The following is a 57,671-nucleotide window of genomic DNA, read 5'->3' on the forward strand; positions in this document are numbered from 1 at the left end:
ACTTCTACAAGTTAGAAGCGACAACGACCGATGAAAAAGGAAACCGGAATACGTTCAACAATATCAAGAAGATGATGTTGATGAAGTAACGCCACGTGCTTATCAAAAGCGCAGGTTGGGAACAACCTGCGCTTTTTTTTGTTTGCACACCGAGAAGGCTTTTCTTACATTCATGCCACTATTTTTATCAAATGAAAAAAAATAATCTTATAGGATTCACACTCAACGAACTGGAGGCGTTTGCGCTTTCTCTCGGCGAGAAGAAATATCGCGGTAAACAATTGTTTGATTGGTTATACGTGAAAGAAGCAAATTCATTTGATGAAATGACATCGCTTTCGAAGCAAGTACGAGAAAGTTTATTTTCACATGCCGAACTGAAGAGAATTCGACTGGCTGATATTCAGGTATCATCTGCGGATAAGACAACGAAATATTTGTTTGAATTATTTGATGGCAAACGAATCGAGAGCGTGCTGATACCTCCGAAAATTGCATTTCAAAATTCTGAGGCAAAAGAGGAAGAAGAACAACAGCGACTTACGCTGTGTATTTCCACGCAAGCGGGTTGTCCGTTAGATTGTAAATTTTGTGCAACGGCTTCAATGGGTTTTCTTCGAAATGTTACAGCGGGAGAAATTGTCGACCAAATATTTCAGGTGAAGACACATTCAGGAAAACAGATTACCAATGTTGTGTACATGGGAATGGGTGAACCTATGCTCAATTATGACAATGTAATGAAGTCGACGGAGATAATTACAACAGGGATGGGAATAGCGGCTCGGAGAGTTACAATTTCGACGGCAGGATGGGTTCCGGGAATAAAGCAAATGGCTGATGAAAAAAGAAAGGTGAAACTTGCTGTCTCGCTTCATTCACTCGATGATGCAGTTCGAACTGCCATCATGCCGATTAATAAGAAATATTCTCTTGGTGAAACACTACGGGCAGTAGAATATTATTACCAGAAAACAAAAATTCGGGTAACGTTCGAATATATTTTATTCAAGGGAATTAATGACCGAGATGAGGATGCTGTCAAACTTATAAAACTTTCTAAACGAATCCCATCGAAGATGAATATCATACCGTTTCATTCAATTCCATCGGTCGCACAGCATGAACTACACTCGACGCTTCGCCCGTCATCAAAAAAAAGAATTGACGATTTTGTCGAATTATTAAGAAAGCAAAATGTTACCGTGTTTGTTCGAAGTAGCGCAGGGGAAGATATTGATGCAGCGTGCGGACAATTAGCTGTATGGCACGAACAAAAAATAAACCATGCATCATTAGTTCAGGCACACCAACTGAAGGTGGCTTGAAAATTATTCTGGATTTTACTATTCTTTTTTGAAATAAGGAACATAGATGAGAATTATATTATTTGGACCTCCCGGAGTCGGGAAAGGAACACAAGCAAAAATTTTAGCAGCCAGATTGCATATTCCGCATATCTCTACCGGTGATATGCTTCGTGAAGCAGTTACTTCAGGAACTGAGATTGGAAGAAAAGCCAGAGAAATCATGGATGCCGGTCAGCTTGTTTCAGACGACATTATGATAGGAATTATCAGGGTGGTTCTGCAATCTCCAAAATGTTCAAAAGGATTTATTTTGGATGGTTTTCCGCGAACCGTTCCGCAGGCTGAAGCACTTTCTAACTTAATGAAAGAATTGGGATTATCATTTGATGCCGTGATAATCATGGACATTGACCATGAAGAAGTTGTCAAGCGGTTGAGTTCAAGACTGTCGTGTAAAGGTTGCGGAACGATTTATAATCTATTACTTGATTCTATCAAGGATGATTCTCCTTGTCCGAAATGCGGCGAAGAACTAATATTGCGTGAAGATGATAAACCCGAAACGATACGTAAACGGTTGGATGTCTATGTTCGTTCAACTTCTCCCGTCAAAGAATATTACCAACGAGCAGGCGTGTTGAAAAGTGTCAAAGCAACCGGTTCGATTGATGAAGTAACAGATGCGATTGTGACCTTGTTAAAGCCCTGATATGTTCAACTGGCTCGAGTGCCGGAATCGCCCGGTGATTATCGCACATCGGGGCGCATCTGCCATTGCACCGGAAAATACACTTGCGGCGTTCTCCCTCGCGATAGATGCAGGTACTGATGCGATAGAATTAGATGTTCAACTCAGTAAAGATAATAGTGTCGTTGTTATTCATGATTTCAGACTCAACCGAACAACGAACCGTAGCGGAGTTGTCAAACACTACGGCTTGCACGAACTCAAACAGTTGTCAGCAGGAAGTTGGTTCAGTGCAAGGTTTGCCGGAGAAACTATTCCGACACTGGAAGAAGTACTTTGGCTCGTTCGCGGTCGTGTTGGAATCAATATCGAACTAAAGCATCGAGGAACAACAAGGGATGGAGAAACTCTCGTTGAAAAAACAGTTCAACTCATTGAACATTCCAAAGCAGAGCACTATTGCCTGCTTTCATCTTTTCAACATTCATTAGTTCGGTATGCACATCAGTTAAATAACAAGATATCTTCAGGATATTTATGCCAAACGCTCTCCCTTGCAGGAAATTTATTGAATGTCTCATCGAAAAGATTTTCTCCACAATTTATTTTTTGCAGCAAGTACCTTGCTAGGAAAAAAATGTACGCTCGTTTTCGGCAAAAGGGATTGATTACAGGAACCTACACAATTACTACAGAAAAGGATTTGCAAAAGGCGCTTCGGTATGAAACCGAATGTCTTTTTACTAATAATCCTGCTGAAACATTGTCGCAACTAAAAAATACCGCGTTTGGGTGATTGATTCGACTCGATTTTTTAGTTAAATTAACAAACAAGAAGAAAAAGACGTATATTTTTCCAACTTACTATTTTCATTTTCTATAAGGATTAACAATGAATAAAACATTTACAATACTTGTAATATTTCTTATGCTGATTTCGGCTTCAGTAACTGTAGCTCAAGACACCAGTGATATTGCATCGAAGATCAAATCTTACGGAGATGCTGCTGTGAAAGGTTGGTTAGGACCTTTTGAGGATGCTTTTGGCGCCGGGATGAATTCCGGGTGGTATCAAACTGCTAACGTTGATGATGGATTATCACTTTTTGTTGGTGCGAAATTTATGATAGCACCGGTTCCAGACGAATCTAAATATTATTTTAATTCAGTAAGTGGAAAAAACGAGCCTACGTTTTTTGGACCTGATAGCGGTTCTGGTTTAAAGGGTACAGGATTGAGTTATGGTGGGTTTCTAACACCGCAACTTACTATTGGAAATTATTATGGCACGAGAGTAATGATTCGATTTTTACCGACAGTTACAATAGAGGATGTCGGCGATGTTTCATTTTTCGGATTTGGAGTTCAGCATAGTATCAGCAAACATCTTCCTGCAGAATTACCGGTAGATCTTGCCGCCGCTTTTGGATACCAATCATTCAAAGTTGGTTCTGTACTGGATGCTTCTTCATTTATGTTCGGAGCGCAGGCGTCAAAGAGTTTTTCGATTATTGATTTGTATGCAGGCTTAGCCTATGAATCTTCTTCAATGACGGTCTCTTATACTTATAATCCTCCTGCACCTGCTTCACCTACCAATATTTCATTTGATTTGGAAGGGAAAAACAATTTCCGATTCACAGCAGGTCTCAATGTCAATTTATTTATTTTCAAACTTCATGCTGACTACTCGCTCGCCTCACAGCCAGTTGCGACAGTGGGGATCGGTTTGGGTTGGTAATACAATAACATTTAGAGTAATACACAATTCAAAGCCACTCTGTTAATAAAGACAGAGTGGCTTTTTGTTTAGTTGAAAACAGTCAATTGGTATTCTCAAGTAGTACAATTTATCAAGAAGTATTTTTGTGCGAGAATTTTCTTTGCTGACTCCTAACCGATTGAAATCTGTTTAGGCGTTATGAATAAAGGCTTGCTTTTATCAACGTGCGAAAGATAGAGTATCTGTGTGATGTGAATTCATCCGAGAATTGAAAAAATTAAAAGGTGTTTTCCGGTACCATGTTCCGATGGGGAGATTGTATTTGGAAAGCATCTTTTTTTTGTATATTAAATCAGAAAGAGGAACAATCCGACATGAGTGTTTGCCGGATTACGACTCACAGTATCTATTATTATTTTAGCTAACAAGTCAATTAAGAAATCGTATGGCATTAGGACAGAAACCTGAAATGAAGCCTGTCGTCGGCAAGCCGTTATCTGCCGCGGCCGATGATAAAAGGCAAATCGTTGGAACACATCTACGCAATGCAGATAAATATATTAAGGAAGGGAAACTTGCTGATGCAAAGGAAGAATTAAGAAAAATTCGGGAACTTGACCCGAACAACGCATACGCGTTTGCCTTTTTAGAACGTATCAATGATTTGGAGAAACAGAAAAAAGGAGATGTCGCAACGCCAGTGCAATCTGCGATTTCTTCCGCACAGGCTACTCCTTCTGTTGCAAAACCTGTCGTTCCGGAACAGCCGAAGACAATAAACATTGAGGCGCTGAAGGTAGAGATAGAGAAGAAAATCGAAGAGGAATACCGGGAACGTTTTACAAAAGAAATTCAAAAAGCAGAACAAGGGTTGTTGGAAGAACTTGCACGCGAAGAAGAAAAACATGCGGAAGAGCGGACTCAACTTCTTGACCAGATACAGAAGGAAAAGGCGACATTTCAGAGTAAATTAGAGCAACAATTTCAATTGAAGTTGCAGGAGGAAGTGCAAAAAGCGCAGACGAAGTACCGGGAACAATTTGAGGCTGAGAAAAAACAAGCGGAACGTGAAATCAAAACGCAGGTCGAAACTCAATATCAGTTAAACTTGAAAGAACTTGAAGCACTGATGGAGGAGGAGCGGAAGTCGCTTGAGCAGAAAGAAAAGCAAACGATTGAAGCGATGAAGAAGCAACTCGATGCTGATTTCTCCCGGAGATTAACAACAGAAATTGAAAACGTAAGGAAGTCTTCGAAATCTCAGCAGGAGCAAATGCGTTTATCGCTTGAGGATAACCTGAAAAATCAATTCAAAAAAGATATGGAAGCACAGGTTGCTCAGGAACGAATTGAAATTGAGGGAAAGTTCCGTGCAATGCAAAAGGAAGTCGAACAGAACTTCAAAGAGAAGCATCAGCAGGCAGTAAAGGAAAGCGAGCGGCTTCTTGAACAGCGGCTAAAAGAAATGCGGGAGAAAGAACAAAAGAAGTTCGACGATAAACGGATTGAAATACAGAAAACCCTGGAGCGGGATTATCAACAGAAGTTAGAGGCGCAATCAGAAGAGGAAAAGCGAAAGTTTGAAGAAAAATCTCAGCAGTTGGTTGAGCAGGAACGAAAGCAGTTCGATAAAGAGAAAAAACTGTTGTTAGAACAGGAACAGGTAAAGTTAGAAAAACTTCGTTCCCAGTTAAAGATGGAACAAGAAAGCGAACTTGCCGAACGCATGGAGCAGGCTCAGTTTGAAATTGCTCAATCATATGAACACCGGATGGAGTTACTCGGTTTTCAATCACCGAAAACCCGGGACGAAAAAATAAAACTCTACCATGATAAAGTATGGGATGCATGGAAGGAAGGACCGTTGACATTGGAAAAGGCTCAGCGGCTGATGGAGTTACAGGAAGTTTTGGGACTTGGTTTTGATGACCATGCAGAAATCGAGTCGGATGTACGGCTACGTTTGTATGTAGAATCAGTTGAACAAGGATTGAGAAGCGGGAAACTCAAAGCACAGGATGTAAAAGCGTTGGACGATTTGAAGAAACGGTTCGATATTACAACCGAGGAATCTCAGAATCTGGAACCTCTTATCCTGCAAGTATTTCACCGTGCTTCAGCCAAAGGAACAATTCTCTTGGTTGATGATGACGAAACCTTGCTGAATATTATCAGCGACAGATTGCAAGAGATTGGGTACAATATTATTCCGATGTCAACATTAGCGGAAGCAACGACCTTTATCGAATCGAACACGGTTGACCTGATTCTCTCTGACATTCGTTTTCAAGGTGAGAAAATTGACGGCTTCACATTTTTCAAACGAGTGCAGCAACACGCACATCTGCGAAAGATCCCCTTTATCTTTATGAGCGCGCTTGATGAAGGATTGTTTATCCGCACCGGAGTTCAACTCGGCGTGGATGATTACCTGACGAAGCCGATAGATATTGATTTACTTGCGGCGGTAGTTGAAGGAAAATTGAAAAAGTACCGAGCAATGATGGAAAGTTAATCTTCCTTACCGAAATAGAATAATAAAAAAGCCGACTCTTACGAATCGGCTTTTTCATTTTCCTGAGAAGAACAACTTATTGCTGTTGAAGTGAGAGTGAGGGAAAGAACTTCTTGGCTAACTCATAAACCCCGAACATTGCCGTGACGTATGCAAAATCTCCGAGTACGGAATTCCGAAAGAACGGAATAGCGGCAACATAACATTCTATCAAACCTGCAAACGTTCGCGGATACATTCCGTGCGAGGAAATCCAGACACCGAAATTTGTTACGATGAAAAAAAGAAGAGAGCCGAGAAGCGTCGCACCGATTGTCGTAGCAATTCCCCGGTGATTCCGAACCCATAATCCAATCACGCCTATTGCGGCAAAACTTCCATACACCCAAATCATACCACTGTAGAAGCCAAGGAAATAATCACTGAGAAATAACGCAACAAGGGGAACGAGGAATGTATGTTTCTTATCAAGGTAAACTCCGCCAAACAATGCCAATGCCGCAATGGGTGCGAAATTTACAGGATGAGGCACAAGTCTGGAGAAGGCAGCGAGCAGTATTAAACTAAAAGTAAATAAATATCGTGTCATGTTGTTCCTTAATTTGGTTCGGTGAAAAAATACAAAAGATAACTATGCAATGCAACTACCTGAGTTAACTAACCGGCAGTGATTCGCTGGTGTAGGCTTCTGTCGGTTCTGGTTGGGATTGCTTCATGTTCTGTCCGTCCGATAGTTTCCGGTTACGAATTATTTCATACATCACAAGTGCGCTTGCAACGGAAGCATTGAGCGATTGGACTTTGCCATACAGAGGTATTTTTACTACGAAATCGCATTTGTCTTTTGTCAGTTTTCTCATACCGGAGCCTTCACTTCCAATCACAAGAGCGATGGGCATTGTAAAATCAATTTGCGTGTAGAGTTTGGAAACCCCGGAATCGGTACCGACAATCCAAATGCCCTGTTTCTTCATTTCGTCCATGGTCTGTGCGATGTTGGTTACTTTCGCAATGAGCATATGTTCCGCAGCGCCGGCGGATGCTTTGACGACCGTTTGATTGACAGAAGCGGCATGATGCTTGGGAATGATGATGCCGTGTGCGCCTGCACATTCAGCAGTTCGGATAATCGCGCCAAGGTTTTGCGGGTCCTGGATTTCATCGAGGATAACTATGAATGGAATTTCGTTCCGCTTCTTAGCGATTTTCAAAATGTCTGAAACATCAGCGTATCGTTTTGTCCCGACTATTGCGACAACGCCCTGTGTTGTAGTATCGCTGACGAGTTCACGAAATTTATGCTTACCAACTTCCACAACCGGAACGCGGTTTTGCTTTGCCATCTTCTTAATTTTTTCGATGACCATTCCCTTCACACCGAACAGTATGACAATCTTCTCGATGAGCGTTCCTGCGCGCAATGCTTCCATCACCGGCTGGCGACCCGCAATCATGTTGACGTTCGGTTTTCTGTTTAAGACTGCGCGAGGTCTGTTGTCGCGCCGGGAGTCAACGCGTTCGGAAGTCAGTGGTTGAATGTCTAATTCATCTTCATCAAATTCATCATCTTCTTCATCGTATGAATCATCGAGGTCGGCGACTTCATCCTGTGCTTCAAACGTTCCTTCCTGTTCAAGTTCATCGTCCGGGAACGTTTCTTCGTTGTCTTCAATTATTGTTTTAACTTCAGTTACTTTCATTATAAACTCTGTTGATAAATGTTTGCTATAAAAACTTGTTATTTGGTAGAACGTTTTTCAATTATTCTTCCTGCATAAAACACAACAACTCCACCGATGAGGAGATATAATTCCCCCCACATATCGCCGTAAATTCCCTGCACCAATCCGAGCATGACAGACGCGATGCCCATTGCTTCAAGAAGTTTTGCAACCGGGTACATTCGTTTCATGGATGATGTACCTGTTCTTTCTCCAATAATTTTGTCAGGAGTTGTTGTTCACTGACTTTGTATTGGAAAGCAAATTCTTTGTTGATGAAGATGACGGGTATCCGTTCCTTATATGTTTCAAAATACTCATCCCCTTCGCGTATGGAAATTTCCCGTAGTTCAAACGGATATTTTGTCTGAACATTGATGACAACTGCTTTTGCCACGTCGCAAAGGTGGCAATCAGGCTTCGAGAGAATTTCAACAACGGTCATGCTTTTGCCGGTTGTGATTTTATTGAATTGTTCTTTTGTAGTAAAAAGAATCCGACGACACCGACTATAACAAGAAGAACCGAAAACAATTGTGCTTCTGTCAGGCCGAAGAGCAATCTCGGATTGATTCGAATAAATTCAACGGCGAGCCGTGCGCTTCCAGCAAGCATCAGATACAGCATAAATAACTGTCCGTTCTGTTTGAATGCTGTGCGGAATTTCCACAAGACAAGAAAAAGGAGAACGCCGGCAAGAAATTCATACACAGGCGCGGGATGCACGGGAATATTATCCGGGACAACACCGTTTACTCCGTACCGTGAAACTATTTCAGGAAAATTTCTAAAGGCGACCGAAGGCGGATATGTACCGTTTTCGTAGTTCGTTCCCCACGGCAGTTCCGTCGGGACTCCGTAATCGCCATCGCCTGCAAGATGACAACCGATGCGTGCTATGCCGTATCCAATCATTAACGCGGGCGCGGCGGCATCACACACGCGGAGAAACGGTATGTCCTGTTTCTTTGTGAAATAATAGAGAATAGCAGTGACGAGGAAGAATCCGCCGTACCACGTTAAACCGCCGGGAGAAAATATTGTATCGAACGGTGTACGTCCGAGTTGCTCAATATTCTCAAGCACATACAGCAATTTTGAACCGGTAACGCCCGCGAGAATTGAGATTACAACAATGAATGCCGAAGTATCAGCGGTAAACCACTTTGAAGATTTCTTCTGAAAAAGCGCGAAGCCGAAAAATCCTATAGCCACAAGAATTGCCAACGTTCTAATGCTCTGTGTTTCCAGCGAAGAGACAAATCCATCAATTCCGGATTCAATCAAATATGCAACAGAAAGCACGAAGACAAGAACGACATACATTGAGCGGAGAAACTGTGTCAATTCGGCGCTGAAATCATGAACCATGTATTTGCGGACGGTCTCTTTGTGCAGGATATAACTTGCAACAAAAAAACCGATTCCCATCATCAAGCCGAAACTATAGATGGTGATTGGTCCGATGGTAATGAGTCGAGGATACACTTTTTACTTATGGTTTGAATAACAGATTTTGAATTACCACTCTTGCTCGTTCGTAACGATTTCCACAAATGGTTTTTGCGGCGCTTCTTTCACAAGAACGTTTACCTTTGTTATACGCACGGTGAATGAGTTTTCTTTCTTTTCCATCTTTCGGACGACGATTGTTTTGATAGTGGTTGGCTTTTCATACAGTTGTTTGAAATGTGCTGTACCGGTTCTCGGCAACATTCCTTTTGGAGCGCGCAAGCCGAGAATGTTCAGTGTAACGGTTGCACCGTCACGAACATCTTCAACAGAAATTTCATATTGAAACCGGGTGAACTCTTTCACCGTTTTCAATCCAACCAGGAGTAATTTCTTTTTGAGGATTTCATCATACGCATGAGTTAAGAGCAGACGGTACTCGATAGGTTCTTTCTTTACGCGAGGTTTCTTCGTTTTCATGTTCGATTCACCAATTGCGAAAGAATCGTTTGCAATTCGTTCATGGCGACACGTTGCTGTTCGCCCGTTTTCATTTGTTTGATTTGAACAGCAGCATCGTTCATCTCCTGCTCACCGACAACAATAACAAATGCAGCATGTTGACGGTCTGCTTCACGCATTTGCGCCTTCAAACTTCGCCCGAGAAAATCCATCTCGCAACAGATTCCTTGCTGGCGCAATGCATGCACTTGTTGAAAAATCCACTCTTTTGATGAGGAATCTGCAGAAACAAAATAGACGCCCGGATGTAGCGGCTCTTCGGTGAACAAGTTTTGCTTTTCCATCGTGATAAGCAATCGTTCAACTCCTGCGGCAAAGCCAACTGCCGGAGTTTCTTTTCCGCCAAGTTGTTTGACGAGCAAATCGTATCTGCCGCCGCCTGCAAGCGCATCCTGCGAACCCAAATCGGTGCTGAGAATTTCAAACGCAGTCTTAGTGTAATAATCAAGCCCGCGAACGATTCTGCCGTCAACTTCATAATTTGTATTGAGCGAACGGAGCGCTCGCTGTAACTGTTCAAAGTGTGCGCCGCAACTATCGCAGAGAAAATCTTTCATCAACGGCGCATTCTGTGTCAATGCTTTATCGTTTTCATCTTTCGAATCAAGAATGCGAAGCGGGTTTTGTTCAAACCGCTGTTGACTCAGTTGGGAGAGTTGAGCATACACTTCTTTGAGAAATTCCTGCAATGTTGTTTTATAATTCGGGCGACAAATCTGACAGCCGACCGAGTTAATTCTCACCGAAGTATTTTTCACTCCGAGTTGTTCATAAATTGAAACGGCGAGCGCAATGACTTCAGCATCCACCTCTGCATTTGTTCCGCCAATTGCTTCCGCTCCGAACTGATGAAACTGCCGGAGTCGTCCTGCTTGCGGACGTTCCTGCCGGAACATCGGTGCAATGTAATAGAGTTTCGAGAGTGGTTGCAGTTCTCCGAGATTGTGTTGGATGTACGAACGGACGACGGAAGCCGTCATCTCCGGACGTAGCGTCATACTCGTTCCACCACGGTCGGTGAACGTGTACATTTCCTTGCCGACAATATCCGTTAGTTCGCCGATGCCGCGCGTAAAAAGCGCGGTCTCTTCAAACACGGGTGTTCGGATTTCGCGGTAATTGAAACTGTGCATGATGTCCCGCAGGCGGCGTTCGACCGACTGCCAACGGGAGGATTCCGAAGGAATGATGTCCTTCGTTCCTTTAATTGATTTTAGTGCCAAAAGTGGAAAGTGGTTGAGTTTTGAAAATTACATTTCAAAGTAAGTTGCTTCTTCCTGGCGAAACGCTTCAAGCACTTCGCTTGACGATTTCGAGAGAGTAAGCCGCTTCCTGAATTCTTCTTTATTCATCAACCGTGAGATACGGCTGAGAAGTTTGATGTGTGGTCCGACCATGCTGTCTTTTCCAACAAGGAGAAAGACGAGTCGTACCGGTTTTTCGTCGAGCGATTGATAATCAATGGGTTGAGCGGTGATGCCGAATGTTGCAACAACGTCTGCAACGGAATCCGTTTTTCCGTGAGGGATGGCAAAGCCGTTTCCTACGCCGGTGGACATAATTTTTTCACGCTCAAAAATTGCTGAACGAACTTTTTCTTTGTCTAAAATTTTTGGAGATTGACTTGCAACCTCGACTAACGCGTTGATGATTTCGTCTTTTGTGGTTCCCGAAAGATTGACCACCACGAACTTTTCTTCGAGAATGTCACTGATTTTCATGTTGTCAAGTAGTAAAATGGTGAGAGATGTTCGAGTTCTCTCTGGTTTTTTGGGAATGCTAATCTCGCTTGAGATGAGCTGGTTATTGGAAAAGCCGGAAAAAATGTAAGAAAATTTTGTCTGATAGCAAAATGACTAACTGACAAAATTAAACATAAAATTAGATGGACTCCACCTGTCTCGAAGAGATGGCTCGCCACAGGTGGAGTTTATCTGGAACTTAAAGAGCGCTCTTCAAATCCGCGATGATATCGTCAACATCCTCGAGCCCGACGGAAATTCTCACCAAGCCATCCGTCACTCCGATTTTCTGTCGTTGCTCATACGGAATAGATGCGTGAGTCATTGTCGCAGGATGAGAGATGAGTGTTTCCACACCGCCCAAACTTTCTGCTAACGCGCACAACCGGACTCGCTTGAGAAATCTCTTTGCCGCTTCCAAACTTCCGAGGTCGAACGAAATCATGCCACCGAAGTTTTTCATCTGTCGCTTCGCCAGATGATGTTGCGGATGTTCCGGCAATCCCGGGTAATACACTCGTTTGATTTTCTTTTGTTTTGATAACCATTGGGCGACTTTCATTGCACTTTCGCCATGTCGTTCCATTCGGACGGCAAGAGTTTTTGTCCCGCGCAGACAAAGCCATGCATCGAACGGACTGAGAATACCTCCAACAGCTTTTTGGAAGAAACGAAGTCGCTCGGTGATTTTCTTATTGTTGGTGATGACCATTCCACCGAGCATGTCGCTATGTCCGTTCAGATATTTTGTAAGACTGTGAACGACGACATCGAATCCGCAGTCGAGCGGTCGTTGGAGGTATGGCGTGGCAAATGTGTTATCGCACACGGAGATGAGTTTGTGTTGCTTTGCCAACTTCGCTATCGCTTTCAGGTCGGTGATTTCCATTGTCGGATTCGTTGGCGTCTCGATGAACAACATTTTCGTGTTCGGTTTGATTGCTTTCCGAACGAGCGGAAGGTTCGTCGTGTCAACAAAATCAAACAGCAAACCGTACTCTTCGAGCACCATTTTTCCGATGCGATACGTTCCGCCATACACATTGTGCGATACAAGAATGTGGTCGCCGGGTTTCAGCAATCGAAAAATTGCATCAATCGCCGCCATGCCGGAGCCGAATGCCATTCCGTCCTTTCCGTTTTCCAGCGCGGCGATGTTCATTTCAAGCGCATCGCGTGTCGGATTGGAAACGCGGGAATACTCATAGCCCTTGTTCTTGCCGAGTTCTTCCTGCACGTAGGTTGAAGTTAAATGTACCGGCATCATTACTGAACCGGTTGTCGGGTCAGGTTTCTGCCCTGCGTGGATTGCGTTGGTGGAAAAGTTCATAATTTGCAATCAATAATAAATAAATCTGCGTACTTAATAATTTGGTAAAAAAATAATTAACTGATATTAAGAAACATGAAGTGTTTTAATATCAGAAAGGTAAAGATATATATTTATGTTGCTTGATATATTATAATGGTTCGTGTCTTTTCTGTTCAAGAATATTACGGATTTTTTTTAGTAGGTTTTCTGGCTCATACGGTTTGGGAAGGAAATCAGAAACTCCCTCATTTAACAAGTCCTGTTTTAATTCTGGTATCAAATAACCACTTACAAAAATTACTCTGACTTCTGAATTGATTTTCTTAATTTTTTTGAACACATCGAAACCAGCCATTTTTGGCAAACCCATATCTAAAATAACTAGCTGAATTATATTTTTATATCGTTTGTATTTTTTATAAGCTTGTTCCCCATCATTTGCACTAATGATTCTATAACCTTGTCCTTTTAATAACCCTGTTACATAATCGGAAAGAAGTCTTTCATCCTCTACAAATAAAATTGTTTCAGTTCCTGTAAGGACTTTGGTTGAATTATTATTTATTGAATCCTTTTCCGAAACCATTTTCTCTTCTATTGGTAATAGTAATATTATAGTGGTACCTTTGTTAAGTTGACTTTGTACGTCGATGTAACCAAAATGCTCCTTAATGATTCCATATACAACAGCTAAGCCCAATCCTGTACCTTTTCCTATTTCCTTTGTAGTAAAAAAAGGTTCGAAAATCCTGTTTAAAGTAATATCATCCATTCCAATGCCATTATCAATGATTTGAATTGTCAAATATTCAATATCTCTTGCGTTGCTAAATTTATTTCTGATTTTTTTTCCTGAGATAGTATTAACATTGATATTTAACGTACCTCCATTTGGCATGGCATCTCTTGCGTTAATACATAAATTTAATATTGCTTGTGAAATCTGACTTGGATCTCCATTAATTGGAGGAAGATTATTTTTTATATCTGTTATAATTGAAATGGTTTTTGGAAATGTTTCAGACAATAGTTGTACAATTTCTTTAATAAGAGTATGAATATTCAATTGATGGAAGACAGTATCACTTTTTCTTGCAAATGCTAATAATTGTTTGACTAGTCCCGTAGCTCTTTCGGCGGCTGTTGTGATAGCTTTTAAAGCCTTTGATTGTTGTTCGTTTATTTTTGTCTTACTAATTAAAGTTGAATAACCTATAATAATACCTAAGATATTATTGAAATCATGTGCTACACCACCCGCTAAAGTTCCTAACGATTCCAGCCGTTGTGAATGTAATAGCTGTGATTGCAAAATTTTTTCCTCATTATCCTTCCTTTCACCTTCAATGATACTTCTCTCTACTAAATCAACGTGTTCTGGCTTGAATTCTGCCTTATTAATAAAAATTTTGAGATATTTTGCTCTCTCGAGTGGTATTGTTGTTTGCATCTGAGTGCAGATACTCTGCTCATGTTCCATTATTTCTTTAGCTCTAGCAACCTCGCGTTTTTCCTGTGATAGCCACATTTCCCGCGGTATTGAAAGTGTTGCTAAGTCACCACGATATTCTTCAATTTGTTGATTTAAAGAATTTATTACTATGTGTAAATTACGCTTGCCGTGCTTAGACTCATAGTTTATTATTCTTAAATTATATTTTTCGAGAAAGTACTTAGCTTTAATGGTGCCCGCGTTTGCAATAAATGCAAAGTGTTGACGTCCATAACCTCTGAAAATTGAGACTTGTTCATTAAGCATAAGATTCAGATCGGGGTCATTAAGCCCGTATCCAATGAACACTAATGTTTTTGTTGCGGCAATATTGAAAAGAATATTCCGGTAAGCAGAATTTTGATGTAATATCTCCTCATAATCTTTATGTGTCAACACGATTGTATCAATATTTTCGATGTCCCCATGTAGCTTTAAGATAAAGTATTCTTTTTCGCTTGGTAATTGTGCCAATTTAGCCACATTTTTTTGAGTAATTACAGGTAAATCTTTTTGTAATTTTGAAAATTTTCGATATGCCTTCTCTAACATTGTATCATAATTAGTAGTTAGTAAGGCAGCAAATGGTAACTGAATAATTTTCTCATGTATAACAGAAGGTTCGATCGAAGAACAATCAAAAGTTTTTGTCAAAAAATCTCTATATAAATAAGGACGTAAGCGATTTCTACATTCTTCTGCAATTTCTAAAAAAGAGCCTGTTTTCAAAAGACTATATAATTCATCAGTTTCTTGTTTATTAATAGTAAGGTTAAGTTCGCATTCCTTGATCATCAATTGTATCAAAGATTTCCAATTTGGTAATCCTATCACAGAAGAAGGTCCTGATCCAATGACCGCTACCGCCTCATTTCTTACAAACGCGTTGATTAAATCTTTAGGAAATAAATTCATAGTATACCTATTTATTGTATTGAACTGATTTGTTTTATCATTACGAATAATTATTGAGATATTGTTTAACTTCTTTTGCTAATTTGTTTCTTCTTTTTATTCTATATATTCTTTGATTTTAATAATAAGGATTTGTGTTCTGCCCGAAGTTCGATACTAAGTGTAACTTGTGGCAAGTTATAATTCTCATATCTTAACTCCTTAAATGTAATTTTTGATTGATTAGCAAAACATCCAATAAGAAAATATTCAGATATGATACTAAAATCCTTTATGAAATAGCACTTAACAAATCATCTCGCGAGATATTCAATCACATCATACCGCGTCAATATTCCAGCCAACTTATGATTGTCTTCAATAAGTACAGCCGAATCTTTTTTCTTCAGGAAATCTATTGCATGCTCGATTGGAGAATCCATGCCGATGGTCGGGAAGGCAGGTTCCATCATTTCTTTCACAAGTTTATCCAGCGAAGAACTATTTTCAAGCACTGTTGACATCAGGTCATTATCAGTCACAGTCCCGATTGCCCGTCCTTTTTCAATTACCGGTAATTGAGATACATCATGCTGTTTGAATAAATCGAGAGCGGCACGCACAGTCGTATTCGGTTCAACAGCGACGAGTTGCTGTACGTTTCTCGGTTTCGATTGAAGCACAAAACGCACCGTAATTCGGTCGGGCATGAGGAATCCGTTCTCTCTCATCCAATCATCGTTGTACAATTTGCTGAGGTACCGCTCGCCCGTGTCGGGAAGGAGAATTACCATCACTTCGTTTTCTTGCATCCGGTCTGCATATTTTAGAGCGCCTGCAAGCGCAGTTCCCGCCGAACCGCCGACAAACATTCCTTCTTCCCGCGTCAATCGCCGCGCCATCATAAACGCTTCTTTGTCTGTAACCTCGACCATCGCATCAACGACATCAAAATCAATAACGCCTGGAACCCAATCCTGACCGATGCCCTCAACCTTGTAAGGTTTTCCATCACCTGTTTGGCTTTTATTCTTGTCATAAAAAACATCCCGTAATATAGAACCGCGCGGGTCTGTACCAACGACTTTGATGTTGGGATTTTTCTCTTTCAAAAATTTTCCGACACCCGTAACTGTTCCTCCTGTTCCAAGTCCGCCGACGAAATAATCAATCTGTCCGCCGGTTTGTTCCCAAATTTCAGGACCGGTGGTTTTGTAATGCGCTTCAGGGTTTTTCGGATTAAAATATTGATTAGCAAGAATTGAGTTGGGAGTTTCACGAACAATACGCTTGGCAACTTCTGTGTAACTTTCAGGCGAATCATGCGGGACAGCAGTAGGTGTGACAATGACTTCTGCACCATACGCTTTCAACAAACGGATTTTTTCCGAACTCATTTTGTCTGGGAGAGTGAAGACGCACTTGTATCCCTTGATTGCCGCAGCAAGCACAAGTCCGACACCCGTATTGCCGGAAGTTGATTCGACGATTGTTCCGCCCGGGCGTAAGCGACCCTCGCGTTCCGCATCTTCAATGATGTCCAAGCCGATTCGGTCTTTCACCGAACCGCCCGGATTAAAAAATTCTACTTTGGCAAAATAGTGTCCTTTGAATCCCCGTGTTATTTTATTCAGTTTTACAAGCGGCGTTTTGCCGATTGTTCCGAGGATGTTTTCGTGATGATTGATTTTTGAGATATCTGTTAGCATATTTTTTAAATTTGATTTTAGAACTTAGAAAAGTTTTGAGTTTCGTGTTTTGAGTTTTGTAAATTCCCGAACCTCAAAACTCTAAACTCGAACCGGTTTATTCATCAGGCTCGCCGCAAACCCTGCGCCAAACCCATTGTCAATGTTCACTACGGTGACTCCGCTTGCGCACGAGTTTAACATTCCAAGTAACGCGGCAACGCCGCCGAAACTCGCACCGTAGCCAATCGAAGTCGGAACGGCGATGACAGGAACATCAACCAAGCCGCCGACAACACTGGGTAACGCGCCTTCCATTCCAGCAACAACAATGATAACGCTTGCCTTTGAAAGTTTATCGCTCTGCGAAAGCAGGCGATGAATTCCCGCAACTCCGACATCATACAGTTTTTCAACCGGGTTGCTCATCATGTGAGCGGTGATTGCCGCTTCTTCCGCAACGGGAATATCGGAAGTACCGGCAGAAATCACCAAGATTGTTCCACGATTTTTTTCCGGTGATTTCGGTTCATTCGCTGTGATGATTCTCGCAAACTGATGGTAATGAGCGTGCTTGATTTTTCGTTTCACCGCTTTGAAATGTTCAAGCGAAGCACGGGTTGCAAGCAATGGTTGTTGTTTGTTAAAAATACGTGAAGCAATCTCAGCCGTTTGCTGAGGGGTTTTTCCCTCACATAAAATTACTTCCGGAAAACCTTGCCTCAAACTGCGATGATGGTCAACCGTAGCATAGCCGAGCGATTCAAACCTGAGCGTGGCAATCTTCTCAATGATTTGCTGTTCGCTCAGTTTTCCGCTTTTATATTCCTGAAGGAGTTGTTTGAGTTCTGGTTTGGTCATAACAAGTCGGGCAAAATATACTTGATTTTGGAGGGAGAAACAAAGAGTCGTTACAGGATTCTCCTTTGGCAAAGTCTCCCCCTTTTCGTATTTTGACCTGCGATTATTGCAATAATTAGTTATTTCAGGGCTTCTTGCCATACATCATCAGCGTATTTCTTGGATATCTTCTCGGTTCGTTTCCTACTGCGTATCTGTTCGTGAAGCAGGCAACGCGGCTCGATATTCGCGAGAGTGGCAGCAAAAACGTCGGCGCGATGAACGCGTTTGAAGTTTCAAACTCGAAACTTACCGGCACGCTTGTTATGCTCATTGATATTGTGAAGGGAACGCTTGCAGTCGTTTTCAGTGCGCAGTTGTTCGGCTGGCAAAACGGATTAGCAATTGGACTTAGCGGCATCGCCTCAATCGTCGGTCATAATTATCCGGTTTGGTTGAACTTCAGAGGCGGGCGCGGACTTTCAACAACGGCGGGTGTGATGCTTGTGCTGAGTTGGTTGTTTGTCGTTATTTGGTGTTCGGTGTTTGCATTTGGTTATAAATTGTTTGATGATATTCATAAAGCGAACATCTTCGCGTCTGTCGTCAGTCCGTTGGCAATGTTCTTGCTTCCCGAACGTTTGCTGAAGGCTACTCTGCTTCCAAGCATAACTTCTGAAGTGGCAGTAATCGTTTCATTTGTAGCATGTGTGTTAATTTTACTTCGTCATGCAGACCAAATAATACTTATGATGCGAGATGTGTAGGTCGAAATGTCTTTCGTTCTACAATGTTATGTCTAATGCCATCTTACTCTTGTTAATCCCCCCCCAACCTAAAGGTTGGGGCTATTAATACAAACAAGAAGATTTCTAAACAACAGACTAAAAACCAAAACGAAAACAATAAACTAAAAACTGTATCCCGACGGCAGTCAAGAAACCCAAAACTCAAAACTCAAAACTCAAAACAATCTTTCTATCAATCATACTTCTGTTCATGAATAAATTACCCATAAACGAATTACCGGAACTTGCGCGGCAACTGCGTCGCGATGTAATAAAGATGCTTATGATCTCCAAGTCGGGACATTCAGGCGGTCCACTTGGCTTGGCAGATATTTTTGCATCGCTCTATTTTCATTTGATGAAGGTTGACCCGACTAAGCCGACGATGGAAGAACGGGATTTCTTTTTTCTTTCTGCCGGACATCTCGCCCCGATTTGGTATGCAACACTTGCACGTCGAGGTTATTTACCGATAAGCGAACTCACAACGCTCAGAAAAATCAACGGACGATTACAGGGACATCCTGCTCCGGCAAAAACGCATGGTCTTCCGGGAATTGAGATTGCTTCAGGTGCGCTCGGTCAGGGACTTTCCATCGGAGTCGGTTGCGCGTTGGGTTTGCGTCTCGATAAGAAACCGAATCAAGTCTATGTATTATGCGGCGACGGAGAATTGAATGAAGGACAAATCTGGGAAGCGATGATGACTGCCGGACACCATAAAGTTGACAATTTGATTTGCATCGTTGACAGAAACTTCTGTCAGATTGATAATCGAACAGAAAAAGTGATGGAACTCGAACCGCTTGCCGATAAGTGGAAAGCATTCAACTGGCACGTACTTGAGTGCAACGGCAACGATATCGAACAATTCATCAACACAGTACATCAGGCGAAAGAACTGAAAGGAAAACCGAAAGTAATTCTCGCACAAACATTCATGGGCAAAGGCGTTTCGTTTATGGAAGATGATTACAAATGGCACGGTGTTCCGCCAAGCGAAGAGCAAGGGAAGCAAGCTCTTAGTGAAATCGCTCCGACAAAATATGGGGACTTTGTTCAGTTTGAGTGGGAGAAAGCCGCAGTCGTTATATAGATGTGATGTGAACAGATAATGTTTTGAGTTTTGTGTTTTGAAAGATAAAAGAACTCAAATAGAGTAATGAACAGATTGAAATGAAAGTCAGAATTGACCCGCACACACTCGAACAGATGTTGAAACGCGGAACTAATGAAGAAGAAATTATAGAAGTATTAAAATCAGAAAAAGTTGAATTTGCTAAAAGGGGTCGGTTCAAGAAATCAAAAGTGTTTTCGTTCAATGAATACTGGTGCAATAAATTTTATGCACAGAAAAAAGTAGAAGTTATCTACACAGTTGAACAGGAAGAAATTGTAACAGTGACAGTTTATGTTTTTTATGGATATTGGTTATGAAAATAGTTTATAACACAACACAGGATTTACTCCACATTGTTTTTCGTGAAAGCGGACAGGTGCGGAATGAACGATATAATGATGACATCGTATTCGATGTTGATTCAAATAATAAAATTGTCGGAATGGAAATTCTTGATGCGTCGAGTTACTTGGATGCACAAGATATTAGACATGTGAAAGTGATTGAAGAAAAAGCCGCGTAGGATAATCTCAAACCCGAAACTACAACAAGAAACACAAAACCAGAAACCAAATATGAAATACACATCATCAGATAACAAAGCCACCCGTCAGGGTTTTGGCGAAATGTTAGTCGAGTTGGGAAAAGAGAACCCCAATGTCGTTGTTCTTGGAGCGGATGTAACGCCCTCCGTTAAAACCGATCTATTTCAAAAAGCATTTCCGGAAAGATTTTTCAGTGTGGGAATTGCCGAGCAAGATATGATTGGCGTTGCCGCGGGATTTTATCTTGCAGGAAAAATTCCGTTCACTGCGGCGTATGGAGAATTTGCCGCAGGTCGTCCGTTTGACCAAATCAGGCAATCGCTCGCATACAGTGAAATTCCTGTGAAGATTTGTGCATCGCATTGTGGAATAACTGTCGGGCAAGACGGCGCCACGCACGAATCGCTCGAAGACATTGCACTTATGCGTTCACTGCCGCACATGGTCGTTGCTTCGCCGTGCGATTATCATCAGGCGAGAAAAATGGTTCGTGCGAGTGTCGCGTTGCACAATCCGATCTACATCAGAATGTTTCGTGATAACACTCCTGTGTTCACCAAAGCGGATGATGAGTTTCAGTTTGGCAAAGCAGACACGCTCATTGATGGAACAGATGTAACAATCATTGCGTGTGGCTTGCAAGTGTGGGAAGCAATATGTGCTGAAGAAATTCTCGCGGCAGAAGGAATCAGCGTTCGACTTATCAACATGCACACAATTAAGCCGCTCGATAAAGATGCAATTGTAAAAGCCGCATCGGAAACGGGAGCGATTGTGACAGCAGAAGACCACCAAATTCAAGGTGGACTTGGAAGCGCAGTTGCTGAAGTTCTTGCTCAAACAATCCCAACACCGCAAGAGTTTGTTGCCGTGAATGATACGTTCGGGGAATCAGGACTGGGGCATGAATTGATGAAGAAGTACGGAATTGATAAAGAGGCGATTGTCAAAGCAACCCGCAAAGTGTTGGAACGTAAACGGAGACATGACGGTTCTAAGTGATGTAAAATTTCTGTGAGTTTGCTATGAAAAAAATCTTCATACTTTTTCTTGTGATGTTGTTACCGCTCATGGTCGGAGTGTGGGCGGGGTATTCTTTCGGTTTTCATCAGGCAGAGGAATCGCTTTCTGGTGAGATGCAAAATGATGATGCTCAGGCAGAAGCGATGCAGGCGTTCTATCATGGAGAAAATCGAGATAGTATCAATCAGGAAATTTCTAATCAACGGCACAACGCGATTACTCGCTCGGTTGCTCACGCAAGTTCGGCAGTTGTCGGAATCAACGTAACAGAAGTGCGCGAGTACCGTTATCGGGATCCGTGGTCTCAATTTTTCGGAGAAGACCCGTTCTTCCGTCAGTTCTTTGGTCCGAGAACATACAAGCAAGAAATTAAAGGACTCGGTTCCGGCTTCATCATTTCTCCCGACGGATATATCATCACCAACGACCACGTAGCAGGCAACGCAAGTAAAATTACTGTGACACTTACCAACAAAGAAAAGTACGATGCGGAAATCATCGGCACCGACCCTTCGACGGATGTTTGCTTGTTGAAAATTAATGGACGAGATCTGTCCTATATTGAATTGGGAAACTCGAACGATGTCATCATCGGTGAGTGGGTAATTGCCCTTGGAAATCCTTTTGGATTGTTCGAGATAAGCGACAAGCCGACAGTCACTGTCGGAGTTGTGAGCGCAACCGGGATGAACATCAACGCGGGAGAAGGACGATATTACCGCGACATGATTCAGACGGATGCTTCGATTAATTCCGGCAACAGCGGTGGTCCGCTTATCAATTCTATCGGTGAAGCCATTGGCGTGAACTCGGTGATATTCACTCCGAATCAGGGAAGCGTCGGCGTTGGGTTTGCCATTCCGATTAACCGGGTGAAGAAAATTGTTGATGAACTTCGTTCGCACGGAAAAGTTGAACGGAACTTCTGGACGGGGTTGGATATTCAATCGGTTGATGCGCGGGTTGCGCGATATTTTGGATTGGACAAAGCGGAAGGTGTGATTGTCAGCGATGTGAAGCGTAACAGTCCTGCGGCAAAATCAGGTTTCAAAGTTGGTGACATCATAGTAGAAATCAATGGTGAGCCAATAAAAAATGAGGATGCAGTAAACAGTATTGTCAGCGAGGCGCGTGTTGGCGATGTTTGGAAAATAAAAGTCATGCGTGAAAAAGAATTGATGACCTTACAATTGAAATTGGAACGAACCCAGCAATGAACCTACTCTATATATTATTATTTAGATATTTAACTTCATCAGATTCGGTTCATAGATGATTGAGCGATACACGCGGAAAGAAATGGGGGCGATTTGGTCGGAAGAAAATAAATTCCGCATCTGGTTAGAAATTGAATTGCTCGCGTGTGAAGCACAGGCAGAACTCGGAGTGATTCCGAAAGACGCCGTCAAGATGATTCGGGAGAAAGCATCGTTCGATGTTGAACGGATTGATGAGATTGAGCGAACGGTTAACCATGATGTGATTGCATTTCTCACCAATGTTGGAGAATATGTCGGAGCGGAGTCGCGTTTCATTCATCTCGGAATGACATCGAGCGACGTACTCGATACCGCACTTGCTGTTCAGATGAAACAATCGGGCGACTTGTTGTTGAACGATTTGAAAAAACTTTCTGAGATTCTTGCTCGCCGTTCAAAAGAATTCAAATACACAATCATGGTTGGAAGAACTCATGGCATTCATGCCGAGCCGACGACATTCGGATTGAAACTCGCTCTCTGGTTTGATGAAACACAACGTAATATCAAACGACTCGAACGGGCAATCGAAGCAGTTTCGTTCGGACAAATTTCCGGAGCCGTTGGAACGTACGAACATCTTGACCCGTTTGTTGAGGAATATGTTTGCGGGAAACTTGGATTGAAACCCGCTCCAATTTCAACACAGATCCTGCAAAGAGATAATCACGCAGAGTTTCTGACATCCATTGCACTAATTGGAAGTTCGCTCGAAAAGTTTGCGACGGAAATCAGGCATCTCCAAAAAACGGAAGTGCTGGAAGCGGAAGAATATTTTTCCAAAGGACAGAAAGGTTCATCTGCGATGCCGCACAAGCGTAATCCGATTACGTGCGAGCGTGTTGCCGGACTTGCCCGCGTACTTCGCGGCAACGCACACGCGGCGATGGAAAATATTTCTCTCTGGCACGAACGGGATATCACTCATTCCTCCGTCGAACGCATCGTCGTTCCCGATAGTTGCATTTTGCTTGATTACATGCTTGCTCAGTTCATCAAGATTATTGATAATCTTCTCATCTATCCTGAAAATATGCTCAAGAATCTTGAACTGACGAACGGTTTGATTTTCTCACAATCGGTTTTGCTCGCGTTAGCAAAGAAAGGAATGAAAAGGGAAGATGCGTACGCCGCAGTTCAAAAAGCGGCGATGGAAGTTTGGCAAAGTAAACGGAACTTCAAAGAGGTGTTGAAAGAGGATGAAACAATTCGAGCGGTTCTAAACGAGCAAGAATTGGATGAGTTGTTTGATTTGAAAAAATCAATGAAGAGTGTTGAATATATTTTTGAGAGAGTCGGTTTATGAAAACAGGAAACGGTCTTCACAATTTCACACTTGAGTATTGGAAAGATAAAACATGGTATGTCGGAAGGTTAAAAGAAGTGCCGGGAGTTTTCAGCCAGGGGAAAACGTTGACGGAATTGAAGGAGAATATTCAAGACGCGTACAAAATGATGCTTGAAGAGACTGAATTGTTTATTCCGAGTCAGACAGTACGAACGACAGTGGTCGGTGTGGCAGTGTGAAACGTCGTGAATTCATCAAGGAATTAGAAAAACATGGATGCATTCTTAAGCGACATGGTTCGAGACACGATATTTATTACAATCCGACATTGCATAAAAGCGCGCCGGTTCCTCGTCATCAAGAACTTGCCGACTCGCTCTGTACATTGATTCGCAGGCAACTTGGTATCAACGACAAACTATGAGGAATTCACTTTTGTATTCAAAAGATAGACGAAGAATTATTATAAGCATACTCTTTGTTCTTCTTAATTATTTCCCTTGTTTTTCACAGTACGATAGCACACATGTTTTGCTAAAGAGTGGGCAAGAGATGAATGTTCTTATTTCAAAAGTTGAACTATGGGGTTTTACTTTGAGTGATGAGCGGTTGTTACTCTTCAAGGTACTTGATGAGGTGATTACACATGATACGATGCTCGTCCAACAAGTACGAAATGTAACGGATAGTGTAGGTGTAATAAAAGAAGCAAACATGTGGAGAATAGATTTTCGACATGCAAAAATTCGTCCTTTCGAATCTTCTTCTAAAAGTTTAATTTTGGTTCGATCAGCTTCTCTCAATATTTCTGCAGATTTTTCCATTAACTACAATTTTCAAATTGATGTTTCTCCATCCGATTTTGAGTACCTCGTATTTTCAACTGGTTTTACAGCAGGTTCTACAATTGCAGGTGCAAATCAGACTTGGGGTGCCTATCTCGGCGCAGGATTAATTTTGGTTTTTGAATATCATTCTTTTTTAGTGACCATAAATTATGGGGAAACAAATATCCAAGGAACTTATCGTTTCGATATCAACGAAAAGGTAACTAGGACGGAACGAAGCCCGGGATATCTAAAAGCTGAAGCGCATATTTATGGAAATTCTGACAGTAAAATGTTGATTACTCTTGGTTCGTATAGATTTTTTTCAAAATCGGGTTGGGGGAACAAGGAAACCTTTTGGGGATTTAAATTGGGAATAGGATTGAAATTCTTTTAAAGGATTTTACTCTTACTATGTATGGCAATTAATATAATCGAAAAACAAAATAAGGAATGGTTATGACAAAGAACTACCAAAATTTTATTAACGGAAAATGGCAAGATGCCAAATCAGGAAAAACATTTGAAAACAGAAATCCCGCGAACTGGAGCGAGTTAGTAGGCACGTTTCCGAAATCGGGAAAGGAAGATGTTGAAGAAGCGGTGAAGGCGGCGCGCATTGCGTTCGAGAAATGGCGGCTTGTACCTGCGCCGAAGCGGGGAGATATTCTCAAACGAGTCGGTGACATTATGGTCGCACGCAAAGATGAAATTGCAACGCTCATGACACGCGAGATGGGAAAAGTTCTCACCGAAACGCGCGGCGATGTGCAGGAAGGAATTGATACTGCCTACTATGCCGCATCCGAGGGACGACGGTTATTCGGTCATACAGTTCCGTCTGAGTTGCCGAATAAATTTAACATGGCGCTTCGTGTTCCGATTGGTGTTGCGGGAATTGTAACGCCGTGGAACTTCCCGATGGCAATTCCGACATGGAAGATTTTTCCCGCGTTGCTTTGTGGAAACACGGTTGTGTTCAAACCTGCATCCGATACGCCTGCAACAGCAACAGTGCTTGTAGAGATTTTAATGGAAGCCGGAATTCCCGAAGGAGTTGTGAATATCGTTCATGGCGGCGGCGGAGAAGTCGGGATGGGAATTGTCAGCCATCCTGAAGTTGACCTTGTGAGTTTTACCGGCTCGACTGGCATCGGTATAAAGATTTCCGAAGTTGCAAGTCAAACATTGAAACGTGTCTCACTTGAACTTGGCGGGAAGAATGCACAGATTGTTATGGATGATGCTGACTTACATCTTGCACTTGATGGCGTGTTGTGGGGCGCGTTCGGAACGACGGGACAACGTTGCACGGCAACGAGTCGTTTAATCCTGCACGAGAAAATTCATGACAAGTTTTTAGCAATGCTTGTCGAGCGAACGAACAAACTTCGTCTTGGTGACGGATTGCTACCGACAACGGATGTCGGTCCGTGCGTGAACGAAGGACAACGAAACACCGTGAAGAGTTATGTTGAAATCGGATTGAAGGAAGGGGCGAAACTTGCCGCCGGTGGCGACATTGGAAAAGGTGGTGACCTTGACAAAGGTTGGTTCCATCAACCAACTATCTTCTCTGATGTAACTCCTGAGATGCGAATTGCGAAGGAAGAAATTTTCGGGCCCGTGCTTTCGGTTCTCAAAATCAAATCACTTGATGAAGGTATCAATGTTTTGAACAATACGATTTACGGATTGTCTTCTTCAGTTTACACGAACGATGTGAACGGAGCGTTCAGAGCAATCCGCGATATCAAAGCCGGAATCACCTACATCAACGCGCCAACCATCGGCGCGGAGGCGCACATGCCATTCGGCGGAGTGAAACAAACGGGCAACGGTCACCGCGAAGGCGGCTGGACGGTGTTCGAGTTCTTCTCCGAATGGAAGACCGTCTATGTGGATTATAGCGGCGGGTTGCAACGCGCACAAATTGATGCATAAAAATTAACCGCGGATTACACGGATAATGACATGGATTTTCACTGTTAGAACTATTTAATCTGTGCATATCAGTGTTAAAATCTGTGTAATCCGTGGTGAATTAAGTGCTTTGTGCCTTTACCGATTTTTCGTATCTTGAGCCATGAAATTTACCGGGTTGAATATATTATCCCACACTAACGCCACTACCGAGTCTTTACCCGGAAGACCGTACATCGTTTCCCTCTACGAACACCAAGAGTTCTTCTAAGAACTCATTCCCCACTCAACTACTATTCTTCAAGTCTTCTATTAGAAGACTGAGGAAATTCTATGTTCGGTTTGATGCCGAAAACAATCGCGGTAACGCGTTTGTTAAATTCAATAACGATTTTTCAAAACTTATTTAGAAAGAAAAGGTGTTTTATGTCTCATCATATTAATCCGAATAACGTTCACTCAACCATCGGTCAACACATGCTCGTTGACGATTTGGGATTTATTGTTGACCTCAAGCGAAGCGAAGGCGCGTGGATTTACGACTCACTCGGGAACAGAAAATTATTAGACTTCTTTACATTCGTAGCATCCATGCCGATTGGTTTGAATCATCCGAAGATGATGACTCCGGAATTCAAAGAGAAGATAACGAATGTTGCAATGAACAAGTTGACAAACTCCGATGTATATTGCGTCGAGATGGCGGAGTTTGTGGATGCGTTCGGCAAGATTGCAATGCCTGATTATTTGCCATACGTGTTTTTCGTTGAAGGGGGTGCGCTTGGTGTCGAGAACGCTCTCAAAGCCGCGTTCGATTGGAAGATTCAAAAGAACTTCGCGAAAGGCTACAAAGAAGAACGCGGAACGAAAGTGATTCACTTTCAACAGGCGTTTCACGGGCGCACAGGTTACACAATGTCGTTGACGAATACTGACCCGACGAAAACTCGACTGTATCCGAAATTTCAATGGCCCCGCATCGTCAATCCTGTCATGAAGTTCCCGCTCAATGAAGAAAATCTGAAAGCGGTTGTTCAACTTGAGCAGACTGCGCTCAATCAAATCAAGCAAGCGATTACTGAACATAAAGATGACATTGCCTCAATCATTCTTGAACCGATTCAAGGTGAAGGGGGTGATAATCAATTCCGCAAAGAGTTCTTCGTCGAGTTACGAAGAATTGCCGATGAAAATGAAATCATTCTCATTTTCGATGAAGTCCAGACGGGAATCGGTTTGACCGGAAAGATGTGGGCGCACCAGCACTATGTTAATCCCGACATGATGAGTTTCGGGAAGAAGACGCAAGTGTGCGGTTTCATGTCGAGCAAACGGATTGATGAAGTGCCGGACAATGTCTTCAAAGTTGCAAGCCGGTTGAATTCAACGTGGGGAGGAAGTTTGATTGACATGGTTCGTTCTCAACGGTATCTGGAAATTATCAAAGAAGAAAATCTGGTCGAACATGCTCGGATAATGGGAGAGTATCTCCAAAAGAACTTGCAACAATTGCAACAGGAGTTTCCGTCGCTCGTCAGTAACGCACGCGGGGTCGGTTTGTTCTGTGCATTTGATTTACCTGATGGAACAAAACGGAATGAGTTCAGGAAGAAAGCATATGAGAAAGGCTTGGTCATTCTCGGAAGCGGCAACTGCTCGATTCGATTCCGCCCGCCGCTCAACATCAAACAGGAAGAAGTTGATACAGGCGTGAAGATGATTCGGGAATCACTGCAAGAGATGAAGTAAAAAAATGAAAAGGGCTGAAGTGAATTCAGCCCTTTCGTTTTTGAAGGAACTATTTATTTAAATTATTTTCTCCTGTGGAAGAGTAACTTGTCAGTCGGTGATTGAAGAATCACCTGCCCGGCATTTTTCGTTTTCACCCAATACCCGAAATGCGGAAACAACGAATCCGATTGCTGGTATGTTCCGTTGTAGTAAAAGAATTGTGAGTTGATGAGACTATCCGGTTGCGTAACGACATCGGTGATAGCAACAGGTTCTGAAATTGTACCGATGATATTCCAACCCTTCTGAACAGCAATTGTGTCCGATGTTTTCAAATCACCGACGATAGAAATGTTTGCCGCGTACGGGAACTTCAACCAAAACCCTACTCCGTCTGGGATTGTATCGAGTGTTGTATAGGTTTTATTTTTGAATAAGTATGCTTTGGAACCTGCGTCAGGATAGATTGTGTTGATGTCATAATTCTCTAATTGTTGCGGAAGCGAAAGTAAATTCCAACCTGAACTGACTGAGCATACCATGTTGGGAGCGTAGTACGTTCCAAAATCCAAATTCGTTGTATCTGATCCGCTTCGAATGATAATCGAATGCGCTCCGTTGCTGAAAGGATACGTTTGTACCCAGTGATACATAAGACTCTCGCTGAGCGTGTATGTTCCTGCTGTCAGATTTGTGAAAGAGAAATTTCCGTTTGAATCCGTGAGCACGGAACCCGTAACAGGTCCATTCAATTGTATTCTCCAGTTTCCAATTCCTGTTTCGTTGCTGTCCTGAATTCCGTCAGAATTGTAATCCTGAAATACCTGACCTTGAATCGAACCTAACTTGAATACGCCAAATGAATATCCTGATTTTGTATCTCCCCAATTTATATTGACTGAATAATTTCCCGCCGGAGTTGTTTTCATCCAGCCGGTGTGAAGGCTCTCACTGAGCGTGTAACTTCCGGCATCGACTGTTGAAAAGATGAAATTACCGTCCGCGTCAGTAAGCGCAGAACGTGAACCGAGTTTTGCTTTCCAATTTTCTAATCCCGGTTCGCCTGCCTGCTTTGTTCCGTTCCCGTTGATGTCATCAAACGTCGAACCCTGCACGGTACCATACTCGACGATGACAAAATCTTTTCCGGTTTGAACTAACTTCGAACTATCAATTGTAATTCCATACGAGCCGTTCGATGGAAATAAAAGTTTTTTCCCGACAGGCGGTGTAATCGTGATGGAAAAATTTCCGACTGATAAATTATCGAGAAGGTAATTTCCATCAGCATCGGTATACGTCGAATCTGTTTTTGTTCCGGTGATGCTTACCAGCGCGCCTGCAAGTCCTGTTTCATTCGTGTCTTTGGTTCCGTCTGCGTCGAGGTCATTGAAGACAACGCCACGAACGTTGGGAGAAATTCCGAAGTAACTGATGGCATTCCGTGCATTCAGAATTCCCCATCCCATGGTGTTATTGGGTGATGCCGCGTTGCTTGCTGTTTGGCGCATTGCATCACGTACTTGCATCGGGGTGAGGGATGGATTGGCGCAAAGTACAAGAGTTGCAACACCCGCACTAAGTGGGCAAGAGAAGGAAGTACCGCTTCCAATATTAGTATAGCCTAATGGATTTGAACCGTTTGCATACCAAACACCCGATCCCATCGCCATAATATCAGGTTTTATTCGCGATGGAATGTCTGTAGTTGGTCCAACTGAACTGTATGAAGCACGTCCGCCTGATGAAGTGACTGCGCCAACTGTGATAACACTATCTCCGTCGGCTGGTGCACCGAGAGTATTGTGAACATCTGAACCGGAATTTCCTGCTGAATTTAAAACAACAATTCCCAAACCTACAGCCCTATCAGCCGCGCGGGTAACAAGTGTCGTATTTCCGTTCATATCCTGCCATGTCCAACTAACATATGGCGGGTCGTACGGATAACCCGGAGCGCCATAACCTAATGAAGTACTGGCAACATCAACGCCAATGCTATCCGCCCATTCAATCGCTTTTGCCCAATTGTCTTCTTCAATTGGGGTTTCGCTCGAATCATTTTCCGTTCGGGCAAGAATGTAGGTCGCTCCGAATGCAGGACCTATTACTTGTCCGGGTTTATATCCTCCGATGATAGAAAGAGTACTCACACCATGACTTCCGAAACCAGTGCTGGTATTTATCGGAACAACACTTTTCTTGTGGTCAACAAAATCATACATAGCTATAATATTCATGTTTAAAAATGCTTCATGATTCAATAAGCGTACTCCATTATCGAACACACCGACGACAATTCCCTGTCCATATATTCCGAGATTGTGAACAGCGTTAACTTTGATTTGATTGATTTGTGTGAACGAGTTTCCGTAGTTTAATGAATCAACCAACAACTCCTGTTCCTGCGGAAGAATGAATTCATCATTTTCTTTTTCGAGCGACTTATCTGTTTTCCATCGTCCGACTAATTCCACTTCCTGAACATATGGCAATGCTCGTAACGATTCGATTTGCTGTTTCGTCGCCACAGCACTGACAGCATTGAACCATTTCAATTGGTGCCGGACCCGCACCACCACTCCTTTGATGTTTTCCACATACGATTGCTCGAGCGGTAAATCCTGTACATCAATAATGTTGTTTGATGAACGAACCTTTGCTCGTCGGGCAATTGCTTTTGCTGAGAGGAGCGAACGGGGAGAAGTTACAGAAAGGTTTTGCGCGCCTTTATCTTTGAAAATAATCAACACAAGTTGTTCATCGTTTTCTTTGATTGATGGAAGATGCCGGGAAAGTAACGTGCCGAGGGGGGCACGTTGTTGTGCAGAACTAAGTACGAAAGAACAAAGGAGAATGATAGCAACGAGTAAAATGCGTTTCATGAAAATCGGAGTCAATAAAAAAGTGAGGAGGAAAATAAATGCACTGCAAACTTAACAAAGTTTGGCGGCAAATACAAGAAGGAGGATTACAATCCCAACCAATGTCTAACAAGAGATTCAAGAAATCATATCATCCACAGATAGTATTCCAAGTTTTCTAATCAATTTTACACTTGGAATGGTGAGTATGTTTTGAGCATCGAATACACCCTGATGTAAGAAACTAACATTCAGACGCACCTCGAACCGAGATTTCCGGGAACTTGTTGTATGCGGGATGATTGATGTTAAGGCACGTTCTTCTCCTTCGTATGGAATACTCATGACGACACAAGGTCGAACTTTTGTCGCCATCCCCAGATCGACAAGCCAGACCTCACCTCGTTTCGGAGATTGCATTTTCTGTTTCTCTTTTATCGAGTTCTAAAAAAATATTTTCTGCGTGCTGAACATAATGGTTGTCTGATATCTCGGTAAGTTCTTCGGTTTGTGTTCGGCGAAGAATTTCGATAACGACTTCCTTCTTTTCAAGTTCGGGAAGTTGTTCAAATGAAAGAAGAAGAGTTGATGTGTTTATCGTCATGTCGTTTTTCTTTGTTTTGGTTGACTAAAAGTAAGAGAAAAATCAGAAGGATACAAAAGAATTTCAATTTTGAGACTCATCCAAACATTTTGTATCTTTGCAATCATTTTTAAGAATACTCATGGAATCAGCAGGAAAAATAACTCTTCTACTACATTTTATCGGTCTCGGTTTACTCGTAACTCTTTCGGTGGCAGGATTTGTCGTTGATAGTCAGTACCGGAAAGCAAAAGACCTTCAAACCAAAGCAACGTTGCTTCGGGTAATGCGTCCTATCGGTTTGCTCAGCCCGGTCGCCATACTTCTCATGGCGGTTACCGGCATCGGCAATATGCACGCATTTCAATACACGATGCAATTCAGTTGGCTTTCCAACAAAATAACGGTGTTTGTCATTGCGGCAATTTTGGGAACATTTATGGGAATCATTTCGAGAAAACGTGGTGCATTGGTCGGAAAAATGTTGACGGGTGAAGCGCCGCAAAATGCTGATGCCACTCTTTCTAAATATGATTCGATGGTGAGGATAGTTTCATTCATCATGCCTGTTCTTCTGCTTGTGATTTTGTATTTCTCGGTGATTGGAAGACTCGGAGCGCAATAGTTCGTGCGGGAATATTCGCTCTATATTAATGGTGAGTTTGTCGAGGCGAATTCTTGTCGCACGTTTGAATCAATCAATCCGTTCAATCAGGAAATTGTCGCACGAGTTGCTCGCGCAGGGATTGATGATGCGAACAAAGCAGTCGTTGCCGCTCGTAAAGCTTTTGATGATGGACCTTGGACAAGAATGTCGAAGGAAGAACGAAGCGCGTTTATCAAAGCAATCTCCGAAAAAATCAATGAGAAGAAAGAGGAGTTAGAACAACTCGAAGTCGAGGATTCCGGCTCGACGTTTCGTAAGGCAAAAGAAGATATTTATCTCAGTGCGCGGGCAATGAATTATTTCTCCAAACTCGCTACGCTTGAACAAACGGAAACCATTGAGGGACTTTCAAAACCGGGCTTTAGTCAGAACATTCTTGTGCGTGAACCGATTGGAGTTGTTGCCGCGATAATTCCATGGAACTTCCCGCTGAAGATGGCAATCTGGAAATTAGGTCCGGCACTCGCTGCAGGAAATACGGTTGTCCTTAAACCATCGGAACTGACGCCCTGCACAGCCATGGAACTTGCAAAGGTTATTCATGAAGTCGGATTACCGCCGGGCGTTGTTAATATTATTCCGGGTTTTGGCGAAGATGTTGGGGAAGCATTAACAAAGCATTCGCTTGTTGATAAAGTTTCGTTCACCGGCTCAACTGCGGTTGGTAGAAAAGTGATGAGCAACGCGGCAGCATCATTGAAAAAATGTACGCTGGAGTGTGGCGGTAAATCTGCCAACATTGTTTTGCACGATGCGGATATTCCGCACGCAGTGGATGGAGCGATGTATGCGATATTTTATCATCAGGGACAATGCTGTGAAGCCGGTTCGAGATTATTATTGCATGAATCACTTCATGATGAAGTTGTTCATCGTTTGATTGAAAAGACGAAGAAATTTCGGCTCGGTAATCCGAAGGAAATGACGACGGATATTGGTCCTGTTATTTCAGAAAAGCAACGTCAACGGGTTCTCGGTTATATCAATAGCGGAATTGAACAGGGTGCATCGGTTGCAATTGGCGGAAATATTCCGGAGTTATCTGAACTTGAAAAAGGATTTTTTGTTGAGCCGACAATTTTCACAAACGTCGGGAACTCGATGAAGATTGCACAGGAAGAAATATTCGGTCCTGTGCTTTCTGTTCTGAAATTCAAAACGGAAGAAGAAGCAATTGCGATTGCGAACGATAGTGTGTACGGTCTCGGTGGAGGTGTTTGGTCGCAAGATAAAGGGCGGGCGATGTCCATTGCCAAACGATTGAGAGCCGGAACGGTATGGATAAATGAGTGGCATTTGCTTTCAGAGAAAGCGCCGTTCGGCGGCTACAAGCAAAGCGGCATTGGTCGCGAGTTGGGTCTTGAAGGTTTGCGTGAATACACCGAGACGAAGCATCTTCATATAGATTAAGTCGGTGTGAGAGAAAAAAAGTTCTGGTATGATACAGTAGTTCCAAAATTTTAATTACATTTTGTTGTTCAATGGAAACCATGATGTCGAACCAATAACCCCATCCTTTAGGATGGGGGAAGAAACTCAAAAAAGAGTTGGGCTTCAGCCCTAAATTGCTTGGCTAAAGCCAACTCGAATGTTGATAGTTTCCCCCACGATGAATCGTGGGGTTACTTCATGGGAATTCATTCAGGCATACTTAAGTTACATATAATTCAAAGGAATCATTTATGAAAAAATCTATTATCTTTTTAATGTTTATCGTCTTGGCATTTACCGGATGCGGCAAGAAAGAAACGCCACCGGTTCCGGTCGGTGAAATGTCGGAGTACAAAGACCCCGCCTACGGATTTAAGATTCATTACCCGAAGGAATGGAAACAACTTGGAACGACGGGGAACGCCGTGTTTGTAAAATCACAGGAAGTGGTCAATAAATTTATGGACCCATCGAGCGGGGAAGAAGGAGGACAGGTCAGTGTTGAAGTACTGAAGTTGGAAGGGAAAACTTCCGATGAAGTGATTGCCACTGCGAAAGAAGTATTTAAGGAGGCATGGTCGAAGATTGATATTCAACCCGACCAGCAAGTGACGGTTGCGAATAAACCTGCGACGAAAGTCAATTACTCAGTTCCCGTTACTTCAAAATCAAATATTACCGGTTACCTGATTTATGTTGCCGGAGATACGGCTGTGTACAAATTGGATTTCATCGGGTACGGAGACCAATTTACCGCGCACGCCGGCGTATTCGATGCGATGTTGAAATCGTTTGAACTTCCCGTGGTGATAATTAAATCAGACAAATGGATGGCATCGCCGAGCATGGAAAATTACAACTCGAATTTCTTCACGATGCAATATCCTGAAAATATGGTTCCTGAAAATGTGAACAAAGGGAAGAATGATTTCTCGATGAAACTTCGTGCAGACCGTTTAGATTGCAGTATTCAGATTGATGTCTTCGGCGCGCAAAAATTAACCACAGAAAAAGTGTTCGAACAGAACAAAGGAAAAGTAAAAGCACGCAGTACAGGCAAAGCCACGATAGACGGAAACGAAGCATTGTGGGTGGAAGATGCACCGATGGCAAACATTACACGTCGCCAATATTATGTTGTGAAGAACGATAAGGTAATTCGTCCGACCGTGATTTGGTTTGCGGCGCAGAAAGATATTTACTTTCCTGCTTTTGAACAGTGCGTCAGTTCTATGAAGTTGAAATAGTTGCATAACAATTCTCCGGTTAGAGAAGAAATGATGTTGAAGCGCGCGGGCAGAACAATGCAAGCGCGCTTTTTTTGTTTCTGTGAAATCGGATTTCAGTTTTGAGATGAATTCTCACAATGTTGAGAATCTCCAAAATTGTTGTTCGTTTAGTTTTTATTCACTCAAAGTTCTCTGGCATATTGATTGCCAAATCCTGTCTATCGGGTTTATCTCGACCACACAATGGGCGAATTGAACTTCGCTCAACAATACAAATTAAGAAAGCATTCTCATGGATATTAAAAACAGAACAGTGTTAGTGTTAGGCGGCTGGGGTCTTGTCGGTTCGGCGATTTGCCGGAAATTGATGGGCGAACATCCGAAACGAATTATCGTGACCTCGTTGAAGAAGGAAGAAGCGGAAGAAGGTGTTGCGCAGTTGTACGAGGAGTTTCCTTCGGCAAAGAAAAATTTCTTTGTCCCGTGGTGGGGCAATATTTTTACACGGCACGATTTCAAAGATATGAACCGGGAAGACATTCTTGGCGATGACAGAAAACGTAAAATGCTGATTGACGACATGCTTGAGGAACTCGATGAGAATGTTCTCCACCGTTCGGCAATTTTTCAACTGCTTGAAAAATACAAACCGGATATCATCATAGACAGTATCAATTCGGCAACCGCCATTGCATATCAGGATATTTTCCAGAGTGCACGCGGGGTATTGAAAGAGTTCAAGCAAAACAACGGCGGTACAGACATTAGCACGATTCAAAACTCGGTTGAGCGGCTACTGTGTACGTTGTATGTTCCCCAGCTGATTCGTCATGTGCAGATTTTATACAAGTCCATGCACAAGTGCGGCACAAAAACATATGTGAAAATCGGAACGAGTGGAACCGGCGGAATGGGATTGAACATTCCTTATACGCACAGCGAAGAACGACCATCTTCTGTGTTGTTAAGTAAGTCGGCAGTCGCTGGTGCGCATACGTTGTTGCTGTTTCTTATGGGACGAACACCCGATGCGCCAATCACGAAAGAAATAAAACCGGCGGCGGCAATTGCCTGGAAGAAAGTCGGATACGGCGAAATCAAACGGCGAGGAAAGCCTGTCGAGTTGGTTGATTGTCCGCCAAAGCAGGGAGTAAAGTTGAGAGATACGTTCCGGCTACGGATGAAAAATACAGCCACGCCGATGAATGAAACATTAAAGTCGGTGTTTATTGATACCGGCGAAAACGGAATTTTTTCGCGCGGGGAATTTGAAGCGATTACAACTCCGGGACAAATGGAATTTGTAACGCCGGAAGAAATTGCCGAGAACGTGATTTATGAAATCAAAGGAAGAAACACGGGACATGATGTTATTGACGCGCTCGATAACACAATAATGAATCCGACATATCGCGCCGGGTACATGTACCACAGCGCGTTCGAGAAAATTTCAGAACTTGAGAAATTGCATGAAGTTGACAGCGTCGCATTCGAGGTCCTCGGTCCGCCTCGGCTTTCCAAATTGTTGTATGAATCGTACCTGCTGAAGCGTTGTTTCAAAGATATTCGCTCGGCGCTCAAAGCAACTCCGAGGCAAATATCGGATAGGTTGACGAAAGAAATTTCTTCCAACAAAAAACTTCGTGCGCAAATCATTTCTATCGGAATTCCAATTCTCCTTCCTGATGGGAAAACATTATTACGCGGAGATGAAATCAAGATTCCACCGTTTCAGGGTGAGAACGAGTTACGGGTGAATGCCGAACGTATTAATCACTGGGCGCATGATGGCTGGGTGGATTTACGCGTAGCAAACATGAAACTCTGGAAAGAACGTTTTGAGCAACTCATTGAAGTGAGTGAACGCATCCCAGCGAACGAAACAAGTTCGCGCTACATGTACACTCCCGATTTCTGGAACAACTTCAAAGAGATTCATCCCGGAAAACTCGCCGGCTGGATTTTCAGTTACGAGGAAGAAGGGATGAGGATGAAAGCGTGAGTTCGTTGGAGCATGGATTACTGGATTGATGGATTGTTGGAGAATTGGAGTATTATGTTACTGACGTGGGGTCGTTTGAACGAGCGATGAATGTACACGGAACCTCTTGCCGAATGGTATTGCTTCATCATTTTCCACAAATTATCTATATTGAAATGGAAATGAAACCACACGGAGATTATAACTGATGAAAACATTTACCGCGTATATCGAATATGACCCGCAGACCAACCTGTATGTTGGAACAGTTCCCGGAATCCATGGGGCTCATTCACAGGGTGTGACCCTTGATGAGTTGCAACAAAACTTAAAAGAAGTTATTGAATTATGTCTTGAAGAGTCGGAAAATAGTTTGGAAACTCTTCCGCGGTTCGTCGGATTACAGCAACTTGAGATTGCTTGATGGGTCGGATTCCGGTTGTTGATGCAAAAACAATCGAGAGAATTCTCTTGCGTCTTGGCTTTGAGCGTGTTCGCCAGAAAGGAAGTCACGCGTTCTATCGTCATCCTGACGGAAGAACAACAACACTACCACATCATCCGGGCAGAGATATTGCCCGCCCTCTTCTCCGTGAAATCCTTCGCGAAATAGAACTGACACCAATGGAGTTTCTTCAGGAACTAACCCGTTGAGTTAGGGAATACTGGAGTAGCGGAGTAATGAAGTTTTGGAGGATTGATTCATTGATGACTGAATCGGTGAATCATTGATTTCATTCCTGAATATTTAACATTAAACGGCGGTTTCAAACTTCTTCTGTTTGAAACCGCCGTAGATGTATGAGGTCAATTGACGTCAGTTTTAACTGACGGAAAATGGAAACATTATCTCACTAAAAGCATCTTCTTCGTGTCCGTGAATATCTCAACAACTCCTTCCTCATCAACCGATTCCACAGTAATGCGATAGAAATAAACTCCGCTCGGAAGATGAGTTGCCTCAAACGGGAATTCATATTCACCTTCTTCCATTTCTTCCCGGTTCAACACCGTTGCAATTTCCTGCCCGAGTGTGTTGTACACCTTCAACGTAACCAATCCCAAATTCGAAATCCGAAAACCGAAATTCGTCGTGGGGTTGAACGGATTAGGGAAGTTCTGTTCTAACGAAAATTCTTCCGGAAGTTCAACAGAAGGAATCGGTAAAAATTCCGCGTGCGGTGTTGCTCTTGGACTTTCACGCAGGAAAGAGATTTCATTTACCGTGCGAACGCCTTTCAGCATCAATCGTGTGCAACTCCAACAGGTTGTGTCAACCGTCGAGTCGGCAAAGGCGGCATTGATTTTCTGAACGACATCAAAATATTTCGATGAATCGGTTCCCTTCGGGAAATTCCCGCAGTTGAGGAACTGGTCAACATAATTTGCAATGTCTTCCACGCGGTCGCCGTTGAACGGGTCGCTCGCATCTTCGTTGCTGTTATCATACAGCAAGTCAGCCAAACCGTAGGGGAACTTGAGGTAACTGCTTGCAAGAATATTCATCTTCAGCGCAAGTTGCTCGGCGAAGAGTTTGTTGTCGTGAACCTGCGGTGGAAGTTCTTTCAACTGTTTCGAGAACGGTTTTCCGTTTTTCAATGTATCCAAGCATCGCGCCGCGCCGCTGTGGAACGTTCGTTTCTTGTACAGCGAGTTCTGCGCGTTTGCATATTTTTTTAAAGCGACAGAATGAGCACCGTACGTCGCTCCGACAGTGAACGGAAATGCCCGAAGGATTGTCAGGTCTTCTCCGACATTGTGAAGATTCGGCATTGGCAGAAGGAGCGCCTGTCTTGTGTATGCGGAGTCAGGAACTGTTTTCTTTTTCTTGATACTTCCCCAAGAATACTTTGTTTTCATCTTAGAACCTTTCGCTCCAAGACCCTCAACAACGAGAACGGTTCCCGAATCGAGCGGCGGAGTGAAGGTTGTTACGATTTTCTTCGCATTGACAAATGTTGCTACTGTTTCGGACGTAACCGCTTTTTTGATAAGCCCCGTTGCCGCCATACTTAATTCAACCGTCAGTTTATCACCGACAGAAGTTGAATCAACAGAAACTATGAAAGCAAAATTGACTGCAACCGGTTTGCATTTTTCTGCTTTGAATTTTCCTTTCGTGTCTTTTGATAATGCCCATTGCTGAACAGTTGCCGTCCGGTATTTGTAGGCGCTGACGGAATCCTTCACTGAGATTCTCTGGAATTTGAAATTGTTGACTTCATTCCATTCGGAAACATTTTTATTCGCATCGAGCCATACATAAATGCGGTGCGGACCGAGCGGGAAGTTTTCGGGAATTGTCAGGGCAGTGCCTATCGTATCCATTCCGCCGACCGGAAGACTGACATAGAAATCTCCGCCGAGTTGATTTCCAATCGTCAGTGGATTTCCATCGAAGAAGCGAACAAGCGCGGCAGAAATATTATTATCGGAAGAATCATCGTTCTTGAAAATTGCAAAGATGTTGAGCGAACTTGATTGTGTGATTGTGTAGGGCGAAACGCTTAAGTGCATGACAGAAATATCTCGCCCGGAAGTAACGATATTGACATACGAATTATTGTCACTTGAGTCGCCATACGTATCAAACACACGCACGCCGACCTGCCCGTGATAATCTTCATTGAACACAGCGGTGACAGTATCGGTGAAGGCATCATCGAATGCACCATCGCCATCCAAATCCCATTTGTACGCAATGACGGAATCTTCGGGGTCAGGGTCGTACGAATCTCTCGCATCAAGCAGGATTGACTCGCCGGCTTTTCCTGCGTACGCAGGAGCGCGGTCTTCCGTGATGGAAACAGCAACCGGTTTATTATTATACGTTTGAATTTTGACATTCTTCGATTCAATATCGAACATCGGCGGGTCGCTATTGTCCATGACGCGAAGAGTGACAGTGTATGTTCCTGTGTCGGCATAGCCCGGATTTGTCGGTACAGGACCAAAAGCGTCAGGCTCATCCCAATCAATTCCATCTGATGCGTCGAAATCCCATAACCACTCGACGATATTTTTTTCCGGGTTCAAATGGTACGAGCCTGAACCGTCAACACGAAATTGTTTGTTGGGCGGTTTTGTTCCCATCGGTGCGATGACGGCAATTGGCGGAGGAATGACAACTCCCTGTGTCAACACAAGAATCGCAAGCGAAGAGTTGAGCGGGTCTCCCATATAACTTGTCGGTGCGTTACCGCTCCGGGGCCATGAACCGTTCGCGTTTTGTTTCCACGTAGCATGGTCAAGCAAGTGCGTAACATATTCCGCGTACCAATCATGCGTTCCAATCATGTGTTCACCGAGTCGGTTGTTGATGATTCTCATTCCTTTGGCAACGCCATACATTGCATACGTATTTCCCTCAAGATGCCGTCGCCAGCCACTGTTTCCATCATCGCCGGTTGCTGACCAATACGTATTGATATAACTAATTGCATTTGCAACGGGAGTTTGCGTTGTTGTGTAACCGAGAAACGCATAGTCTCCAATACCTGCCGCGGTTTTGGTGATATTTTGCCATTCTGTTCCTTGATAGCCGAAGCCGCCGCTTGCGTGTTGTGAGTATTGCAGGATATACAACATTTCGTTCTTCACCCATTGAGGAACCGGAACGCCCCACGATTTTTCCGCCGCTTCCATATTGAGCGCGGGCCACTGTGTTGTTGAGTTATCAGCATCGCCATTGCTCGATGTGTTGACGTTGTAACGCCATCCACCTCTCGGCCATCCTGCATCTGTTTGACTGTAGCACCATTGGTCAACTGCATCTACAACGAAGTCGTAAAAGGTTTTGCCTTTATACGCGCCGACGGGAATTGTATCGTTCTTCGCGCTCGCGGCTGAAAGATGCGCGCCGATGATTCCCAAAATCCCCATTCCATTTGCGTACGTGCTTGTGCTGACGTACACGCCCAGTCCGTTTCCATTGATGTCAGGAATTCCGGCTGTTTGCGGAGTCATTGCCATTGTTGTAGCGTTGCCGAACAAATAGTTCAATCCCTTCCGAACATATTCAGAATAAATATCATCGTCAATATCGTTGCCGGGTAAGTGACCATTTTCCTCGAATGCAAGCAGCGCCATACCGGTTGATGCGTTGGCGTTGCTGTTATCAGCCCAGTAACCTGCGGAGTATTGATTCAAATAAAGATACCGGAGACCTTTCTCAATCGCCATGTTCACGCGTATTTGTTGAGTCGTAGAAGCATATACCTGAATCACCGATTGGTCACTATCTGAACGACCGAGCGCATCGGTGACGAACAACTTCATTGTTTTCGGTCCGGCGGTTGTGTACGTATGAGTCTTCGCTATATTATGTGCGTCGGTTACGTTGCCGGAATCCATTGCACCATCACCATAAAAAAGATAATACTTATAGGGTGATGTTCCGCCGTGAACATTTCCCCATACGTCATGCGCAACATTCACCAACGCGTTTGCATACGAAGTGCTTTTCGAATTACTCGGCATCGTGTTTACGCGAATTGGTCGTATCGGTGTTGAAGACAAAACAACCGCATCAATCTGATTGAAGCCGGAAACTGCCGGTGAGTTGATTGCAAGCCTGATCTCGGAGACATCGAACGAAGTCGTGGCAAAATTTACCATAAAAAATCTTGCCGAATCACCTTTCCAACCCGCGGCAGCAAACCAGACAACTTCCCATAGAGAAGTGGTTGGATTTTTTACATAGATAGTATCAATCGCACCGGTACGATATGTTTCATAAATACCGATGGAAGTGACCGGCTCTGGATTATCGAAACCGAGTTCCAGATACTCACGTCGTCCATCGGGCGTAGCGCTTGCCCATGAATTACCATGGATACCGTAATACGGATATACATCCGGCGCACCAAGCGCCTGAGTTGCAGAGTAGATTCCTGTTCCGTATTGTGTGCTGTACGCAAGGACGCTTGTTGCATACCGCAAACTTTGCACCGAGGAGAGTTGCTCATATTCTGCCTGCCACGATTCCGCAGGAGTTTCCGTCGGTTGAATTTGAATCTCTGCAGGTGGTGAGTAATTTTTCATCATCACTTGCGCTTGTTGTAGTAACTTGTCTGTTTGACTGTTTACCATGGTAACGGCAAAACAGAGGACGAAGCAAATCAAAAAGAGAGAGAATACCTTGTTCATAATTTTTTCCTTTCTAACAATCTTGTTCATTAAAGTATGTTCATTCATGTTTGATGATTACCGGAGAAGAAGCATTTTTCGTGTTTGCACGAACGACTCTCCGGGTCGTTCAATCCCCGTCGCTTCGAGACGGTAGAAGTAAATTCCGCTTGGGAGTCCGCTCGCATCAAATTCAATCGAGTATTCACCTTCTTCCATTTCCTCGTTGTTGATGAGTGTTGCAACTTCTTGTCCAAGAAGATTGAACACTTTCAATGTTACCAGTCCGAAATCGGCAATCCGAAATTCGAAATCCGTCGTCGGGTTGAACGGATTCGGATAATTTTGCTCAAGCCTGAACGTCAGTTCATCCAACTCGTTTGCTGACGAAGACGAAAAGGCACTTTTCGGAATTACTCCTGGAGTCAGTTGAAGGAACGGAACCTGAAAGAGTGGTTTCACGCCGGTCAACCGGAGCGAATCTGCAAATGCCGATGTATCAATTGTTGCCGTGTTAAACGCGCTGTCAAGTTTTGTCAGGAGAGCATACGCGTCTGAGAGCGTTACGGTGGAATATGTCCCGCCGAGTGTCAAGCACGAAATGAGTGAATCAGCGTGTCGAACAATGTCGGCCACCATCATTCCGTTGAATGGACTCGTCGGATTATCCGGGTTATCGAATGTCAGTTCGCCGAAACCGTTCGGGAAATAATTCCACACGCTTGCCATGATGTTTAGTTTCAACGTCAGGAGTTCGGCAAAGAGAGCGTTGTTCTGTTTATCAGGAGGCAGCGTTTTCTGTTGCTTGCTCATCAGTTTTCCTCCGAGTGAATCAAGACACTTCCCCGGTGTTGTATGGAAGAGATTTTTCTTTCTCATGGATGATTGAACGTCAGCATACTTTTTCAGAAGAACAGAGTTCCCGCCTTTTAGACCTTGCGGAATTCCAACAAGCAAACCGGCCGGAAATGCGTTGGTGGTTTTCCCGAAAAGCATTTCTCCGACATTATGGAGGTTCGGCATCGGAAGTGTCGGACGGTTCTCGATGAAAACAGAATCAGGCAATTTCATTTTCTTCGCCGTTCCCCAGGCATATTTCACTTTGATTGCCTTTCCCTGATTTCCCATCCCGAACACAGAGATTGTGTCGCCGCTATTCACATCAAGCACGAGCGCGGGAGGAAGTTTTCCGGTGAAGGTATCGAGTGTATCGGTGGGAGAATTCTTCGGCGTAACATACCCGGTAGCATTCATGGAAAATTCAAGCATGAGAAGTTTGCTCGGGTCAGCGGCCATGTTGAACTGAAACACAACGTTGGCGTTTTTCTTTTTCTCCGCTTTTAATTTTCCTGCTCTGTCTGTCGCACGAGACCAGATATCGTACGATGCCGTTCGGAATTCTTTCAAGTATGCTTCATCGAACACAAACGTAGCGGTGACATTTTTCGCGCTCGTCATTGTTACGCTCGTTGTGGCGCTAAAGCCACTTGCATCGCCACTCCACGAGCCGAAGAAATATCCCAATGCAGGATAGGCGGTGAGTTGAACTATTGTTCCATGATTATAAACTGCTACGTCGGGATTATTTACCACGCTTCCGCTCCCGATAATGGTAACGTTCAGCGCGTATGTGTTGATGGCGAATTGTACTTCAAGAAAATGGTTACTTGTTACATTCGTAAACGTGTAAGTTGAAACCGCACCGACAAGAACACTATCAACCCATACATTCTTAATATGATATCCCTCGTCCGGATAGAAGGTATATGTTACGTTGTTTCCGTGAGCGATTGAGGTATCGCCGGCCGGACTTGAAATTCCTCCCGATGTAATGTATGCAGTAATTGTGTACATGTTGATGGAGAAGTAGGCATCAATCGTGTGGTTGGCGATGACAGCAGTGAATTCATAACTCGCGAGTGCGCCGACATTCACTCCATCCACGACAACACTATCAATATGATACCCTGTGCCCGGAGTTATGGAATACATCTGACTTCCACCAAATCCGACATTTGTTGTTCCCGGCGGTGTGATTGTTCCGTTCCCCGTTGCTGTCGCTGTGATACTGAACGTTTGGAGCGAGAACGTGGCTGTCACGGTTTTATTGCCGTTCATGAGAATCGTATCAGGATTTTCACTTCCGCTTACATCGCCGCTCCAATTTGCAAAGTTGTATCCTTCGGAAGGAATCGCCGTGAGAATGACAGATGAACCATGCGTGTACGTACCGAGGTTCGGATTTTTTGACACGCTTCCGTTTGTTGCATTGATGGTGAGGGTGTAGGTATTGATTGCAAACGAAGCGGATATTGTATGATTCGCTGTAACATTCGTGAACGGATATGTTGTAACCGCGCCGACAGAAATGTCATCCACAAGAACATCCGCGACATGATAACCGGTATTCGGTGTGATGGTGAATGTCGTATCATCACCATTGAGAACGAGGACATTTCCCGAAGGAGAGATGAAGCCGTTCTCACCCGCGCTTGCAACGATTGTATGAACTGCACGATTCCCGAAATCATAATTCAACAGGGAATCAGCATCGAGCAAATCAACTGTGTAGGTTCCCGGAGAAACAGGAAACGTTTGGCTCCATCCTGTTTGTTGTTCTTCGTTAAGTGTATAATTACCGGCAACAAGGTTGGTGAAAAGATAATAGCCGTTCGCATCAGTCAGTTGCGTATCGGTAGCCGTGCCGGAGAGATATATCTTCCAGCCGCTGATGCCCGTTTCACCAATATCCTTTGTCCCGTTGCCGTCAGCATCGTTCCATTTCATGCCGCTGAGAGAGGCAGAGAGAACCTGAGTTGTTGTTGAAGTAATTCTCTTCTGCGCATGCGATGTAAATCCGATGCACAACAGAAGAGAGAGAGAAAGAAACCATCGTAACAAAATCATAGTAATGACCTTTCTGTTCTTGTATTTGTGAATAGAGTAAAGAAATTCCGCCGACGAAAAATGTTGAGCGGTAAGGTAAACGCAGTTCATCCGTCGGAACTTTTGAAGTTCTGGCGATGAAGAAAGAACGGAATTATGATGGATGGCTCAGAGACAGTTTACTTGAGATGAAACAGATGTGTCTCTGGAAAAAGGCATAAGCGCACCTATGTCTTTACTGTATGGTATGGACTTGTTGAGGATTTCTACAGGGAGTTACAATTTATTTTTATAGAAATAATACCGTTTCTAAATCATTTTCACTATGTATGGGATTTAATGAAAAATGGAATGATGGAGTAAAGGAGTAAAGGAGTAATGGAGTAATGGAGTGTGATTATGAGGATTCAGGATTATTATTATGCCAGTTCAATAAAGGTTCCGAAAGAGCCCCTTGGGACAATTCGTAATCTGAAATCAAATCACTCCACTACTCCAAAACTCCTCCATTCCAATCAACTATGAGCGCTTTTCCATCGGGACAAAGTCACGTTTGTCGTAGCCCAGATAGACTTGGCGCGGACGTGCGATTTTTTGTTCCGGGTCGAGCAGAAGTTCCTGCCATTGTGCAAGCCAGCCGGACATTCTCGGAATTGCGAACAACACCGTGAATGCGTCGGTCGGGAAGCCCATTGCCTGATAGATGATTCCTGAATAGAAATCAACGTTTGGATACAGTTTTCTCTTCACGAAATAATCATCCTGCAAAGCGATCCGTTCCAACTCGATGGCAATATCGAGCAGAGGATTGCGTCCGGTAACTTCAAACACCTGGTCGGCTGTCTGTTTGATTATCTTTGCACGCGGGTCATAGTTTTTATAGATGCGATGTCCGAAGCCCATCAAACGTTTCTCGCCTTTTCCTTCTTTCACTTCTTTGATGAACGCAGGCACTTTATCTTTCGAACCGATTTCTTTCAACATGACCAGCACTTGTTCATTTGCTCCGCCATGAAGCGGACCGTACAACGCCGCCGCCGCTCCCGCAGTACAAACAAACGGGTCTGCCTGCGAACTGCCGATGCTACGCATAACGTTCGCACTGCAATTCTGTTCGTGGTCAGCATGAAGGATGAAGAGAATTTCCAGAGCGCGTTCAAGTACAGGATTGACTTTGTATTTCTGTTCCGTCATCTTGTAGAGCATGTTGAGGAAATTTCCCGCATAACTCAGTTCGTTATCGGGATAGACATACGGCAAACCAAGGCGATGACGATAACCATACGCGCCAATGGTCGGCATCTTTCCGATGAGACGGTAAATCTGCAACTTGCGCGATTCTTCATTGAAAATATTTTTCGCATCGGGATAGAACGTGGAAAGCGCGCCCACCGTACTGACTAACATTCCCATCGGGTGCGCATCAGGATGGAATCCTTCCATGAACTTCTTGATGTTTTCATGAAGCATGGTGTGGAGAGTAATGTTCTTCGTCCAGTCTTCGAGTTGCTTCTTGTTCGGAAGTTCGCCGTAGAGAACTAAGTATGCGACTTCGAGATAGTTGCAATGTTCTGCAAGTTGTTCAATGGGGTAGCCGCGGTATTGCAGGATACCTTTGTCGCCATCAATGAACGTGATTTTGCTTTTACATGACGCGGTGTTCATGAACGCGGGGTCGTACGTCATCATACCAAAATCATCTGCTTTGACTTTGATTTGGCGTAAGTCCATTGCTTTGATTGTATCGTCCGTAATGGGAACAGGATATTCTTTTCCCGTTCTGCTATCAATGATGTTGAGGTGGTCCGGCATGACAATATCTTTTGGAATATCGAATTGTTTTCCGGTTTTGCTATCGGTTATTGTGAGAACGTCTGACATAACGTGTTACCTTTCAAAAATATTAGAAAAAAAAATTAGTTAATGATTTGTCCCGCTTTTCAAATCAGACTTACACTTCATTCTCATTGACATTGTAGTTGTGTGCAGGCATGAATTCAACAGTGAGCGGGAAAAGAACGGTAATCCGAAACAAGTTCAGATTGTATGACAGAAGGGACAGGAAGTTCCGTTGTGATGTATCCGGTAGTACGGAACAAGGAGTTATTTGAAATCTGTTTGACGTGAAATTGTCAATTCAACAAAGAGTAAAGTCTCAAGTTATATGCCATGAGGAAAAGTCAAAAGTGTTCTGTTTTCATTCATTTTCAGAGTTGTATTTTTCTCTTTTATCATGGCTGAAAAAGAAAAAAGTCTTTATTGCAAAGTTAAGAAGGGAAATTGAGTGTGTATTTTATTTTCTCAACCAAATGGGGAACTGCTTCAAGAACTTTTGATGAAAGCGATTCTCCAAAATCGTAATTGATTCCCTCAACACCAAAGATTGTCATTTGTGCAGGAAGTTTGTTTAATGTGCGAGCGAGTTCAACTGCTTCTGCAAGACCGAACGCATGGGAAGAATAGTGAAAGAATTCAGAGGGAATATTTTGTTGACACGCATCGAGTATGTGTGTTGTACCTGTTTCCGCGCCCGAAACAACTGCATCAATAATGATGACGGTTGGATAATTCATCCACGTTTCGAGCAATGACGCCCCCTCGCCGGAATGTTCAATCACTTCTACATCCGGAATATTAAGTGAAGCAACTTCACGCGCAACAAGAATACCGATAGCATCATCACTCCGAAATTGATTACCGATTCCTATGACAAGAGTTTTCATAACTTAATGGCTGATGCCGGATACTTACTGCTTGAAACCTGTAGCCAGAAACCAGTAACCCGAACTCAGGTTAGTGTTTGTGTTCCTGCGTCGGTTCACCATGTGATTCCAACGGCGTTGTAATTGACTGATGAAGCCGTTCAACATAATGAATGAACTCGACGTATGCTTTCACGTATTCACGACCTGCGTTAACTTTATCAACAGCATAATTCTTCTGATGTTGAAGTTCCTCAAAATGTTTTTTTACACCCTTTGACAGCGCCTGAGTAAGATGTTCGATAAGTTCTTTATCGTTCCCCTTTTCGATTGCTTCATCAGCGGCTTCGATGCCCGGTTCAACTTGCGTCCCTTCGGATTTAATGCCGGTATATCCCACGCCTTCGCCCATGCGATGAATGCGCACAACGGTTTCAAAGAAATAATTATCCGCAAACTCTTTTGCTTCGGGACTTTGCTTTCGTATCGCAAGTACTTTTTCAAATGCCTGTTTAATTTCCGCTTCGGCATCTTTCTGCACCCAAACCAAAACGTAGTTTACGTTTCCGGTTTCCAAAGCCTTCTGCGCGGCTGTAACAACAGGTCCGTTTTTCGTATCGCAATGTGAATACAGAGATAAAGGAAGGAGAAGAACAGCAAGAATGATTGCGAGGAGAGATAGTAGTTTCATAAATTAATTTTTCATAAATACTTGATACTTGAACTCATAAAGCAGAAATAGTAACCTTAACACTTCAACACTCCACCACTCCGTCACTCCATTACTCCACAAATTCGTCCTGCACAATATTCAATTTAAGAAAGTGTGTTGCACACGAAATACACGGGTCGTAGTTGCGGATGGTTTGCTCGCATTGCCAAGTTAGTTTATCGTTCGGGAGATTGATATTGCGCTTGACGTACTCTCTCAAATCATTTTCGATTGTTTTTTGATTTTGCGATGTCGGCGGGACAATCTTTGCGTTGAGAATATTTCCTTTCTCATCGAGCGTGTAGCGATGGTAGAGAATTCCCCGTGGAGCCTCGGTGCAACCGTGCCCGGTTCCTGCCTTGATTTCCAATGGTACCGAAGGTGAATCGGGCATTTCATACTTGTTGATGATTCGAATCGCTTCTTCAATTGCATACAATGTTTCAATGGAACGAATAATAATTCCTTTGAACGGATTGTAACACGACTCGCCAAGTCCTGCTTCACGCGCCGCTTGTTGGCAGAGTGGAGTGAGTCTATCGAAGTTGAGCGCAAAGCGAGCAAGCGGTCCGACAAAATAATTGCCTCGATTTTTCAAGACAGAATGAAGAGCATTCGAGTGTTCGACATGTTCTTCCACAAAATGATTTTCATATTCACGAACAGGAATGTCCAACCCTTTGTTGGAAACAAGTCGTCCCTCGTTGAACGGATATTCGTCCGGATGACGGAGCGAAACAAATTCGTAATCTTGCTCAAACTCAGGGAAGGGAAGAGTTGCCGTGAACTTCACGGTTTCCAATGCAACATCCTTCGCCCATTCAAGGTTGTTGAGGAGTGAAGTGAGTTCTTTCTTCGTTGGCGCTTTGTAAAATCCTCCGACCTTGACATTGATGGGATGAATTTCTCTCCCGCCAATTAACGTCACAATGTCGTTCCCGATTTTTTTTAATCGGAGCGCTTTCTGAACGACTTCAGGATAATCTTTTGCAAGTTGAATTGCATCCTGATAGCCAAGGAAATCAGGCGCGTGTAACATATACACATGCAGAACATGACTTTCAATCCACTCGCCGCAATAGAACAACCGGCGAAGTTCACGAAGTTGTCCGTCGAGTTTCACTCCGAAAATACTTTCCATCGCATGAACGGAACTCATTTGATACGCAATCGGGCAGATGCCGCAGATACGCGAAGTAATGTCCGGCGCTTCGGAAAATTTTCTCCCGCGCAAAAACGCCTCGAAGAAGCGCGGCGGCTCGAAGATTTTGAACTTCACATCTGTCACTTCACCGCCTTTCATCTTGACGGTAAGCGAGCCTTCACCCTCGACACGCGCGAGGTAATCTACTTTGATTGAACGATTTGATTTCATCTTTTTATTTCATACTTCAAGTTACACTAATCAAGATTTTCGATTAAGGATTTTGGATTTGTATCGGAGTATTTTTAATCTTCAATCCTGAATCCTAAATCCTAAATCAGACTTCATGCAGTTCGCTTTCTTTCCTAAACGCATCCGCATACGCGTTGAATCCCCGGAAGCCGCGAACAATATCTTCTTCCGAAACTCCGAGTTGTTTCCACCATTCAGCAAGTGAACTTGTGTTCGGCGTTTCTTTCGGACCGAAGCAACCGTAACAGCCGCGATTGTATGACGGACAAATTGCGCCACAACCCGCGTGAACAACCGGACCGAGGCACGCTGTGCCGTGCGCAACCATCACGCAAATATTTCCGCGTCGTTTACATTCCATGCAAACGCTGTAGGCGGGAGTGTTCGGTTTTCGTCCGTTGAGGAAGGCGTTCAGCACTTCGACAAGTTGGTATTTGTTGATGGGACAGCCGCGCAGTTCAAAATCAACAAACACATGGTCGGCAATCGGTGTTGATTTTGCAAGCGTCTCAATGTATTCAGGCGATGCGTACACTGCCGAGATAAAATCTTTCACATCTTTGAAATTCTTTAACGCCTGAATTCCCCCGGCAGTCGCACAAGCGCCGATGGTGATGAGCAATTTTGATTGCCGGCGTACCTGATGAATTCGTTCTGCTTCATGCGGAGTTGTAATGGAACCTTCGACGAGTGAAATATCATACGGTCCTTTTGCTACAGCGCGTGATGCTTCAGGAAAGTTTGCAATATCAACGGCGCCTGCCACTGCAAGCAGTTCATCTTCGCAATCAAGCAAACTTAATTGACAGCCATCGCACGAAGAAAATTTCCAGACTGCAAGTTTCGGTTTTCGTTTCTTTGCCATATTACAATTCCCTCCTGACAAACAATGATTTGATTTCACTGAACGGGAAGACCGGACCATCTTTGCAAATGAACTCCGTCCCCCATTGGCAATGCCCGCACAACCCGATTGCACATTTCATGTTGCGTTCCATCGAGATGTAAATATCATTTGTCGGGACGCCGCGTTTTTGTAATTCTGTAACTGTGTATCGCATCATAATTTCCGGTCCACAGACCATTGCAACCGTGTTGAGCGGATCGAATGGAGCCTTGGGAATGAGTGTCGTTACTACGCCCACGCTTCCGCGCCAACCGCTCATTGCACGGTCAACCGTGATGTGAACTTCCAAATCAAACCGTGCGCGCCACTGTTCCAATTCTTTTCTGAAAAGAATATCGTCAGGAGTTCTTGTTCCGTAGAGGATGACAATCTTCCCGAACTTCTCTCTCTGTGAAAGCAGTTGATAAATTGCCGGACGAAGCGGTGCAAGTCCGATGCCCCCCGCAACGATAATAACGTCATTCCCAAGCGCGTTGCCAATGGGCCACTGTGTACCGTACGGACCTCGCACACCAAGTACATCGCCACGTTTCAGTTTGTACATTGCTTTCGTAACAGTGCCGACGGCGCGTGTTGTATGCACGAGTGTTTTCTGTCTCGTCGGGTCGCCGCTGATGGAAATCGGAACTTCACCGATTCCGAAAACATACAACATGTTGAATTGTCCCGGAGAAAATTTGAAACCATGTTTTTCAGAAGGCGATAGTTCCAACGTAAACGTATCGTGTGTTTCTCGTCTCACCCGTTGTACTGCAAACGGTTGCGGTAACATCGGATTGGGAACGATAGTGTTCATAGAGTTACTTTCCGTTGCCATATAAATCCAACAAACGAATCCGTGTCGCTTCCAATCTCTGTTCAATGATGTGAGCGAAGCGTTTCAGCAATTCATATCCCAAGTTGTGGTCGTGTTCGCATTTATTGCGGAGACATTTTCCGTCGAGAGCGATTGCACGGGTGAGTTCGATAGCGCGAGCATCGAAGTGCCAGTTGTATGGCGGAATCAGCCACGACCAGCCGAGCACATCTCCTTCTTCAACAGTATCAATAATAACCGCGCCCCGTTCTGCCGCGTACGCTTCCACTGCGACTTTTCCCTGGCGGATAATATAAAACCAGTTCGCTTCTTCATCTTCGCGGAATAAATATTGTCCCGCTTCAAATCGCACATTCGATGCGCAACCGCTGACAAGTTGAATATATTGCGGGTCGAGACCTTTCAAGAACGGATGTTCTGATACGATGTTTTCTAAATTTTCCATAAATATTCCTTAGACTGAAACGGGTAATTGTTCTTTGATTCTGTTGTTTTGAATTGCACGGACTTCTTCGGTTATATCAATGCCGACCGGGCACCATGTAATGCACCTTCCACATCCGACACAACCGGAAGTTCCGAATTGGTCGAACCATGTTGAAAGTTTGTGTGTCATCCACTGACGGTAACGCGCCTTCACGGAGGGACGAATACTTCCGCCGTGAATGTAGGAAAAATCCATTGTGAAGCAAGAGTCCCACTTGCGCCATCGTTCGGCATGCTCACCGGTTAAGTCGGTAACATCTTCGACTGTTGTGCAGAAGCATGTCGGACAAACCATCGTGCAGTTTGCACAGGTGAGACATCTCTTCGCTGTATCATCCCAGCGCGGGTGTTCAAAATTCTCTTGCAGTAATTGTTTGACATTGGTTGTGTTCATCGTCTTGCCCATGTGTTGAGCCGCGTTTTGAACACGACGCGAAGCTTCTTTTATAGAGGTTGCATCAGCAGCAGGAAGCGAAAGTTCTTTCAGGATTTCTTTTCCCTGCTCGCTTCCACTTTCAACAACAAAGTAATGTTCTTTTTCGTTGATGATTTCCGTGAGCGCCAAATCAAATCCGCTTGACGCTTTCGGTCCGGTGTTCATCGAAACACAGAAGCATGTGCCGCCTGCTTCCGTACAATTTACTGCAATAACGAACACCTGTTCCCGAAGCGATTGATAATGCGGGTCAATGTATTCACCTTTGGTAAAGATGGTATCCTGAATTCCAAGAGCGTGCAGTTCGCAGGACCGAACTCCGATGAATGCAAATTTGGTGAGTTGTGAGTTGTGAGTTGTGGGTTGTGCGTCGAATGATTTCCCGTTGCGTTTGGCAGAGAAGAGTTTGAGAACGGGAGGGAAGAGAAATTTCTTCCATGAATACGGACCGACAACGTAGCCGAAGAGGGCGTTATCGGTTCGTTTTTTGAGGCGGTAGGCGCCATTACGTTGCTCGTCGGTCCAGCCGACGGGGAAATTATCCGACGAAGGCACTTCGTCGTAGGCAATGGCGCCATCGCGCACGGTCGGTCCTAGTACACAATAGCCGCGTTGTTGAAGTGCGGTTAGTAACCTATCAAATTCGGTTCGCTGGAGAATGAACATTGAAGAATCGTGTGAAGGCATGGTTATATTTTTTCGAACTTATCTTTTGTGGTTTTGCAGGTTGGACATTCTTCCACTTCTTCTGAAGTAAAAATGTAACCGCAACCCGGACAAACATAATATTGAACGCTCTTTATTTTTCCGTTTTTTTCCTGCGCTTCTTTCATCAATTCCATCTGTCGTGCATCCCCTTCCATGCAAAATGTAAATTGCTCTGTCGCCGCAGGAAATTTTTCCGCTTCTGCCGTTCGCACAAGGTTCGGATACATTGATTCAACTTCTATCTCTTCGCTACTCAATGCCATCTTCAACGTCTGCATGATTGTTCCGACTGTGATAGAATCAAACACGGGTTGTTGGGGTTCTCTTCCTTTACTTCTGAGGAGTTCTGCATGGCGTTGTGCATGGATTTCTTCTGAACGCGTAACCGCGCGGTAGAGGTTTGCAACTTCTTTGTTCTTTTCTTTTTCTGCCTGAAGCACAAATTTCGCATACATAAAATTATGTCGCATTGCTTTGTTGTACGCAGATTGCAAATTTTCAAGCGTTACTGTTGGCTGAGGTTCTTTCGGCAGTTCTTTCTTTTTCTCACAGCCATAATTCAAAGCAAGAATGAAGAAAAGAAAAAGAGAGGGAAATATGAAGTAAGAATGAAACGCGAGGCGATGGTAAATCGAATGGATGTTCATGGTTTGCTTTCCTTTCGGGGAATATGTTGATAATAAGCAATCACGACTATAAAGAGATTACTGTTTATTTGACAAGAATCATTCCACAGGAAAGTAATTGTCACGTGGGAAATTAGTAAGGTTTGCAAATATATTTCTCAGGCGTGAGAAGTTTCCTCTCATATCGTGAAGTGAAAACGATTGAAAACGTACTGATTTTGATAGATATAGGTATAAGAATCAAGAAAATGAACCTTGAATGAATGTGCTTATGAATATCACACAATTCAAATTTAGCATAAAAAATAATTAGATTTTTAGTAAAAATGCTTGGCAATAACTTTTTTTTTTATTAAACTTATCCCCGTCACTTGTGCGAAGTTCGTATTTTTGAAATGTCATATGAGCCGATCATTGTTTGAAGTTCTTGTTGGTTAATCCCGTAGTTTGAAATTAAAGTTAACAGTCTAAACAAATTAAACCCTAACTAACACATTATTAATCATTTTTTTAAAGGTATTAATATGAATAAATTAAATACACTATCCGGCAAATTGATATTGTTCGGATTATTTGTATCCTTAGTTGTTCTTCTTATTCCCGGTTGTCAATCCGATGACCAATCTTTGACACAGGGACAAGATCCGCAAGAGTCTGCTATGGTAGAAAAAGCAGGCTATCAAGGTCCTCGCGCTGAATATGTTCCCGGCGAAGTTATCGTGAAGTTTAAGTCAGGAATTTCAGCCGCAAAACGCAACGGTGCGATGAAATCTGTCAATGCGATGAGTAGCGAGAAAATTGTTACTGCCGCTATGAAACAAGCAGGTGACATGGAAGGTATTACCGTCGTGCAGACAAAGTTATCTGTTGCAGATGCTGTTAAAGCGCTGAATAACTCGCCCGAAGTCGAATATGCAGAACCAAATTACTACTATTATCATGATGCGACCTCGAACGATACGTATTACACAAACGGCTCGTTGTGGGGAATGTATGGTGATGGAACATCTCCTGCAAACCAATACGGAAGTCAAGCTGGCGAAGCATGGGCAGCCGGAAACACCGGTTCATCCACTGTCTATGTTGGTGTAATAGATGAAGGTGCACAATGGGCGCATGAAGACCTTGCAGGTCAAATCTGGACGAATCAATTCGACCCGGTTGATGGAATTGATAATGATGGTAATGGCTACAAAGATGACACCCACGGTTGGGATTTCGATAAAAATGATAATACCACGTATGATGGTACACAAGATGATCATGGAACGCACGTTTCCGGTACCATTGGCGGTATTGGTGGAAATGCAAAAGGCGTTGCCGGAGTAAACTGGGCAGTCAAGATGATCACGTTAAAGTTTTTAGGCAGAGCAGGCGGAACAACTGCAAATGCAATTAAAGCAGTTGATTATTTAACGGACATGAAGACTCGTCACGGGTTAAACATTGTTGCTTCTAATAATTCATGGGGTGGTGGTGGTTTCTCACAGGCATTACAAGATGCCATTGAACGCGCTAATACTGCAAACATTTTGTTCTGTGCAGCAGCAGGTAACGGCGGTAGCGACGGTGTTGGTGACAACAACGATGCAGTTGCAAGTTATCCTTCTAACTACCCCAACGCAAACATTATTGCGGTTGCTTCTATCACTTCGACTGGTGCAAAGTCAAGTTTTTCCAACTATGGTGCAACAACAGTTGATATCGGCGCTCCAGGTTCCGGTATTTACTCAACACTTCCCAATACTTCCGGAAACAAATACGGTTCGTATAGTGGAACATCAATGGCAACACCGCATGTAACGGGTGCGTGTGCTCTTTATGCATCAACACACGCAGGTGCTTCGGCAGCAACGATAAAAGCAGCTATCTTAGCCGCAGCAGTTCCGACAGCTTCACTTTCTGGTAAATGTGTAACAGGCGGACGACTTAACGTCAGCGGCTTCTAATTGAACAGAAAATAACTTTGGAATAATCTTAAGAAGTTTCAGAGTGATTAAAACCCCGTTTGCAAAAGCAGACGGGGTTTTTTTGTTGAAAAGGAATTATTCGGTACAGATATTATCTTCAATAAAAACTTGCTTTTTTTTATTAAAAGGAGAAAACAAATAGCAATGAATATCTTATCTAACAATTATAATCATTAGATATGCTCTTGTGCATGCTTACCACGTGAAACCATTTTTAACTTAAATTTTTTTTGTGACGCAATATCATTGATATTTTGTCTGAATTTGTTTATACTTACAGCACGTTACGTGTGCTTATCAATTGTAAGTATTAATAAAAATTACATGAATAGTTGTTACACATTTTTTTTGTTGGTACCAGCAATCTGAAAATAAAATCTCTTAACTAATTCACACAATTAATTTCAACCAACTAAGGAGAGATATATGAAAAAATCTCTTATTTCTATTTTATTGATTGTTGCAGTTCTTTCAACCATGCTATGGGTTGGATGCAGTGAGCAACAAGATATTTCAACTCCGGCAACAACGCAGGAACCATTCCAGAAGTTGACCGCAGAATCACCGGCAGTTCAGGCTGTGATGGCCGTGCAGGATCGCAACACAGCGCGATTCATGCAGGACCAAAATGTTGTCGGAACCGCAACAGGTATGACCGATGATGGTCGTCTCGCAATGATTGTCTATTTAGAGAAATCTGCGACCTCAATCAAAGGTGCGAAGAGTACATTCGCTATTCCGCGCGAGATTGATGGTGTTCCCGTGATTACGGAAGTCACCGGAAAATTCAAAGCATTAAAAACCAGCGGTGGTGGCGTGAGTCACACAGCAAAACAAACTCCCCCGATTCAACTCGGAACATCTGGCGGCTGGCGATATGATTTAGCCAACGGATACTGTTGCGGTGGTACGCTTGGCGCGTTAGTACAGAAGGGTGGAAGTCAATACATCCTTAGCAACTACCACGTGCTTGAAGCGGATATCGTGAACGGCGGAAACAGTCGCGTTGCGCAAGCAGGCGACCCTGTTATTCAACCGGGACTAATTGATGTAAGTTGCAATGCAAACAACGCACAAAACGTTGCAACACTTTCCGGTATGAAGAGTTTACCGGGTTCAAACGTAGATGCAGCGCTTGCACAAATAACTCCCGGAATGGTTCGCACGGATGGTTCAATTCTTGAAGTCGGTACCATTTCTGCAACAACAATTGCCGCATCACTCAATCAAGCGGTGAAGAAAAGCGGACGTACAAGTGGCTTAACCCGTTCTAAGATTTCAGGTTTGAATGCAACGGTCAGTATAACGTATGAAAACGAATGTGCTGGCGGAACAGCATTTACGAAAACGTTTACAGGACAATTAGTTATTTCGGGTGGACGATTTATTCAATCAGGTGACTCGGGTTCATTGATGGTTCAGGATGTTACGACAAACCCCAAAGCAGTTGGTCTTTGCTTTGCTGGAAGTGCAACAAGTGGTATAGCCAATCCGATTGGCGCAGTCCTTAGTTGGGCAGGCGCAACTATGGTTGGTCAATAACCTTTAGTCGGTTACGACATATTCCAAAATCAATAAAAACACCCGCTTCTCTTGAGGCGGGTGTTTTTTTTTATTGATGATATCTGATTGAAGAATTATGATTTATACCTTGGTCTTCGTAGTACTCTTTTTAGGTTGTGCAGATACTCAATCAAATAATTCATCAAACAAAACAGACGAAAAGCCTATGCGCGATAT

52 protein-coding genes (1 of these 52 running past the window's edge) are annotated in these 57,671 nt (G+C 43.4%); 26 read left to right on the forward strand and 26 right to left on the reverse strand.

Annotation, left to right across the window (positions count from 1 at the left end):
- Positions 1 to 191 precede the first annotated feature (191 nt).
- From rlmN to HY960_15105, 5 genes are all read left to right on the forward strand, one after another.
- Positions 192 to 1,328, forward strand: coding sequence for a 23S rRNA (adenine(2503)-C(2))-methyltransferase RlmN (gene rlmN, locus HY960_15085; GenBank protein MBI5217078.1), 1,137 nt, complete (start codon positions 192 to 194; stop codon positions 1,326 to 1,328).
- A gap of 46 nt (positions 1,329 to 1,374) precedes the next feature.
- A complete protein-coding gene (locus HY960_15090; GenBank protein ID MBI5217079.1) occupies positions 1,375 to 2,019 on the forward strand; it encodes an adenylate kinase in 645 nt (214 codons plus the stop codon).
- Position 2,020: 1 nt separating this feature from the next.
- On the forward strand, positions 2,021 to 2,794 hold the full coding sequence (locus tag HY960_15095; GenBank protein ID MBI5217080.1) for a glycerophosphodiester phosphodiesterase: 774 nt from the start codon (positions 2,021 to 2,023) through the stop codon (positions 2,792 to 2,794).
- A 96-nt stretch (positions 2,795 to 2,890) separates the two neighbouring features.
- Positions 2,891 to 3,739, forward strand: a complete 849-nt coding sequence (locus HY960_15100; protein ID MBI5217081.1) for a hypothetical protein — start codon at positions 2,891 to 2,893, stop codon at positions 3,737 to 3,739.
- A 427-nt stretch (positions 3,740 to 4,166) separates the two neighbouring features.
- The gene (locus tag HY960_15105; protein ID MBI5217082.1) at positions 4,167 to 6,236 is read left to right on the forward strand and encodes a response regulator; all 2,070 of its coding nucleotides are present in this window, start codon (positions 4,167 to 4,169) and stop codon (positions 6,234 to 6,236) included.
- Between the two features lie 76 nt (positions 6,237 to 6,312).
- Here the strand turns inward: HY960_15105 and HY960_15110 are convergent, their stop codons facing one another.
- The 12 genes from HY960_15110 to larB all read right to left on the reverse strand — a co-directional run bounded on the left by HY960_15110 (position 6,313) and on the right by larB (position 17,920).
- The gene (locus HY960_15110) at positions 6,313 to 6,825 is read right to left on the reverse strand and encodes a hypothetical protein (protein ID MBI5217083.1); all 513 of its coding nucleotides are present in this window, start codon (positions 6,823 to 6,825) and stop codon (positions 6,313 to 6,315) included.
- A 64-nt stretch (positions 6,826 to 6,889) separates the two neighbouring features.
- Entirely contained in the window at positions 6,890 to 7,690 is an 801-nt protein-coding gene (rlmB, locus tag HY960_15115) for a 23S rRNA (guanosine(2251)-2'-O)-methyltransferase RlmB (GenBank protein ID MBI5217084.1), read from the reverse strand.
- Positions 7,691 to 7,974: 284 nt separating this feature from the next.
- Positions 7,975 to 8,148, reverse strand: coding sequence for a hypothetical protein (locus tag HY960_15120; protein MBI5217085.1), 174 nt, complete (start codon positions 8,146 to 8,148; stop codon positions 7,975 to 7,977).
- A complete protein-coding gene (locus HY960_15125; protein MBI5217086.1) occupies positions 8,145 to 8,402 on the reverse strand; it encodes a glutaredoxin family protein in 258 nt (85 codons plus the stop codon). Before HY960_15125 ends, HY960_15120 begins: the two co-directional genes overlap by 4 nt.
- Positions 8,399 to 9,445 (reverse strand): prolipoprotein diacylglyceryl transferase, encoded by a 1,047-nt coding sequence (locus tag HY960_15130; GenBank protein MBI5217087.1) that lies wholly within the window; start codon positions 9,443 to 9,445, stop codon positions 8,399 to 8,401. The genes HY960_15125 and HY960_15130 overlap by 4 nt, the downstream gene beginning before the upstream one ends.
- Before the next feature lie 33 nt (positions 9,446 to 9,478).
- Positions 9,479 to 9,889 (reverse strand): hypothetical protein, encoded by a 411-nt coding sequence (locus HY960_15135; protein ID MBI5217088.1) that lies wholly within the window; start codon positions 9,887 to 9,889, stop codon positions 9,479 to 9,481.
- A complete protein-coding gene (locus HY960_15140) occupies positions 9,886 to 11,154 on the reverse strand; it encodes a histidine--tRNA ligase (protein MBI5217089.1) in 1,269 nt (422 codons plus the stop codon). The genes HY960_15135 and HY960_15140 overlap by 4 nt, the downstream gene beginning before the upstream one ends.
- 27 nt (positions 11,155 to 11,181) lie before the next feature.
- A complete protein-coding gene (locus tag HY960_15145; GenBank protein MBI5217090.1) occupies positions 11,182 to 11,652 on the reverse strand; it encodes a PTS sugar transporter subunit IIA in 471 nt (156 codons plus the stop codon).
- Between the two features lie 220 nt (positions 11,653 to 11,872).
- Entirely contained in the window at positions 11,873 to 13,003 is a 1,131-nt protein-coding gene (locus HY960_15150; protein ID MBI5217091.1) for a PLP-dependent transferase, read from the reverse strand.
- A gap of 130 nt (positions 13,004 to 13,133) precedes the next feature.
- Positions 13,134 to 15,392, reverse strand: coding sequence for an SIR2 family protein (locus HY960_15155; protein MBI5217092.1), 2,259 nt, complete (start codon positions 15,390 to 15,392; stop codon positions 13,134 to 13,136).
- A 293-nt stretch (positions 15,393 to 15,685) separates the two neighbouring features.
- Complete coding sequence (locus tag HY960_15160; GenBank protein MBI5217093.1) at positions 15,686 to 17,059, reverse strand: cystathionine beta-synthase; 1,374 nt, start codon at positions 17,057 to 17,059, stop codon at positions 15,686 to 15,688.
- A gap of 102 nt (positions 17,060 to 17,161) precedes the next feature.
- Positions 17,162 to 17,920, reverse strand: a complete 759-nt coding sequence (gene larB / locus HY960_15165) for a nickel pincer cofactor biosynthesis protein LarB (GenBank protein ID MBI5217094.1) — start codon at positions 17,918 to 17,920, stop codon at positions 17,162 to 17,164.
- A gap of 134 nt (positions 17,921 to 18,054) precedes the next feature.
- Here larB and HY960_15170 point away from each other — a divergent pair, with 134 nt between their 5' ends.
- The 12 genes from HY960_15170 (at position 18,055) to HY960_15225 (ending at position 28,421) form a co-directional block, all read left to right on the forward strand.
- Positions 18,055 to 18,666 (forward strand): glycerol-3-phosphate acyltransferase, encoded by a 612-nt coding sequence (locus tag HY960_15170; protein ID MBI5217095.1) that lies wholly within the window; start codon positions 18,055 to 18,057, stop codon positions 18,664 to 18,666.
- Positions 18,667 to 18,898: 232 nt separating this feature from the next.
- On the forward strand, positions 18,899 to 19,783 hold the full coding sequence (locus HY960_15175) for a transketolase (GenBank protein ID MBI5217096.1): 885 nt from the start codon (positions 18,899 to 18,901) through the stop codon (positions 19,781 to 19,783).
- Positions 19,784 to 19,863: 80 nt separating this feature from the next.
- The gene (locus HY960_15180; protein ID MBI5217097.1) at positions 19,864 to 20,124 is read left to right on the forward strand and encodes a hypothetical protein; all 261 of its coding nucleotides are present in this window, start codon (positions 19,864 to 19,866) and stop codon (positions 20,122 to 20,124) included.
- Entirely contained in the window at positions 20,121 to 20,330 is a 210-nt protein-coding gene (locus HY960_15185; GenBank protein ID MBI5217098.1) for a DUF2283 domain-containing protein, read from the forward strand. The genes HY960_15180 and HY960_15185 overlap by 4 nt, the downstream gene beginning before the upstream one ends.
- Positions 20,331 to 20,382: 52 nt before the next feature.
- Positions 20,383 to 21,354, forward strand: coding sequence for a transketolase family protein (locus HY960_15190; GenBank protein ID MBI5217099.1), 972 nt, complete (start codon positions 20,383 to 20,385; stop codon positions 21,352 to 21,354).
- A 23-nt stretch (positions 21,355 to 21,377) separates the two neighbouring features.
- A complete protein-coding gene (locus HY960_15195; protein MBI5217100.1) occupies positions 21,378 to 22,592 on the forward strand; it encodes a trypsin-like peptidase domain-containing protein in 1,215 nt (404 codons plus the stop codon).
- A gap of 55 nt (positions 22,593 to 22,647) precedes the next feature.
- A complete protein-coding gene (locus HY960_15200) occupies positions 22,648 to 23,940 on the forward strand; it encodes an adenylosuccinate lyase (GenBank protein ID MBI5217101.1) in 1,293 nt (430 codons plus the stop codon).
- A complete protein-coding gene (locus HY960_15205; GenBank protein MBI5217102.1) occupies positions 23,937 to 24,161 on the forward strand; it encodes a type II toxin-antitoxin system HicB family antitoxin in 225 nt (74 codons plus the stop codon). Before HY960_15200 ends, HY960_15205 begins: the two co-directional genes overlap by 4 nt.
- Positions 24,158 to 24,346: a type II toxin-antitoxin system HicA family toxin gene (locus HY960_15210; protein MBI5217103.1), complete on the forward strand. Its 189-nt coding sequence runs from the start codon at positions 24,158 to 24,160 to the stop codon at positions 24,344 to 24,346. Before HY960_15205 ends, HY960_15210 begins: the two co-directional genes overlap by 4 nt.
- A 128-nt stretch (positions 24,347 to 24,474) precedes the next feature.
- Positions 24,475 to 25,146: a hypothetical protein gene (locus tag HY960_15215; protein MBI5217104.1), complete on the forward strand. Its 672-nt coding sequence runs from the start codon at positions 24,475 to 24,477 to the stop codon at positions 25,144 to 25,146.
- Between the two features lie 62 nt (positions 25,147 to 25,208).
- Positions 25,209 to 26,693, forward strand: coding sequence for an aldehyde dehydrogenase family protein (locus HY960_15220; GenBank protein MBI5217105.1), 1,485 nt, complete (start codon positions 25,209 to 25,211; stop codon positions 26,691 to 26,693).
- A gap of 405 nt (positions 26,694 to 27,098) precedes the next feature.
- On the forward strand, positions 27,099 to 28,421 hold the full coding sequence (locus HY960_15225; protein MBI5217106.1) for an L-lysine 6-transaminase: 1,323 nt from the start codon (positions 27,099 to 27,101) through the stop codon (positions 28,419 to 28,421).
- A gap of 62 nt (positions 28,422 to 28,483) precedes the next feature.
- Here HY960_15225 and HY960_15230 read toward each other — a convergent pair whose 3' ends face one another.
- The 3 genes from HY960_15230 to HY960_15240 all read right to left on the reverse strand — a co-directional run bounded on the left by HY960_15230 (position 28,484) and on the right by HY960_15240 (position 31,871).
- Positions 28,484 to 31,288, reverse strand: a complete 2,805-nt coding sequence (locus HY960_15230) for a S8 family serine peptidase (GenBank protein ID MBI5217107.1) — start codon at positions 31,286 to 31,288, stop codon at positions 28,484 to 28,486.
- Between the two features lie 117 nt (positions 31,289 to 31,405).
- The gene (locus HY960_15235; protein MBI5217108.1) at positions 31,406 to 31,687 is read right to left on the reverse strand and encodes a type II toxin-antitoxin system PemK/MazF family toxin; all 282 of its coding nucleotides are present in this window, start codon (positions 31,685 to 31,687) and stop codon (positions 31,406 to 31,408) included.
- Positions 31,665 to 31,871 (reverse strand): hypothetical protein, encoded by a 207-nt coding sequence (locus HY960_15240; GenBank protein ID MBI5217109.1) that lies wholly within the window; start codon positions 31,869 to 31,871, stop codon positions 31,665 to 31,667. Before HY960_15240 ends, HY960_15235 begins: the two co-directional genes overlap by 23 nt.
- A 121-nt stretch (positions 31,872 to 31,992) precedes the next feature.
- Here HY960_15240 and HY960_15245 point away from each other — a divergent pair, with 121 nt between their 5' ends.
- The 6 genes from HY960_15245 (at position 31,993) to HY960_15270 (ending at position 37,812) form a co-directional block, all read left to right on the forward strand.
- Complete coding sequence (locus tag HY960_15245; protein ID MBI5217110.1) at positions 31,993 to 32,475, forward strand: hypothetical protein; 483 nt, start codon at positions 31,993 to 31,995, stop codon at positions 32,473 to 32,475.
- A 3-nt stretch (positions 32,476 to 32,478) separates the two neighbouring features.
- Positions 32,479 to 33,927 (forward strand): aldehyde dehydrogenase family protein, encoded by a 1,449-nt coding sequence (locus tag HY960_15250; GenBank protein ID MBI5217111.1) that lies wholly within the window; start codon positions 32,479 to 32,481, stop codon positions 33,925 to 33,927.
- A gap of 272 nt (positions 33,928 to 34,199) precedes the next feature.
- Positions 34,200 to 35,195, forward strand: a complete 996-nt coding sequence (locus tag HY960_15255; GenBank protein ID MBI5217112.1) for a hypothetical protein — start codon at positions 34,200 to 34,202, stop codon at positions 35,193 to 35,195.
- A gap of 274 nt (positions 35,196 to 35,469) precedes the next feature.
- Positions 35,470 to 37,179, forward strand: a complete 1,710-nt coding sequence (locus tag HY960_15260; protein MBI5217113.1) for a short-chain dehydrogenase — start codon at positions 35,470 to 35,472, stop codon at positions 37,177 to 37,179.
- Between the two features lie 187 nt (positions 37,180 to 37,366).
- On the forward strand, positions 37,367 to 37,582 hold the full coding sequence (locus HY960_15265; protein ID MBI5217114.1) for a type II toxin-antitoxin system HicB family antitoxin: 216 nt from the start codon (positions 37,367 to 37,369) through the stop codon (positions 37,580 to 37,582).
- The gene (locus HY960_15270; GenBank protein ID MBI5217115.1) at positions 37,582 to 37,812 is read left to right on the forward strand and encodes a type II toxin-antitoxin system HicA family toxin; all 231 of its coding nucleotides are present in this window, start codon (positions 37,582 to 37,584) and stop codon (positions 37,810 to 37,812) included. Before HY960_15265 ends, HY960_15270 begins: the two co-directional genes overlap by 1 nt.
- Positions 37,813 to 38,004: 192 nt before the next feature.
- On the opposite strand, the gene HY960_15275 is transcribed toward HY960_15270, so the two are convergent.
- The 11 genes from HY960_15275 to HY960_15325 all read right to left on the reverse strand — a co-directional run bounded on the left by HY960_15275 (position 38,005) and on the right by HY960_15325 (position 53,982).
- Complete coding sequence (locus HY960_15275) at positions 38,005 to 38,664, reverse strand: T9SS type A sorting domain-containing protein (GenBank protein ID MBI5217116.1); 660 nt, start codon at positions 38,662 to 38,664, stop codon at positions 38,005 to 38,007.
- 3,699 nt (positions 38,665 to 42,363) lie between these two features.
- A complete protein-coding gene (locus HY960_15280) occupies positions 42,364 to 45,192 on the reverse strand; it encodes a T9SS type A sorting domain-containing protein (GenBank protein ID MBI5217117.1) in 2,829 nt (942 codons plus the stop codon).
- 498 nt (positions 45,193 to 45,690) lie between these two features.
- On the reverse strand, positions 45,691 to 46,983 hold the full coding sequence (locus HY960_15285; GenBank protein ID MBI5217118.1) for a citrate synthase: 1,293 nt from the start codon (positions 46,981 to 46,983) through the stop codon (positions 45,691 to 45,693).
- 455 nt (positions 46,984 to 47,438) lie between these two features.
- Positions 47,439 to 47,894: a hydrogenase maturation protease gene (locus tag HY960_15290; protein MBI5217119.1), complete on the reverse strand. Its 456-nt coding sequence runs from the start codon at positions 47,892 to 47,894 to the stop codon at positions 47,439 to 47,441.
- Positions 47,895 to 47,964: 70 nt separating this feature from the next.
- Positions 47,965 to 48,564 (reverse strand): hypothetical protein, encoded by a 600-nt coding sequence (locus tag HY960_15295; GenBank protein ID MBI5217120.1) that lies wholly within the window; start codon positions 48,562 to 48,564, stop codon positions 47,965 to 47,967.
- A 91-nt stretch (positions 48,565 to 48,655) separates the two neighbouring features.
- A complete protein-coding gene (locus tag HY960_15300; protein ID MBI5217121.1) occupies positions 48,656 to 49,960 on the reverse strand; it encodes a Ni/Fe hydrogenase subunit alpha in 1,305 nt (434 codons plus the stop codon).
- A gap of 106 nt (positions 49,961 to 50,066) precedes the next feature.
- Complete coding sequence (locus HY960_15305; GenBank protein MBI5217122.1) at positions 50,067 to 50,846, reverse strand: oxidoreductase; 780 nt, start codon at positions 50,844 to 50,846, stop codon at positions 50,067 to 50,069.
- Position 50,847: 1 nt separating this feature from the next.
- Entirely contained in the window at positions 50,848 to 51,705 is an 858-nt protein-coding gene (locus tag HY960_15310) for an FAD/NAD(P)-binding protein (protein ID MBI5217123.1), read from the reverse strand.
- Positions 51,689 to 52,150, reverse strand: coding sequence for a cyclic nucleotide-binding domain-containing protein (locus tag HY960_15315; protein ID MBI5217124.1), 462 nt, complete (start codon positions 52,148 to 52,150; stop codon positions 51,689 to 51,691). The genes HY960_15310 and HY960_15315 overlap by 17 nt, the downstream gene beginning before the upstream one ends.
- A 9-nt stretch (positions 52,151 to 52,159) precedes the next feature.
- Entirely contained in the window at positions 52,160 to 53,314 is a 1,155-nt protein-coding gene (locus tag HY960_15320) for a 4Fe-4S dicluster domain-containing protein (protein MBI5217125.1), read from the reverse strand.
- Between the two features lie 2 nt (positions 53,315 to 53,316).
- A complete protein-coding gene (locus tag HY960_15325) occupies positions 53,317 to 53,982 on the reverse strand; it encodes a rubrerythrin family protein (protein MBI5217126.1) in 666 nt (221 codons plus the stop codon).
- Between the two features lie 638 nt (positions 53,983 to 54,620).
- Here HY960_15325 and HY960_15330 point away from each other — a divergent pair.
- From HY960_15330 to HY960_15340, 3 genes are all read left to right on the forward strand, one after another.
- On the forward strand, positions 54,621 to 55,910 hold the full coding sequence (locus HY960_15330) for a S8 family serine peptidase (GenBank protein ID MBI5217127.1): 1,290 nt from the start codon (positions 54,621 to 54,623) through the stop codon (positions 55,908 to 55,910).
- Between the two features lie 447 nt (positions 55,911 to 56,357).
- The gene (locus tag HY960_15335) at positions 56,358 to 57,473 is read left to right on the forward strand and encodes a hypothetical protein (GenBank protein MBI5217128.1); all 1,116 of its coding nucleotides are present in this window, start codon (positions 56,358 to 56,360) and stop codon (positions 57,471 to 57,473) included.
- 187 nt (positions 57,474 to 57,660) lie between these two features.
- Positions 57,661 to 57,671, forward strand: partial view of a hypothetical protein gene (locus HY960_15340; GenBank protein ID MBI5217129.1) — the start only. 226 nt of this gene lie beyond the right edge of the window; only the first 11 of its 237 coding nucleotides appear in the window; it begins with the start codon at positions 57,661 to 57,663; the stop codon falls past the right edge of the window.

Source organism: Ignavibacteriota bacterium (genome assembly GCA_016212665.1).
Lineage (GTDB): Bacteria > Bacteroidota > Ignavibacteria > UBA10030 > SZUA-254 > FW602-bin19.

Coding starts and splice junctions, on each gene's coding strand:
- HY960_15150 (MBI5217091.1), bottom strand. CDS start 13,003: ATGAACTTTTCCACCAACGCAATCCACGCAGGGCAGAAACCTGACCCG.
- HY960_15090 (MBI5217079.1), top strand. CDS start 1,375: ATGAGAATTATATTATTTGGACCTCCCGGAGTCGGGAAAGGAACACAA.
- HY960_15205 (MBI5217102.1), top strand. CDS start 23,937: ATGAAAACAGGAAACGGTCTTCACAATTTCACACTTGAGTATTGGAAA.
- HY960_15335 (MBI5217128.1), top strand. CDS start 56,358: ATGAAAAAATCTCTTATTTCTATTTTATTGATTGTTGCAGTTCTTTCA.
- HY960_15220 (MBI5217105.1), top strand. CDS start 25,209: ATGACAAAGAACTACCAAAATTTTATTAACGGAAAATGGCAAGATGCC.
- HY960_15105 (MBI5217082.1), top strand. CDS start 4,167: ATGGCATTAGGACAGAAACCTGAAATGAAGCCTGTCGTCGGCAAGCCG.
- HY960_15320 (MBI5217125.1), bottom strand. CDS start 53,314: ATGCCTTCACACGATTCTTCAATGTTCATTCTCCAGCGAACCGAATTT.
- HY960_15110 (MBI5217083.1), bottom strand. CDS start 6,825: ATGACACGATATTTATTTACTTTTAGTTTAATACTGCTCGCTGCCTTC.
- HY960_15125 (MBI5217086.1), bottom strand. CDS start 8,402: ATGACCGTTGTTGAAATTCTCTCGAAGCCTGATTGCCACCTTTGCGAC.
- HY960_15275 (MBI5217116.1), bottom strand. CDS start 38,664: ATGAATATTCTTGCAAGCAGTTACCTCAAGTTCCCCTACGGTTTGGCT.
- HY960_15245 (MBI5217110.1), top strand. CDS start 31,993: ATGGAATCAGCAGGAAAAATAACTCTTCTACTACATTTTATCGGTCTC.
- HY960_15195 (MBI5217100.1), top strand. CDS start 21,378: ATGAAAAAAATCTTCATACTTTTTCTTGTGATGTTGTTACCGCTCATG.
- HY960_15225 (MBI5217106.1), top strand. CDS start 27,099: ATGTCTCATCATATTAATCCGAATAACGTTCACTCAACCATCGGTCAA.
- rlmB (MBI5217084.1), bottom strand. CDS start 7,690: ATGATTGCGGGTCGCCAGCCGGTGATGGAAGCATTGCGCGCAGGAACG.
- HY960_15295 (MBI5217120.1), bottom strand. CDS start 48,564: ATGAAACTACTATCTCTCCTCGCAATCATTCTTGCTGTTCTTCTCCTT.
- HY960_15330 (MBI5217127.1), top strand. CDS start 54,621: ATGGTAGAAAAAGCAGGCTATCAAGGTCCTCGCGCTGAATATGTTCCC.
- HY960_15145 (MBI5217090.1), bottom strand. CDS start 11,652: ATGAAAATCAGTGACATTCTCGAAGAAAAGTTCGTGGTGGTCAATCTT.
- HY960_15280 (MBI5217117.1), bottom strand. CDS start 45,192: ATGATTTTGTTACGATGGTTTCTTTCTCTCTCTCTTCTGTTGTGCATC.
- HY960_15260 (MBI5217113.1), top strand. CDS start 35,470: ATGGATATTAAAAACAGAACAGTGTTAGTGTTAGGCGGCTGGGGTCTT.
- larB (MBI5217094.1), bottom strand. CDS start 17,920: ATGACCAAACCAGAACTCAAACAACTCCTTCAGGAATATAAAAGCGGA.
- HY960_15235 (MBI5217108.1), bottom strand. CDS start 31,687: ATGCAATCTCCGAAACGAGGTGAGGTCTGGCTTGTCGATCTGGGGATG.
- HY960_15155 (MBI5217092.1), bottom strand. CDS start 15,392: ATGAATTTATTTCCTAAAGATTTAATCAACGCGTTTGTAAGAAATGAG.
- HY960_15190 (MBI5217099.1), top strand. CDS start 20,383: ATGAAATACACATCATCAGATAACAAAGCCACCCGTCAGGGTTTTGGC.
- HY960_15135 (MBI5217088.1), bottom strand. CDS start 9,889: ATGAAAACGAAGAAACCTCGCGTAAAGAAAGAACCTATCGAGTACCGT.
- HY960_15240 (MBI5217109.1), bottom strand. CDS start 31,871: ATGACGATAAACACATCAACTCTTCTTCTTTCATTTGAACAACTTCCC.
- rlmN (MBI5217078.1), top strand. CDS start 192: ATGAAAAAAAATAATCTTATAGGATTCACACTCAACGAACTGGAGGCG.
- HY960_15185 (MBI5217098.1), top strand. CDS start 20,121: ATGAAAATAGTTTATAACACAACACAGGATTTACTCCACATTGTTTTT.
- HY960_15265 (MBI5217114.1), top strand. CDS start 37,367: ATGAAAACATTTACCGCGTATATCGAATATGACCCGCAGACCAACCTG.
- HY960_15120 (MBI5217085.1), bottom strand. CDS start 8,148: ATGAAACGAATGTACCCGGTTGCAAAACTTCTTGAAGCAATGGGCATC.
- HY960_15100 (MBI5217081.1), top strand. CDS start 2,891: ATGAATAAAACATTTACAATACTTGTAATATTTCTTATGCTGATTTCG.
- HY960_15285 (MBI5217118.1), bottom strand. CDS start 46,983: ATGCCGGACCACCTCAACATCATTGATAGCAGAACGGGAAAAGAATAT.
- HY960_15300 (MBI5217121.1), bottom strand. CDS start 49,960: ATGAAATCAAATCGTTCAATCAAAGTAGATTACCTCGCGCGTGTCGAG.
- HY960_15095 (MBI5217080.1), top strand. CDS start 2,021: ATGTTCAACTGGCTCGAGTGCCGGAATCGCCCGGTGATTATCGCACAT.
- HY960_15230 (MBI5217107.1), bottom strand. CDS start 31,288: ATGAAACGCATTTTACTCGTTGCTATCATTCTCCTTTGTTCTTTCGTA.
- HY960_15270 (MBI5217115.1), top strand. CDS start 37,582: ATGGGTCGGATTCCGGTTGTTGATGCAAAAACAATCGAGAGAATTCTC.
- HY960_15215 (MBI5217104.1), top strand. CDS start 24,475: ATGAATGTTCTTATTTCAAAAGTTGAACTATGGGGTTTTACTTTGAGT.
- HY960_15305 (MBI5217122.1), bottom strand. CDS start 50,846: ATGGCAAAGAAACGAAAACCGAAACTTGCAGTCTGGAAATTTTCTTCG.
- HY960_15200 (MBI5217101.1), top strand. CDS start 22,648: ATGATTGAGCGATACACGCGGAAAGAAATGGGGGCGATTTGGTCGGAA.
- HY960_15325 (MBI5217126.1), bottom strand. CDS start 53,982: ATGAACATCCATTCGATTTACCATCGCCTCGCGTTTCATTCTTACTTC.
- HY960_15255 (MBI5217112.1), top strand. CDS start 34,200: ATGAAAAAATCTATTATCTTTTTAATGTTTATCGTCTTGGCATTTACC.
- HY960_15180 (MBI5217097.1), top strand. CDS start 19,864: ATGAAAGTCAGAATTGACCCGCACACACTCGAACAGATGTTGAAACGC.
- HY960_15310 (MBI5217123.1), bottom strand. CDS start 51,705: ATGGCAACGGAAAGTAACTCTATGAACACTATCGTTCCCAATCCGATG.
- HY960_15290 (MBI5217119.1), bottom strand. CDS start 47,894: ATGAAAACTCTTGTCATAGGAATCGGTAATCAATTTCGGAGTGATGAT.
- HY960_15315 (MBI5217124.1), bottom strand. CDS start 52,150: ATGGAAAATTTAGAAAACATCGTATCAGAACATCCGTTCTTGAAAGGT.
- HY960_15175 (MBI5217096.1), top strand. CDS start 18,899: ATGAATAAATTACCCATAAACGAATTACCGGAACTTGCGCGGCAACTG.